The organism is Hanstruepera ponticola, assembly GCF_002940745.1.
Lineage (GTDB): Bacteria > Bacteroidota > Bacteroidia > Flavobacteriales > Flavobacteriaceae > Hanstruepera > Hanstruepera ponticola.
This window is the reverse complement of sequence record NZ_POTB01000003.1, coordinates 1-57,671: the sequence shown is the minus strand read 5'-3', so window position 1 is coordinate 57,671 and position 57,671 is coordinate 1. Positions and strand designations below refer to the sequence as shown.

Genomic DNA, 57,671 nt, shown 5'->3' with positions numbered 1-57,671 from the left:
AGCCACTCTATATGAGGAATTTATGCCATTTGTTCAATCAGAAATATTAGAAAAATTATTTAACGAAATTAAGTAAAATTAAATGACAAACTTTGAATTAATTGCATTAGGAGTTTCTTTAGTTGCAGTATTTGTTGCTTTTTGGCAAGGGTTTCTTGCTAAATCTCAATTGGAAGAAGCTAAAAGAACCAAAACAGAAACTGAAAAACTTTTAGACGAAATTAAAAGTAAAGTTCAGAGAGTTGAAACTATTTCAGACGAAACAAGAAAAGACGTAAAAGAACAAATATCAAAGCTAATCGACAAGCAAGATGAAAATTTCAAAGTTCTTTTAAATGCACCTAAAGAAAGTAGTCAGAACGAAATGCTAATGGCTTTTTTACCAAAATTAATGGAAAACCCTGCAATGATGGAAAAGTTAATTGAGATTGGAAATAGAAACCAATAAAAACGCTACACAACAATAGCTATAAGTAATTGCTTATTCTCGCCAACTTCCAATTAACCATATTCCACTTTTATTTGACCATGTTCCACTTGTGATTGTCCATGTTCCACCTTTGATTGACCATGTTCCACTTGTGATTGACCATGTTCTACTTTTGATTAACCGTTCCAGACTTTTGATTGGCCATTCCAAAGTTTTGATTGCCTATTCTAGAGTTTTGATTGACCACGGCAAAGTTGTGATTGGCTACCGCAATGTTTTGATTAGTTACCGCAAACTTTTGATTGGTTACCACAAAGTTTTGATTAGTCACCGCAAAGTTTTGATTGGTTACCGCAAAGTTTTGATTAGTCATTCTAGACTTTTGATTAACCATTCAAGAGTTATGATTGGCTGTTCCAAACTTTTGACTAATCAACACTAAACCATATAAACAAATAACCAAACCAACATTACGTCTTCCATCATCAACTAATCAACAAATCTTCCAAAGCTGGTTTTAGGTTCACATATTGAAACTCAAAACCCGTGTTTTCAATTTTTTTAGAGCTCACGCGTTGGCTTTCAAATAGTAGTATATGCATCTCACCCAAAATTAATTTCATCATAAATTTTGGAATGTTAGGTAAAATAAGTGGTCGCTTAACTGTGTTTGCTACGGCTTTGGTCAGTTCCGTATTACTCACTGGGTTTGGTGCGACTCCATTGAACACACCTTCTAAATGATGTGTTGCCACGTGTAGAAATATGCCGGCCAAATCATCAACATGAATCCATGATTGCCATTGATCACCACTACCAAAAGCAGCTCCAAAACCAAATTTTGTAGGTTTGACTATTTGAGGTAAGGCTCCATCTTTGTCATCCAAAACCAAGCCTATTCTAATTTTAGAAACGGTTAGTCCTAATATGCTAAAAGTATCCGCTTCAGCTTCCCATTTTTTAACAACGTCACCTAAAAAACTATTGGAATATTCAGAAAATGACTCTTCATAATAATTGGTCAAGGAATCTGGGTAGCCACCAATAGCACTGGCAGAAATCAAATGCTTGATATTGTGTTTGTTTTCTGATAACGCTTTATATAATAGCTTCAAGGTATTAACACGACTGCTAATGATAGTTTCCTTATAATCTGATGTCCAACGCTTTGCAATACTTGCTCCTGCCAAATTAATAATGGTTTCCACACCCTCTAAACAGGCGCTATCTATAAACTGTTCTCTAGGATTCCAGTAGAACCCTTTGTAATTGGGAAGGTCTTCAATTTTAGATTTCGAAGTGGTTAAATAATAAACGGTAAAATCTTGAGCCAAACACTGTTTTACAATAGCTTGACCAATTAAACCTGTAGCCCCAGTAATTAAAATCTTCATTTACAATTTTTTGTAAAGATACGGATTGCTACATCCAATAATGTTGAGTTTAATTAAGGTTTAACAGATTTAACTATTCTTAACACCGTTTTATAGCCTGTAATCTTTGACTCGCAAACTTACCAAATGCTTCGTTGAAGGGAACATTTGACTCACAGGCTCACCGAATGTCAAAAACATTTTTTCGCTCTTAACATTTCTCTCTTACCAGGAGGCCCAGGCAATCGTTCTACTTCAAAGCCAACAGCTTGCATAGCACGTCTCACACTTCCTTTTGCCGAATATGTAACCAAAACACCTTTAGTTTTTAAAGCCTTAAACATGATTTTGAAAATGGACTCTGTCCATAAATCAGGTTGAACACGTGCGCCAAATGCATCAAAATAAATGAGGTTATAAGTATTCTCATCAGTTATATCCTGAAAAAATTGTTGCCGTTTGGTTAATGTAAAGTTAGGAGTGATAATTGACTTATTTTCCCAATCTACCTCATGCATTTTAAAAAAAGTGGCGCTATCATCTTTTAATAAAACATCGTATTGTAATTGCTTAAGTTCATCAAGTAATACAGGATAAGCTTCAACACCAATATAATTTACTGAAACTTGCTTTTTTTTGGCTTCATGCATAGTGAGCATGGCATTTAAACCAGTCCCAAAACCAATTTCCAAAATGGATAAAGGTTGAGAATAGTTTTTGGTCTCAATAACATGCTTAAATCCATGCTCAATAAAAACATGCATTGCTTCTTGGTAAGCCCCATGAATAGAATGATACTGCTCGTTCCAATCTTCAATCTGAATGGTTTTGGAACCGTCTGCAGTGGTGATAACGTTACGTTTCACCTTATTTTATCAATAATTTTTGAATTCGTGGAATGGGTCCTGTACATTCTGTTTGATGACAGGAAATACAAACATTTACCGCATTATTAAAGCGTTCTTCAAGCGGAACTTCAGAATCTTCATTAAAAATTTCTCGTTCTGCGTTTAAAAACACGTTTGAAAAACTCTCAAAGATTTCGTTACGGTCTTTAAAATCTGACAATTCAGCTGTATGGATTTTCATAAAATCCATTGGGAATTCGGTTGGTGTTTTGCCATCTAGAATATCTTGCTTAACCTTGAGGTTGTGCGCATACATCTGATTCATGAGATTGGCCATTTCAGATGGCTCATACATATCATAAACTATTTTTTCAGAAATTTCAGTAGTTTCTTTTTCTTCATTTTTGCAACCAAAAATGCTCATTAAAAAGATTAATACAAAAGTTAGATATCTCATTATTCTTCAATCAACAAAACACCATCAGCCATAAAAGAATAGGTACGTTTTGGTTCGGTAATAGCAGCAATCTCTTCTTCTGATTTTCCAGCATCTTCTGCATAGTGACGTTGCTCATCTACAGAAACTTCAGACACATAAGCATGTCCATTCATAATAACTTCCTTTCCCGCAATATTTTTTGGCATGAAAAATCCATAATCTTTAAACTTCACCATAACTTCTTCATCATTACCTAAATCTATACGCATCCAACAACCTTTAGCCTGACAAACCTCATTAACCTTTCCCACTATTTTTGTTGAAACACTATCTCCAACCTGCATAGATTGAAAACGTTCAGCCATTTCCGTAGCCTTTATAGCGTTGTCTGCCTCTATTTTATCTCCAAAAGATGCATAAGCAACTTCTGCGTTTTCAGTTTCAGAAACTTCAGTGGTTTTTGTTTCATTTTTACAAGAAACTACTATGAACACTAACAATAACAAAGACAATATATTCTTCATGATAATATTTTGATTTAAAAAATTTGCTCCAAATATACAATTTATTTAAGGAATTATTTTGTTTTTTATAAGGTTGAAATTAAGTACTTTTGCATGACCAAAAAAACAGAATTATAATGATGGAAACAGACCTTTACGAAATCGATATAGTAAAAGCAGAAAAGAGTAAAATTCAAGATGTAGATTTTGAAAACATTAATTTTGGACGTGTGTTCACTGACCATATGTTTACTTGTGATTTTGTTGATGGCAAATGGCAACAACCTAAAATAATGCCATATCAAGTCATGACTATTGACCCTTCGGCTCGCGTATTCCATTACGGACAAGCAGTTTTTGAAGGCATGAAAGCCTATAAGGACGATAATGGTGAGGTGTTTTTATTTCGTCCTGAAGACAACCATAGCCGTATAAATAAATCAGCAGCTAGATTAGCAATTCCTGAATTTCCAAAAGCATATTTTATGAACGGTTTAACTACTTTGTTAAATCTAGATAAGGATTGGGTTAAACCTGGTGTAGGCAATTCGTTATACATTAGACCATTTGTAATTGCTACAGATTCTGCCATTGCAGCAGCACCATCTAGTAATTACAGATTTATGATTATTTGCTCACCAGCAAAAGCTTATTATACAGGTACTGTACGTGTATTAATTGCTGAAAAATACAGTCGTTCTGCTGATGGTGGCGTTGGATTTGCCAAAGCTGCTGGAAATTATGCAGCACAGTTTTATCCAACAAGTCTGGCTCAAAAAAGTGGTTTCCAACAAATTATTTGGACAGATGCTAACTCACATGAGTATTTAGAAGAAGCTGGAACGATGAATATCTTTTTCAGAATCAATAATACCTTAATTACTGCTCCTACTAGTGACAGGATTCTTGATGGTATTACAAGAAAAAGTGTGATTCAATTAGCTAAAGACAACAATATTGATATAGAGGTTAGACGTATTAGCGTTAGTGAAATTAAGGAGGCTGCTCATAATGGTTCGTTAAAAGAAATTTTTGGAACAGGCACTGCTGCAGTTATTAGTCCCGTTTCCGCATTTGAACATGCTGGAGAAACATTTGAGATTCCTAATTTAGATGACAGCTTTGCATCATTATTTAAAAAGCAATTATTAGAAATACAACATAATCTACTGGAAGATAAACACAATTGGAGATATTCAGTTAAATAAAAAAAAGCAGCCAGTTGGCTGCTTTTTTTTATTTGTTCAGTATGGATTCTATATGCGGTTTAAAATAGTTAGGGCCTTTTAAAACTTTCCCGTCCTCTCTGTAAATTGGCTCACCATCTTCGCCCAATTTACTCATATTGCTGCGCTGAATTTCATTAAAAACGTCTTCAATTTTATGTTGCAAACCATGTTCAATGATGGTTCCGCATAATATGTAAAGCATATCTCCCAAAGCATCAGCAACCTCAACCAAGTCATTGTTGTTTGCAGCTTCAAGGTATTCTTCGTTTTCCTCACGCATTAATTTATAACGTAACATGTTTTTTTCCAATCCTAAATCTGCTTTAGGCGTCTCCCGATGACCAATTTTAAAGGCTGTATGGAAAGCTTTGACCGCTTCTATTTTTTCTTTCATTAATTAATTATTTTTCATTTCCACAAATATGGAAATCTCGTTCTATTATTCATAAATTTGCATAAAATTAAGTATATGTTTACAAAAGGTCAATTAGTTTTTGGAATTTTATTTGCCATAGCTTTTATAGGCGTCCTCATTTATGCCTACAGAAAAGACACAAAGCTCCATAAAAAATATTACAAAGGCAGTATTTGGGTATTGTTGGCCTTTATTTCATTTATCCTTTTCATAGTAGCAATTAAGTGGCTTTTCCAATAAAATAACTATTTGGTCCGTCATTCATTATCTTTATAATTTGATTATATTTGATAAACACTACAACTTACCAAATAATGAAAGCATTAAAGTATCTTCTATTTCTCATACTCATTTTAGCTATTGGTTTTTCCATTTATATTGCTGTTCAACCAAACTCTTTTGAAGTTGAGCGCTCCAGAACAATCAAAGCACCTGCAGCTGTTATTTATAACAATGTTATAGATTTTAAAAATTGGGAAGCTTGGTCTTCGTGGGTCGAAAAAGATCCCGAAACAGTTATTACTTTAAACGATAGCACTGTTGGTGTTGGCGGCTCCTATTCATGGGTAGATTCACACGGAAATGGTAGGATGAAAACAATATCCGCAAATCCGAATCAAACCATTGAACAGGAATTACAGTTTGAAGATTTTGATCCTTCCAAAGTAACTTGGAAATTTGAACCAACTGATGAGGGAACTAACGTCACTTGGAAAATGAGCAGTGATAATATTCCGTTTCTTTTTAAAGCAGGAGCCATATTTGAGGGCGGCTTTGACAATATGATTGGCCCTGATTATGAACGTAGTTTAGAAAAACTTGATAGTATTGTTGTGGCATCTATGATGAAATATTCTATAAAAATAGATGGTATTGCCAATCATGGTGGCGGTTATTATATTTACAACACAACATCCTGCAAAATGGATGATCTTAAAAATAAAATGACTGAAATGCTTCCTAAAATTAGCAATTATGCCAAAAAAAATCGAATTGCTATGGCAGGAGCTCCATTTGTTAACTATCATAAATGGGATGAGGAAAACAATGCAGTGATTTTTTCGTGTTGCATACCTACAACCATGCAGGTTATAACCACAGAAAATGACATTTTAACAGGTCAATTAGAGCCTTTTAAAGCGGTTAGAACAACTCTAAAAGGAGATTACGAAAACCTAAAAGAGGCTTGGGATGAAACGTTTAAGTATATTGAAAATTATCAATTAGTTCCTACTGAAACTGGCCCTATGTTAGAAGTATATTTAACCAATCCAGAGTCCAAACCAAATCCAGCCGATTGGATTACTGAAATTTATGTTGCCATAAAAGAATAATGAAAAGTCTTTTATTAGTATTTATTGGCGGTGGCGTTGGGAGTGCGCTTCGATATCTTATTGGTAAATGGCTTAACAGTCCTGATACTGGTATTCCATACGGAACGTTTGCTGCTAATATTTTAGGTAGTTTACTTATCGGTATTATTTTGGGCCTTGCAGCAAAAAACAATTCGCTCAACTCAAACCAGACACTGTTATTAGCTACAGGTTTTTGTGGTGGTTTTACAACATTTTCAACATTTGCTTATGAAAACCATGTTTTATTAAAGTCTGGTGATTTTACAAGTTTTGCAGTTTATACTATTGCCAGTTTTATTGTAGGTTTTTTAGCCGTTTTTTTGGGGCTATATATAATCAAATGGCTTTAATGCTTATGGAATGCTTTTACGCCAGCTTTTACTTCTGCATCTAAATAGTTTACCCTTGGAACTATAGGACATGAATATTTTTCATTGTAAGCACAATATGGGTTGTATGCCGTATTAAAATCTATTAAAATAGTATCATCATTTGGAATCCTAGCTTCCACATATCTCCCACCTGAATAACTCTCCTCACCATTGGTATTATCTAAAAACGGTAAGAACAAATAATCTTCATATCCTGGCTTTTCTAACAAATCCAGATTTTGATAAATATTAAGCTCGTGCTGATTCCCTTTCAAATCAAAAGTAATGACACCATACTTGACATAATTGGCCAACCGTTCTGTTGTTGTTTTCATTTTAAAAGGTTTTTCATCTGGAGTTCTTTTTAGTTTTGCTTTTACAACATAAGCAGAGTCAAACTTAAAAAAATCAAGGCCTTTAAAATCTTTTCTATCTCTATCTTTTAATGGCGATTTTGTGGCGTCTTTAAAATCAGCATTCATTTGACGCTGCCAATCTGTTTCACCTAAAAGAGGCTCTTTATCTTGAGCACATGTTAAAGTAGAAATCGCTAAAAAAAGTAAAAGTATGTGTTTCATTGTGATATTTTTTCATTTCAAAAATACAACTTAAAGTTTTTTTACCTAGTTTTGGGTATCATTTAGAAAAAATTATGCAAAACTGTATCGTGAAATATACGCAAAGACAAACCTCTTGGGAAAGAAGTTGGACACGCTATATATTATGATGATATAAACATATAATTAAACAATATAGAAAAGTCCGACGATAACGTCGGACTTTTTATTTTTATAACAATCAATCAAAATGAAAAAACTTTATTTTAACTATCTAGACACATTTAAAGGTCTCTCAAAAGAAATCTGGTGGCTCGCCCTTATCACACTTATTAATAGAGCTGGCACCATGGTTATACCCTTTTTGTCTTTATATCTCACCGAAGATTTACATTTTGAACCCAAAGATGTCGGTTGGATTATGACAGCCTTTGGTTTAGGTTCATTTGTAGGATCCTGGCTTGGCGGTAAATTGACTGATAAAATTGGCTACTATAAAGTCATGGTTAGAAGTCTTTTAACAACAGGATTGCTCTTTATTGGTTTACAGTTTTTAAACACTTTTGCATCGCTGTGCTTGGGTATATTTTTAGTAATGCTTGTTGCCGATATGTTTCGTCCTGCTATGTTTGTGGCTTTAAGCGCATACAGTAAACCGGAAAATAAAACACGTAGTGTAACGCTTATTCGTCTAGCAATAAATCTCGGGTTTTCTGCTGGACCTGCGGTTGGCGGACTCATTATAACGACTATGAGTTATAGTGGTTTGTTTTGGGTAGATGGCATCACCTGTATATTGGCAACATTACTGTTAATTCAAGTGCTACATCCAAAAAAAGCAAAGCCATTAGATACGGTCATTAATGAAAATCCGGAATCAGCATATAAAGACAAAGCTTTCTGGATATTCTTGGTATCAATGACCCTGTTTGGAATTATATTTTTGCAATATTTTTCTACAATGCCCATATATTATAAAGATGTACACAAGCTTACTGAATTGGAGATTGGTTTACTACTTGGATTAAACGGTGCATTTATTTTCCTATTAGAAATGCCTCTTATAAAATGGCTAGAAAATATTAAAATATCAAAAGCTGCACTCATGCTCATTGGCGCATTTTTAACGGCTATGAGTTTTTTGGTGTTGAATATGACGCCTTGGATTGGTATCTTACTCATAGGCATGTTATTTATGACTGTAGGAGAAATGATTGCCTTTCCTTTTTCTAATGCTTTTGCGATGGAACGTGCCAAAAAAGGAAATCAGGGTGAGTACATGGCACTCTATACCATTTCATTTTCCATTGCTCATATTTTTGGTCACAATGCTGGCATGCAGTTGGTTGATAATATTGGTTTTGATAATACGTGGTACATTATGACTGGGCTTGGTATGATTTGTGCTTTGTTATTATGGATATTAAAGCGATATTTAAAAGCTAAAAATGAATTAAGTTATGGATAGACCTTGGGAAAATCTACCAATATTTCAAAAAGCCGAAAGTATCAGAACACTCGTTGATTCCATTGTTGAAATTACTATGGAATCAGAGATGTTCTTTGAAACTGAAGAAGATGGCAAAATGATAGATGACAGTATAAACTATCTTGTCGATAACTCATTGGCTATTCCGTCGAACATTGTAGAAGCTTCCGACGAAGATGTTTTTTACGATATTAAAATGGAACATGCAGCCATAATTAGAAAGGCTGCTAAAGATATATTAACCGATTTATCAACTTTAGAGCATTTTGGATTTAAAGACATCGAATATTTAGAAGTATTACGAAATGAGATGGAAGAATTCAGAGTTTTATTTGCTGAATGGGTAAAAACATTTGACCCCTGGAATTATACTATTGATCGTTGGGGTTTGTTTAATCCGCCCGGAATCGATTTTGACGATTATGATCCTGATGATGATATCCCATTGAATGGTGATGATGATGATGATTAAACTTATTTCATAGGCTTAACTGGATTATGCTTAATAACATGAGATAATACAATTTGTGTTTTAGTTTCGCCATAAACAATCAATTGATCAATAAAAGCTTCTAGGTGTTTTTGGTTTTTTAAAACAACTTCCATTACTATATTTTCATTACCGGTAATTCGGTAGCAATTAATAACCTCATCATAGGTTTTTACCTTATCTAAAAATGGTTTCAACATACCCATAAAAGCTCGAATAGTTATTAAAGCTTTTAGCTGATACCCTGCTTCAAATGGGGAAACTGTGGTATGATAATCTTGAATAATCCCTAGGTCTTCCATTTTCTTTATCCGTTCAGAAACTGCAGGTGAGCTAATACCAACTTGACGTCCAATTTCAGCATTGGATAAGCGTGCGTTCTGTTGTAAGCATTTCAAAATCTTCCAGTTAAGCGAGTCTATACTCATTTTTAAAGTAATTAAATTAAAATAACTTAATAATTAAATCAAATATACAATTTTACCTAAATAACGAAAGTAAAATACCATTTCTTGTCACTAATTTTGGTAAAATTGCTATTAGAAACATGTTACCAAATATTCCATCAAATCTGTACTACTTGCCTATTTATCAAAAGGCTATAGATATCATTACACTTTCTCGAAGTATTTCGACGTATTTAAATCAAGATTTATCAGCCTTATTACAAGATGGTTCAGAGGATAATCACATCTATTTTTCAGGTGATATTGTACAACAATCAGTGTCTTTAGCCCCTGAAATTGTTAAAGCAGAACAAGAACGCTTTTCTGACAAAAAATATAAGCACATAGCTTCAATAAAACGACTCACATATTTACTCAACAAAAATATTAAACGTTTAGAGCAGTGTAATAGCAATGGTAAAGATTATCTACCACTATTAAACTCTGAATTAAAAAAATTTAAAAAATTACAACGTAGCTGGATGTTAACGTTGTAGCACTATCTACCATGAGGTTCCATATTGGGTAGCGCATTCAAATCACGAACATAATAATCAAAGTGACGTTTCATTTCATAAAACATATCGTTACGAAACTCACGAATACCATGATCGGCTCCTTCAAATAAAATAAAACGTGTTGGATGTTTTTCTTTATAAAGCTTTTCAACTAATTCCATAGATTCTTCAGGTAACACACGCCAATCTGCACTACCATGCATAATTAAAAGTGGTGTAGTTTTACAAATGGCGTCTGCCCAATAAACTGCAGATCGCGCTTTTAATTCTGATTCTTTTTTGTCCCAATAATTAGGAATAAGTTCAGCATATACACGCTTTTCCATTTCTGGTCTACTCTCGATGTTTGCAAATGAATTTGCCGCACCAGCAGTAACTGCAGCCCCTTTAAATTCACAACTTTCTTTCAGTGCTAAATAAGTCATCATACCTCCTCTACTGCCTCCTTGAATCCCAATTCTATTCGTATCTGCATTTGGAATTTCTTTTAAGGTGTTTACTAAATTTAAAACATCGTTCACATCTTTTCCACCAAATTCTTCCATGCCGTCACCTCCATCATTACCTCTATATTGACTAGCAATAACTACATATCCCCAAGTTGCCATTTTACCTAAAAAATAGGCTACACTTATTTCAGACCACTGCCCAAAATCACGATTTCCACCACGATTGGAAACAATGCATGGAAACAAACCTTTGGATTTTGGTTCAACTAAATAGGCTGTAACTTTTAGACCATCTGATAAATATTTAATCTTGTAAAAATTAAGCTCACCTAATTTTTCCGCCAAATCAGCATCAAAAGTACTGATGCGATTGACAATGCTATCTGAAATAAGAAAAGTTTCCTTATTAACAATTTTACCGTCTTGGGAATAGGAATGAGAATTAAAGCATAAAACGAGTAGTAATGCCAAAAGATATCTATACATCGAACCTTGATAAATTGATTTTTTTACAATTTACATATTTCTACGATACTGACCACCAACTTCAAACAACGCTTCTGTAATCTGACCTAATGAGCACACTTTACACACATCCATTAAGGCTTCAAAAATATTCTGATTGTTAATGGCTTTCATTTGTAAATTTTTCAATAGTTCAGTAGTGTTATTACCTTTATGAAGATTTTCTAACGTTTTTATCTGATATTCTTTTTCCTCTTCGGTAGCACGTATGACTTCTGCCGGCTGAACCGTTGGTGAACCTTTAGAGCTTAAGAATGTATTTACACCAATAATTGGGAATTCTCCATTGTGCTTTAAGGTTTCGTAATACAAACTCTCTTCCTGTATCTTACTACGTTGATACATGGTTTCCATAGCACCTAAAACACCTCCACGTTCCGTAATTCTATCAAATTCTGCTAAAACAGCTTCTTCAACCAAGTCCGTTAATTCTTCAATTATAAATGAGCCTTGAATCGGGTTTTCGTTTTTAGCTAAACCTAATTCTTTATTTATAATAAGTTGAATAGCCATAGCACGACGTACACTTTCTTCAGTTGGCGTAGTAATGGCTTCATCATAGGCATTGGTGTGCAATGAATTACAGTTATCGTAAATGGCATACAATGCTTGAAGTGTTGTACGTATATCGTTAAAGTCAATTTCTTGCGCGTGTAAGCTACGTCCAGATGTTTGAATATGATATTTCAACATTTGCGCACGTGGATTGGCACCATACTTATTTTTTAAAGCTTTTGCCCAAATTTTTCTCGCCACACGACCAATCACCGCATATTCTGGATCGATTCCGTTTGAGAAGAAAAAGGATAGGTTGGGACCAAAAGCGTTAATGTCCATTCCTCGTGATAAATAATACTCAACATACGTAAATCCGTTTGCCAACGTGAATGCTAACTGTGAAATAGGATTGGCTCCTGCTTCAGCAATGTGATAACCTGAAATAGAAACTGAGTAAAAGTTTCTCACATTATTTTCAATAAAATATTCCTGAACATCACCCATTAAGCGCAAGGCAAATTCTGTTGAAAAAATACAAGTGTTTTGAGCCTGGTCTTCTTTTAAAATATCAGCTTGAACGGTTCCTCGAACTTGAGAAATAGTTTTAGTTTTTATGTCGTTGTAAACAGTTTCAGGTAAGACTTGATCGCCTGTTACACCTAATAACATTAACCCTAAACCGTCATTACCTTCTGGTAAATCACCATTGTATTTTGGTCTGTCAACACCTTTATCTTTATAAATTTTTTCAATCTTGGCTTCAACTTCATTTTCTAATCCATTTTCCTTAATATAAATCTCACATTGTTGGTCTATAGCTGCATTCATAAAGAAGCCGAGTAACATAGGTGCTGGTCCATTAATGGTCATACTTACAGATGTCATAACATGTGCAAGGTTGAAACCAGAATAGAGTTTTTTAGCATCATCTAAACAACAAATACTAACACCTGCATTTCCAATTTTTCCATAAATATCTGGACGATAATCTGGATCATTTCCATATAACGTTACGCTATCAAAAGCAGTAGATAAACGTTTAGCCGGCATACCTTGACTCACGTAATGGAATCGTTTGTTGGTACGTTCAGGACCACCTTCGCCTGCAAACATTCTAGCAGGATCTTCACCAGTACGCTTAAATGGATACAAACCAGAAGTGTACGGAAACTCACCGGGCACGTTTTCTTGTAATGTCCAACGTAAAATATCGCCCCAAGCTTGATATTTTGGCAACGCTACTTTAGGAATCTGTGTATGTGATAAGGACTCCGTATGCGTTTCGATTTTGATTTCTTTATCCCTTACTTTGAAAGAATATATTGGATTCTTGTATTTATTAACTTTTTCGTCCCAACCAGTAATAACCTCCCAGTTATAAGGATCAAGATTTAATTTTACACGATCGAATTCTTTAATCAATAATCTTAAAAAATCTTTAGAATTGTCATCCTGAACTTGGTTCAGGATCTCATCTTCATTTAATCCAACTTTGCTTAAAAAAGACGTCTCGACTGCGCTCGACGTGACATTCGCCACAGAATTAATCGTTTTATAAATACCGTAAAGTTTTTGTGCTACCTCAACTTGTTCATTAGCCGTCTTATCATAAGCGCGATTATTTTCGGCTATTTCAGACAAATAGCGTGTTCGAGCTGGTGGAATAACGAAAATCTTTTCGCTCATTTCATTAGAAATATGAAACGTAGATTTTAAATCAGCATCTGTTTTCTCAACTAATTTATCCATAACCGCTTTATAAAGCGTGTTCATTCCTGGATCGTTAAATTGAGAAGCAATAGTTCCAAAAACAGGTAATTGATCTTGAGGTGTATCCCAAAGATTATTGTTACGCATATATTGCTTTTTCACATCACGTAAGGCATCTAAAGATCCACGTTTATCGAATTTGTTTATTGCGACTAAATCAGCAAAGTCTAACATATCAATTTTTTCCAACTGTGTTGCCGCTCCAAACTCTGGAGTCATAACATACAGTGATAAATCTGAATGCTCTATAATTTCGGTATCAGATTGGCCAATACCTGATGTTTCTAAAATAATTAAATCGAATTCTGCTGCCTTTAAAACTTCAACAGCTTCATTCACATATTTTGATAAGGCTAAATTAGATTGACGAGTTGCCAAACTGCGCATGTAAACACGAGGTGAATTAATAGCATTCATACGAATTCTATCACCTAAAAGAGCTCCTCCTGTTTTACGTTTTGATGGGTCAACAGAAACTAATCCAACTGTTTTCCCTGGAAAATCAATTAAAAAACGTCGAACTAGTTCATCGACTAAAGACGATTTACCAGCACCACCAGTACCAGTAATTCCTAAAACAGGGGTTACTGAATTCTTATTCTTTTTATGAATTTCGTCTAAAGCATCTTTCGCAACCTCAGGAAAATTTTCAGCAGAAGAAATAACACGAGCAATATCTCTTGGATTTTTATTCGCTAGGGTTTTTACCTCGCCATTTAGAGAGTCACCAATAGCAAAATCAGATTGCTCAACCAAATCATTAATCATACCCTGTAATCCCATTTCACGGCCATCATCAGGTGAATAGATACGGTCAATTCCGTAATCCATAAGTTCTTTGATTTCTGAAGGTAAAATAACACCACCTCCACCACCGAAGATTTTTATATGACCAGCACCCTTTTCTTTTAAAAGGTCATGCATGTATTTAAAATACTCATTATGTCCGCCTTGATATGATGTTAAACAAATAGCATTAGCATCTTCTTGAATAGCTGTATTAACAACTTCTTCTACACTTCTATCATGACCTAAATGAATAACCTCAACACCAGTTGCTTGAATAATACGGCGCATAATATTAATTGAGGCATCGTGACCATCAAATAAGGATGCTGCTGTTACGATTCTGACTTTATGTTTTGGCTTATATGGTGCTACTTGTTTCATGAATTATCGATATGATTTTTTAGTGCGGTAAAATTACGAAATATTCAAAAATATTGTGTTGTTTTTAATAATTATCTAACAGTCCAAGACTCAAAAAGACTGCCTACATTTGGAAAACGGAAATCTAATTATTTAATGTTTCAAAAAACAAATATAGATTCAAGATTTGAATGAAATTTCAATTTTTCTTATAACAGACTCACTTAAGAATGAAGTTTAGGCACAATAATTGAACCGGTTTCATAAGAATACATTTATCTTTGTTTAATATAAAAAATACTATCCCATGTATAAAAAACTAATTGCCCTAATTTGTATTGTTTCAATGACATCATGTTCAGAATTACAGCAAGTTATTAATGAATTACCTGAAAATACTACTGGTGTGAGTAACCTAGAAATAGCTTCTGGATTACGAGAAGCGCTTGACCAAGGTATAGACAAACAAGTGAGCAAATTGACTCAAACTGATGGGTATTATAAAAATGAATTAGTCAAAATACTTCTGCCTGAAGAACTCCAAAAAGTTGATAAAGCATTAAGAGATATTGGTTTAGGTAATTTAGCAGATGAGGGTCTTAAGGTTTTAAACAGAGCTGCTGAAGATGCTGTTGGAGAAGCAACACCTATTTTTGTAGATGCCGTTAAAGGAATTACATTTAATGATGCAAAAAATATTCTCCTTGGCGATGATAAAGCCGCTACAACCTACCTAGAAAGTAGAACACAGACTAGTCTTTATAATAAATTTCATCCAGTAATTAATAATTCATTTGCAAAAGTTGGAGCTGATGATATTTGGGCTAATTTAATTAATAGATACAATGCTATTCCGTTTACTAACAACGTGAATCCGGATTTGACAGATTATGTAACACAAGAAGCACTTGAAGGTGTTTACAAAATGATTGCTGTTGAGGAAAAAGAAATTAGAACCAAACTATCATCTAGAACTACTGATTTATTACGTAAAGTTTTTGCTTTACAGGATTAAGTGGTTAGTCAACAAAATTACTTCTTAACATACAATCCATCAAAGGCAACGGTTACATCTTTACCATTAGTAATGGTTTCCCAGTATTGATGAACAGAACCGTCATCATTGAGAGTCCACGTTACACGATGGTAAAAAGTTTCACCATTTTTGTTTTTTTCATCATCGGTTTGCATAATCATTTGATTACCTTTTCGTTCACCTTTTAAATGCAATGTACCTCCCATATTATCAACCCAAATTTGCTCCCATTGTTTGGTTTTATAATTGTAGAAATTATTACTCGTTCCTGTAACTTTACCATTAGCACTCTTCCAGTTTTCTTGTAGTAAACAATTATTCTGACTTTTGGTAATAGTATTGGTTCCTGCTTTAGAGCCATCAGGATTTGTAACTTGCCACTCACCTACCCAAAAATCAAAATCAGCATGTTTTTCGGTACAACACACACATGAATTCGTTTGAGCATTAAGCATTGTAGAAAAAGTTAACAGTAAAAATAATAGAGTTGCTTTCATAATATTTTATGTTGAGTTAATAAATTTATTAAATGAATCTTAATAATACGCTAATATTAACATAACATTAGTTGTGTAAAAAAGTCTCATCTTTGGAGTATTCGCATAAAGAATTTACTTCCACATAATTTGGTCAAGTAAGAGTTAGTTAGTTAAAAAAAATCGATCTTTCTTCAAGGTCGGTTTTTTTATAAACTTTTTTGAATTTTAGTTTGCTGAATTACAATATTTTAAATATATTTAATGTTCTCTATGGGGCTGCATGAAAAATCTAACCGAAATAAAAAAGCATCGTAAAAGACTTCAAAAACGCTATAAGCAGCTTATTGAAAAAGCCTATAATTTAAGACAAACTGATTCGGCTCAAAGTGATATTTCGGAATACCAAGCAATTCAATTACTTGACGAACTAAATCGTTTGAATTATTTACATAGAGACAACATGACTCCTTCACTTTAGAAATTATCAAAACTTTAACTTTAGTTCACATCCGCTATTAAAGCCCGATTCGTATATCTTATAAAATATACTATATGAGTCCACAATTTTGTAAAATAGGTAAATCAAGCCCTATTTCAGACAACCTACTTAAACTGAAAAAGCATTACCAAATACTCGTTGAGCAGGCATATAATATTAGCATGACTGATGCTGGGTTAAGTGATATATTATACTATAAAGCTTTTAAGATCAAGCAGGCTTTCATTAAATCAAAATATCGCGATGTAGTGTTTTAAAATATTTAAAAGCTTTTATTAAGCGGCTTCCATACCAGGAAAACATTTCGCCATCAACTAATTGGATTTTAGCATTGGGAAAATGCGGTTGTAAGAATTTGAAATGCTCTTTTTGAAAGGGATACGGTTCGCTTGAAAGTAACACTAAATCAACTTCAGGATATATTATATTCAAATCAATTTCAGGATAGCGTGATTGGTTTTCAAAATGATTCGTAAAACCATTCAGATTCAGCATATAATCTATAAAAGTATTATTCCCAACTGCCATCCAAGGGTCTTTCCAAATAAAATAAACAACTGAATGTTTAGGCTGATTGCTTACAAATGATTCAAATTGAGATTGTTCTTTTCGAATATTACAACATATACTTTCAGCCTCTTGATTAATTTGAAAAATTTCACCATACATTGAAATTATTCCTAAACAGTCATCAATAGTGTTAATGTCACTTATATGAACAGGTGCCATTTGCTCCAGCTCCTGTATTATTTCTTGAGTGTTTTCCTCCTTATTACATAAAATGATTTCGGGATTCAACTTATGAATCTTATCAAAATGAACGTGCTTAGTACCACCAACAACTGTAGCTGTATTCCTAATATTATTTGGATGAACACAGAATTTAGTTACACCTACTAAAGATGATTTTAAACCTAGATCGCAAACAAGTTCTGTTAAACTTGGCACCAACGATATGATTCGTGTTGGTGGTTCATGGATTTGAATCGTTCTATTTAATTGATCAGTGAATTTCATTTTTGAGATTCCTTCCTTGTTTCAATTCTCTGAATGACAAAAGCTTTTTAGTTTACTTCTAAAATGTCTTTCATTTGTTGTTGTAATTCTGAAGCTTTTAAGGTAGCAGCTTTCGCAAAATCCTCTTGATTAGATGCATAAATTATTCCTCTGGAAGAATTAATCAATAAACCAATATTATTCGTCATTCCGTACTTACAAACGTCCTGCAAATTTCCACCTTGGGCTCCTACACCAGGAACTAACAAAAAACTTTCTGGGATTATTCTTCTAATATCTGCCAAATATTCTGCCTTTGTAGCACCAACAACATACATTAAGTTTTCAGCGTTTTTCCACGTTTTTGAGGTTTCTAAAACTTGTTTATACAATTCTACACCATTAACAGTTTGCGTCTGAAAATCAAAAGCGCCTTGATTAGACGTTAAGGCTAACATAATGGTATGTTTATTTTTAAATGCTAAAAACGGTTCAACAGAATCTTTACCCATATATGGTGCAACTGTAACACTATCAAAGGCTAAATCTTCAAAAAAGGCTTTTGCATACATACTACTGGTGTTTCCTATGTCTCCTCTTTTAGCATCGGCAATCGTAAAAATTTCCGGATGTTTATCGTTTAAATAATTTATTGTTTTTTCTAATGCCTGCCAACCTTTTATGCCATACGCTTCATAAAAAGCTGTGTTGGGTTTGTATGCCACACATAAATGATGGGTAGCATCTATAATGGCTTTATTAAAAGCAAAAATAGGATCCTCTTCGCTTAAAAGATGTTGTGGAATTTTAGTTAAATCGACATCCAATCCAATACATAAAAAGGATTTCTTTTTTTTAATTTGTTCGGTTAGTTGTTGTGTAGTCATGTTATAAAAAAAGCCTCAAGTTGAGGCTTAATGTTAAATATGTTCGTCACTAGCTTTTAACTTTTCAGTGTTTTCAGCTAGCATTAATTCATCAATTATTTTTTGAATATCACCATTAATAATATTCTGAAGATCATAAAGTGTTAATCCAATACGATGGTCTGTAACACGGCCTTGAGGATAGTTATAGGTTCTAATTTTAGCACTTCTATCGCCACTTGTAACCATAGTCCCACGCTTGGCAGCATCTTCTTCTTGCTTTTTAGCTAATTCTAAATCGTATAAACGCGATCGTAAAACCTTAAAAGCTTTTTCCTTGTTTTTATGCTGTGATTTCTGGTCTTGACATTGCGCCACTAAACCTGTAGGCTCATGCGTTAAACGTACAGCCGAGTAAGTTGTGTTTACCGACTGACCTCCTGGACCAGAAGAACAGAAATAATCTATTCTAACATCTTTAGGATCAATTTCTACATCAAATTCTTCAGCCTCTGGAAACACCATACAGGTTGCAGCACTGGTGTGTACACGCCCTTGTGTTTCGGTTTGTGGGACACGTTGTACACGATGCACACCTGCTTCAAATTTCAAGGTTCCATAAACGTCATCTCCTGAAACTTCAAACTGTATTTCTTTAAATCCGCCATTAGTACCTTCACTAAAATCAACAGTATCAACTTTCCACCCTTTACTTTCACAGTATTTTGAGTACATTCTGAACAAATCACCTGCAAAAATACTGGCTTCATCTCCACCTGTACCAGCACGCAATTCTACCACGGCATTTTTAGAATCCTCTGGATCTTTTGGTATCAATAGAAAACGGATTTCATCTTCTAATTTAGGAATTCCTTCTTTAGCTTCATCATATTGCATTTTGGCCATTTCAACCATTTCGTCGTCGCTACCATCTGCAATAATTTCTTCAGCTTCTTTTAAATTATTAGTCAATTCAATATAAGCTTCACGCTTGTCCATAAGAACGCGTAAATCCTTATACTCTTTATTTAATTCCACATAACGTTTTTGGTCTGAAATAATATCAGGCTGGATAATTAAATCGCTTACCTCATCAAAACGTTGCTTTATAATTTGAAGTTTTTCTAACATTTACCAATTTAAATTGTGTCGCAAAAATACGATAATTTATGAATTGAAAGTTTTTTGTTCAAATCAAAAAATTTATTCTTGGTAGATATAAAAATAATACTTCTGGATTTACGTTTTTATTTTATCATGCAACGCTTTGGGGCTATACTGCTGTTTTATAAACCATACTTTTTATGGTCTATTGGGATTAACATTTTTCTGTTAATTGTTAGCCCAAACATGCCTCCTATATTGATTTCAAAATTTCTTCTAACGATTTTATTGTGGTATATAATAAACGAAACACGCTCTAAAAGAAAATTAATTTTTTACAATAATCTAGGTATATCATCTTTTAAATTATTTAGTTCTATTTTTTTAATTGATATCTTTATAACATCTTGCTTTTTGTTATTAGTTAAAGAGTTTATATGATTCTAGAGATAGACAATGTTGAATTAAATTTTTCCGATAAACGTATTTTAAACGGTATTTATTTAAAAGCTGAAACCGGAAAAGTCACAGCTATTTTAGGTAGTAACGGTAGTGGAAAAAGTTGTTTACTCCATATCATATTTGGTTCTTTAAAGCCAAAATATAAGCTCATACGACTAAACAAAGAACCCGTTTTAAAATCCTTATATCTTACTAGAAAAGTTTCCTTTTTACCTCAACATCATTTTATTCCTGACCAAACCAAAATAAGAACCGTTTTTAAATTGTTTAAAGTTGATTGGCCTGAATTTACTAATGAATTTCCACAGTTCAAGATTTTTAATAACAAGCGTTTTAATAGATTGTCAGGTGGTGAACGTCGGGTGATTGAAATCTATTTAATCCTTAAAAAAGCAGGTGAAATTGTCTTACTTGATGAACCTTTTAATGGTGTTGCTCCATTATATATTGAAACTATAAAAACACTCATTAATCAAGAAAAGCGAGATAAAATCATACTTCTTACTGACCATAGATACACCGAAGTTATTGATGTTTCTGATACTATTTACCTAATAACAAATGGCTGCAGTAAGCTTATAAATGATTTAAGCGAATTAATAGATTACAAATACCTTACACAAGATATCAGCAATTAAAAAAAGGAAGCCAAATGGCTTCCTTTTATATTACAGATTTTAATGATCCTAACCACATTTAGAAGAACCACAGTCCTTACAGGTTAAGCAACCTTCTTGATAGATTAAATTTTCAGATTGACAATTAGTACACGTTTGTCCCTTTGCTTTCGTTCCATCAGCTACGTAACGTTTTAGTGCTCTACCTACACCATTTTTCCAAGTGTTTATAGACTCACTATCCAACTGAAGGCTATTGATTAATTCCACAATATTATCAATAGGCATTCCATGACGCATAGTACTTGATATTAATTTGGCATAATTCCAAAATTCTGGATTAAATTTATGTGACAAGCCTTCAATAGTTGTTTTATAACCTCGTTTGTTTTGGTACTGAAAATCATAACGCGACGTTCCATCGGTATTTCGATTTTTAATAATGAGGCCATTTTCTACCCAACGCGGAATTAAAATGCCGTCTTCATCATCTGCTAAACCAGTAAATATTTCATAAGGTTTCCCATCAATCAATCCTATAAAAGCAATCCATTTTTCCTTTTTATTCTGAAAACGCACAACATCAGCTTCTAAAATCTCTGGTCTTTTTACAGGGAAATTCGTTAAGGTATCGGTTTGTTCATCTTCTTTTTTCTCATCATTTGAGATTAACACACCAGAACGGGAACCATCGCGATAAACTGTAACACCTTTACAACCTACTTCCCAAGCCTTTAAGTATAATTCTCCAACCAATTCCTCACTAACATCGTTTGGCAAATTGATAGTCACACTTATTGAATGATCTACCCATTTCTGAACAGCTCCCTGCATGGTGACTTTACTCAACCAATCCACATCATTTGAAGTCGCTTTGTAATAAGGTGATTGTTTAACGATAACCTCTAGTTCATCCTGAGAATAGTTTTTTGAAGTATCTATGTCATTGACTTCCATCCATTGCTTGAATTTATGGTGAAAAACCACATATTCTTCCCATGAATCACCTACTTCATCTACGAAATCTACCCTAACATTCTTGTCATTAGGATTAACTTTTCGTCTGCGTTTATAAACTGGTAAAAACACGGGCTCAATACCTGAAGATGTTTGCGTCATTAAGCTTGTTGTCCCTGTGGGTGCAATGGTCAATAAGGCTATGTTACGACGACCATACTCGAGCATGTTATAATATAACTTTTCATCTTCAGCTTTTAGACGTTGAATAAATGGATTATTTTTTTCTCTATCCGAATCGAAAATGGAAAAGGCACCACGTTCTTTAGCAGTTTGAACAGAAGCTCTATAAGCTTCAATTCCTAATGTTTTATGAACTTCAACTGAAAAATCATTACCTGCCTGACTACCATATTGTATTCCCAAGGCAGCCAACATATCACCTTCGGCAGTTATACCAATTCCTGTACGACGACCTTCTTCAGCTTTCTTTTTAATGTTAATCCATAAATTTCGCTCGGTAGCTTTAATATCATTCTGCTCAGGATCAGCATCAATTTTTTCTAAAATTCCGTCTATTTTCTCCAATTCTAAATCAATGATATCATCCATCATGCGTTGCGCATAAGCTACATGCTGTTTAAAGAGATCAAAGTTGAATTTAGCTGATTTTGTAAAAGGCTCCTCTACATAAGAAAATAAATTGATTGCAAGTAAGCGGCACGAGTCATATGGACAAAGCGGAATTTCACCACACGGATTGGTCGACACCGTTTTATAGCCTAAATCGGCATAACAATCTGGAACCGATTCATTAATAATAGTATCCCAAAACAAGATTCCGGGTTCAGCAGATTTCCATGCATTATGTACAATTTTCTTCCAAATACCATTGGCATCTATAGTTTTAGAAAATTTAGGTGAATTGCTAAAAATAGGATACTTCTGCGTGTAGTTAGTATTCTCTTTCACAGCACGCATAAAAGCATCATCAATTCTAACTGAAACGTTTGCTCCAGTTACTTTTCCTTGTTCCAGTTTGGCATCTATAAAATCTTCTGAATCAGGATGATTAATTGAAACCGATAACATTAATGCACCACGACGACCATCTTGTGCGACTTCGCGCGTTGAGTTAGAATAACGCTCCATAAACGGTACAATGCCAGTAGATGTTAAAGCTGAATTTTTTACTGGAGAACCTTTTGGCCTGATATGCGATAAGTCATGCCCAACTCCACCACGACGCTTCATAAGCTGTACTTGCTCTTGGTCAATTTTCATAATGCCTCCATAAGAATCAGAATTACCATCATTACCAATAACAAAACAGTTTGAAAGTGATGCTGTTTGATATGGATTACCTATTCCTGCCATAGGACTCCCTTGTGGCACGATGTATTTAAAATTCTTTATGAGATTAAATACCTCATCTTCTGATAATGGATTGGGATAACGTGATTCAATTCGAGCAATTTCTTTTGAAATACGACGATGCATATCGTTTGGTGTTAACTCATATAAATTGCCATGCGAATCCTTTAGAGCATATTTATTTATCCAAACTTGAGCCGCTAAATCATCTCCGTTAAAATAATCAATAGACGCTTTCAAAGCCTCTTCTTGAGTAAACGTTTTTTCTGTAACTTTAGGTTTAATTTGTGTTGGCATGTGAGGGTTTAAGTTTTATTTTTTAATAGCTTTTTACAAGTTGTAAATAAAGCAAAAAAATTAAACTTAAAACATGATAATAATCATAAAGTTTACAGGTTTTTTATGTAAAAGTTTGATTTTTAGTTCATTAAAATTTATCAACAAAAAAAAGTTAACAAATTTTTAAATTTTTTAAAAATCAACAACCACGCCAACACCGAGCATTTGCTTCCATTGAATACTAGCACCTTCTTCCATAAATTCAGGTTCATCTTCCATTGGATCTTCGACTTCAACTAAAAGCTTTACATCGTTATCATATCTTAAATGCGACCCTAACGTAGCTTTCACATAGCTATTTACCTTAAAATCAAATACCACTTCCCAATCAACGTCTATATTTCCAAAATCATTGATATAATCCGTATAAAAACTCACAAAATTTTTAATGGAAATATTTTCAAATAACATTGCCTCATAAGCACTGGTAAAAAGAATTCCCAATTCAGTCCTAACGCGCTCTCCATCTTTAATTAAATTACCATCACTATCAAATTCTGCTGGTGTAACCCCAAAAGAACCTGCATTTGACAACTCCTCATCTAAAACAAATGTATTCTTTAATGTTAAAGGCGAAAAATAGGTTGACAATTTCTCAATATTTTTACCATATTCAACTCCACCACCTAAAAACAGATACCCAGGAGCCATAAATCTCGAAATAGGACTTGATGTATTCGGATAATTATAGCCATTGGAAAATTGCGACTTAAAACTAAATCGAGCCGAATAATACCAATTAGAGGTCTTGTTTCTTCTAAAGCCTAAATTTGATCTAATTTCAAAAAGGTCATCTGTTTTTCGTAATTCTTGATCTTGCTGACCATTTATACCATAACGAGCCAAAAAACTGTTATCCCAAATAAATTGACGATACTCGTATTTCACTATACTACTTAACGTAAATAAAGCTGAAATTGAATTGGTTCCCCCAGAATTCCAGTTAACAAAAGCCACTTCGTTAATATCAACACCTGCCTTATTTTTCTGTGTCCAAATAGGCTCATTTATTTGAGGTTCTTGCTTAAAGAACAGCAAACTTGGTTGCGCAATAATAAATTTGGTAAATAAAAAAACAGATAGAGCTAACAATCTATTCATACTAATAATCAATTTAGGAAATTTAAAAACTAATAAGTAAACTCACCAAATTCACTTTTTATTGTCAGTTTCTTTTTTGCAGATTTCTCAACGCGACCAATAACTCGTGCATTGACATTAAATGATTTTGAGATGCTAATGATAGCATCTGCAATTTTTGGTGAAACATATAATTCCATGCGGTGACCACAATTAAATACTTGATACATTTCTTTCCAATCGGTTTTGGATTGCTCCTGAATTAATTTAAAAAGTGGTGGAATAGAGAATAAATTATCTTTTATGATATGTAAATTATCAACAAAATGAAGGATTTTTGTTTGAGCACCACCACTACAATGAATCATTCCGTGAACCTGGTCACTTTTATATTTTTGTAATATTGACTTAATAATTGGCGCATAGGTTCTAGTTGGCGAGAGAACCAACCTTCCAGCATCAATTGGTGAGTTTTCAACATCATCGGTTAGTTTCACACTTCCAGAGTACACCAAATCACTAGGAACTGAAGCATCAAAACTTTCTGGATATTTTTCTGCTAAATATTTATGAAACACATCATGTCTTGCAGAAGTCAATCCATTACTACCCATACCACCATTATACTCCTTTTCGTAAGTTGCCTGACCAAATGATTCCAACCCAACTATAACATCACCTTCTTTTATATTTACATTATCAATAATATCAGCTCTTTTCATTCTTGCTGTAACCGTTGAGTCAACTATGATAGTTCTTACCAGATCACCAACATCAGCCGTTTCTCCGCCAGTTGAATGAATTGTCACTCCAAACTTATTAAGATCGTTAATGAGCTCTTCTGTACCATTTATTATTGCTGAAATGACTTCACCTGGTATGAGGTTTTTATTTCTACCTATAGTTGATGATAGCATGATATTATCAGTTGCACCCACACATAGCAGATCATCAATATTCATAATTAAAGCATCTTGAGCTATACCTTTCCAAACCGACAGATCACCCGTTTCTTTCCAATACATATAAGCCAATGATGATTTTGTACCTGCACCATCTGCATGCATAATTAAACAATAGTCGTCATCATTTGTTAAATAATCAGGAACAATTTTACAAAACGCTTTAGGAAAAAGTCCTTTGTCAATGTTTTTAATAGCGTTGTGCACATCTTCTTTAGATGCCGAAACACCTCTTTGTGCATATCGCTTACTTATTTCTTGGCTCATGGAAGTTTAGTTGAACTGCAAAAATAAGAATTGTAATCTATTTATTGTCGGGAATTGGGTTCGATTTAATGACCGTAGGAACATTTTTAAGTATTTTGGCTTTCTTCTTTTTTCCTCCAAAATAAAAATTAATACCAAAGGCAATTCGCCAATAAACATCATCAGCATCTCCAAACACTTTTCCATCCACTTCGTCACTAAAAACCATATTGTAATCAGCGTACAATTTAAGACCAACGCCTTCATATGCAATGTACTCTACACCAAGACCACCTTGTACTTTAGTATCTACTTGGGTGAAATAATTAGCAGCATTGATTCCTCCACCAGCATATGCAAATGGTGAAACTCGCTCATGCGGAAAAGGCAACACTTCTAGATTTAAATCAAAAGACATAAAACCTTCATTAAACAAATCTTTGTAGGCTAAATTAAATTTATGATACCCAATGTTAACATTTACATATGGAATAATATAGCGTTTGTAACCAAAATGCGTGTAAATTTCAAACAGCGGATCCATATAATCACCATTAATTACCGAAGTTCCAATACCAATATCAATTGTATTCGTTCCTCTGTAATCATAAAAATCAGTTTTTGGAATCTCTATAATTTTATTAGTTTCATTTTCTTGAGCATAGCTAACAGCTCCAAAAAAAAGACACGTATAAAGCAACATGAATTTTTTCAGAAAATATTTGCAAGACAAACTTTTCATATATTTATTAATCAATAGATTAAGAATAGCACTTGCAATATAGCAAAACCATTTATATACTTAAAAATCAAATGAGTAAATTAGGAATAAAAAATCACGGTAAACTACCGTGATTAATATAAAGGGAAAATTAAATTACGTTTTTAAAGTTTGCTTTTACCCAATAGCAGAATCATTCATTTCGCTTCTTACAACTTCTTGTGATGAAGTGTCATCATCACGAGATTCATTGGCTTGAGAAAAGATGAGGGTTGCCGCCATAAGCATAAGCACACTTATAATGAGCCTTTTCATGTTAATTTAAATAATGATTAATAGCATAACAAAAATACTAATTATTTGACGTGATAATATTGAGTAACATGATTATTCGTTGATATACTTAAATTATCAGACGAATTGCATCTGACAACTTTATAAAAAAAAAGCCCTGATAAACAGGGCTCTAAATAAGAATAACTTTAATTACTTAGTAAAAAGCAACTCTCTATACTTCGTTAATGGCCAAAGTTCATCATCAACCAACAACTCTAATTTATCACAATGATATCTAATTTCATCAAAAAGCGGCTTTACCTTAAAACAGTAAGCATCTGCTTTTTTATCAATATCAGTCATGTTATTAGCCTTTTTACGCTCATTAGTCATTTTTGTCACATTAGAGTTTATTGACGCAATATGTTCAGAAATCTCTTCTATTAGCACAAGTTGTTCCTTGGCAAACTTCTTAAAACTAGCTCCATAAATCTCCTTAAGACCTTTTACATTTTTGATAAGAATATTTTGGTAACGAACAGCTGTTGGAACGACATGGTTTCTCGCAATATCACCTAAAACACGTCCTTCAATTTGGATTCGCAACACATATTCTTCCATTTCAATTTCATAACGCGCTTCAGCTTCCACCCTATTCATGACACCAAGTTCTTCAAACATTTTTAACGTTTTATCAGAAACTTTTGCCTTGAGTGCTTCTGGCGTGGTTTTGTTATTACTTAATCCACGTTTTTTAGCTTCCTTTTCCCATTCTTCGCCATAACCATTTCCTTCAAAAAGAATGTTTTTAGATTTCTTGATATACTCTCTTAACACATTAAAAACAGCTTCATCTTTCTTTAAATCTTTTTTATCAATAAGCGCATCTACTTCAGATTTAAACTCTATTAATTGTTTCGCCATAATAGTGTTTAAAACAGTCATCGCATTGGCACAATTTGCTTTAGAACCAACAGCTCTAAATTCAAATTTATTTCCTGTAAAGGCAAAAGGAGATGTTCTATTTCTATCTGTATTATCCAATAAAATTTCAGGAATTTTACCAACTACATTTAACTTCAAATCAGTTTTTTCTTCTGGTGAAAGTTTGCCGTTAGTTACATTCTGCAATTCATTAAGTACATTTGTTAATTGCTCACCAATAAAAACTGATATAATTGCTGGTGGTGCTTCATTTGCGCCTAAACGATGGTCATTACTCGCTGAAGCAATTGCAGCACGTAACAATTCTTCATTATCATTAACCGCTTTTATGGTATTAATGAAAAAAGTTAAGAATTGTAAATTACTCATTGGCGTCTTTCCTGGACCTAATAAATTAACTCCAGTATCTGTACTTAAACTCCAGTTATTATGTTTACCCGAACCGTTTACTCCTGCAAAAGGCTTCTCATGAAATAATACTTTAAAATCATGTCTTTCTGCTACCTTATCCATAACATCCATTAATAGTGAATTATGGTCTACTGCTAAATTAGCTTCATCATAAACTGGAGCTAACTCAAATTGGTTTGGAGCTACTTCATTGTGTCTTGTTTTTACTGGAATTCCCAAAAGCATGCATTCAGTTTCAAGATCACGCATATATTGCATGGCTCTATTTGGGATGGTTCCAAAATAATGATCATCTAATTGTTGTCCTTTGGCAGGAGAATGACCTAAAAGCGTACGACCTGTTAAAACTATATCTGGTCTTGACGCTACCAGAGAACTATCAATTAAAAAATACTCTTGCTCCCAACCCAAAGACGCATTTACTTTCTTAACGTTTTTGTCAAAATACTTACACACGTCAACAGCAGCGCCATCAACCGCCTGTAACGCTCTTAATAGTGGCGTTTTGTAATCTAAAGCCTCACCTGTATAAGCCACAAATACAGTTGGAATACACAAGGTTGTACCATATATAAAAGCTGGCGACGTAGGATCCCAAGCTGTATATCCACGTGCCTCAAAGGTATTTCTAATTCCTCCATTCGGAAAACTAGATGCATCAGGCTCTTGTTGTACTAATTGTCCACCTCCAAATTTTTCTATAGCACGCCCATTTCCAATCGGTTCAAAGAACGCATCATGTTTTTCAGCTGTAGCGCCAGTTAGTGGTTGAAACCAGTGTGTATAGTGTGTAGCTCCTTTGGAAATAGCCCATTCTTTCATTCCTGTCGAAATATGGTCAGCAACTACTCGATCAATTTTAGAACCATTTTGAATAGCATCCATGACACTTAGAAAAGCTTCTTTAGTTAAAAATTGACGCATGGTGTCCTCGTTAAACACATTTAAGCCAAAAATGGCCGAACGACGTTCTTTTTCCTCAATGTGAATCGGTTTTCTAGTAAGCGATTCTTTGATAGCATGAAATCTTAAGGTTGACATAAAATAAGGATTGTAATTATTATTAATTAAAGGGCAAAAGTAATTAAATTTAATAACAACTACACAATATACCCTATTTTTTTTAGGGTTCAAACTTAATAAATGATGAATTTAAACCAACAGACCCCTAATTTTTACCTAAAAATGCTAAATAAACAAATATTATATAAGCCGATAAGATTAACATACCCTTCCAACGACCTAATGAAAATCGTTTTGGCAGAAATGCCAAGGGTAATAAAATAGCTGCGAAACCTAACATCCAAAAAATATCTTGACTAAGTATATTTTCATTTTTCACCTCGATGGGATGAATAATTGCGGTTAAACCCAGAACAGAAGCAATATTAAAAATGTTAGAACCTATCAAATTACCCAGCGAAATGGCCTTTTCCTTTTTGAGCGCTGCAATAACTGAAGCAGCCAATTCTGGAACACTGGTACCAATGGCAACCATTGTAACAGAAATAACACGCTCACTAACGCCTAAAGCAACCGCCATTTCTTTAGCGCCATCTACCAACCACTCACTCCCAAAATACAATGCTAAACCACCAATAATCAACCAGACAATTATTTTAAAGTTAGATGTTGTCTGTAATGCATCATCAATTTCTTCAGGTATTTCAACCTCCTCCTTTTCAGATTTACGAATTATAACGTATAAGAAAATCACAAGAGACAATACTAAAGCAACACCCTCTCCAAAACTGATGACCAAACCACTATCTAAAATATAGTATAATGCTACTGACAAAAGCATCATCATGGGCCAATTAAACTTAAAGAAATCTCTACTGATAGCTAAAGGCGAAATAAATGCGGTAATACCAAGCACTAAACCTATGTTGGCAATATTGGAACCTATTACATTGCCTAAAGAAATATCAGGAGACCCATCTAGGGCAGCTTGCAAGCTTACTAAAAGCTCTGGAACAGAGGTCGCAAATGACACTACAGTCATACCAATTACCAACTTTGAAATACTAAATTTAAAAGATAAAGCTACTGATGATCGCACTAAAAACTCACCACCAACAACAAGCAGAATCAAACCGAGCAAAACCCAAATTATACTCATAAAACTATTTTTTGCGAAGATACTATTTCCATTTATTTTATAATTAAAACTAAAAATTTCGTTAAAAAACTATATATATAGTTGTATAACTATAAAAATAGTTATATGTTTGATATTATAAATAACTAGACTTCCGCTTTTGTGGAAATAAAAATTACTTTTCAATGCAAAAACTAACAAATAAAGAAGAAGAAATCATGCATATTTTATGGAAGCTAGAGAAAGCTTTTGTAAAGGATGTTTTGGCAGAAATAGAAACTGACAAGCCACACTATAATACGCTTTCCACTATTATAAGGAATCTAGAAGAAAAAGGCTATGTGAGTTATAACGCCTACGGCAAAACACATCAATACTATCCCATTATAAGCAAAGAATCTTACAAGGAAAAATATATGAATACAGCCATTGAAAACTACTTCAACAATTCATATAAAAATGTGGTTTCATTTTTTGCAAAAGAAGAAAAAATAAGCGTTGATGACCTTAAGGAAATTATTGCATTGATTGAAAAAAAATAAATAAGACATGGATTACTTACTAAAATCATCAGCCATAATTGCCCTATTTTATTTAAGCTACCGTTTGTTCCTACAAAGAGAAACGTTCTTTGGTTCCAATCGATGGTACTTATTCATTGGATTAGTAACCGCTGCTTTATTGCCAACACTAGTTATCCCTGTATATATTGAATACACTCCAATAGTTAATAGTTCATCTGTTTACTTTGCCGAGGCCACAACTAGTACTCCCGAACCTTTTGATTGGGCAAAGCTAATGGGCTCCGTTTATATTGTTGGTTTAATTTTCTTTTCATGTAAACTTATTATTGAACTGTTGTCTTTGCGACGTTTAATAAATAATAACCCTAAAATCAAGATGGGACGCTTTTCATTAATAGAGATATTTGATAAAATTGCCCCCTTTTCATTTTTCAATTGGATAGTTTACAATCCAAAACAATTTAAAAAGCAAGAGTTAAATCTCATTATCAATCACGAAAAGGTTCACGCAAAAGAATTTCACACTATTGATATTTTATTGGCACACGTTTGTTGTACCATATTCTGGTTCAACCCACTAGTGTGGTTGTATAAAAAAGAATTGCAACAAAATTTAGAATTCATTGCCGATCAAAAAGCTCAAACAATTTCAGACAGTAAAGAAAGTTATCAAAAACTACTTTTAAAAGCTAGTGTGCCTCATCAGCAATTAGCTCTTACTAATAATTTTTATAATTCATTAATCAAAAAACGAATAATTATGTTACACAAATCAAAATCAAAAAAACAGAAAGCCTGGAAGTATGCCTTAATAATTCCAGCGTTAGCGCTCTTTTTAATGAGCTTTAACACTAAAGAAATTTATATTCCAAAAAACACTGAATCCAACACAATTTTAGAAAAGGAATTTATTATAACCCCTACAAGTAGCAACAGCGAATTAGAGATTATTAAAAATTACTTTAAGAATAAACCTGTACAGGTACAGTTCGCTGAAATAGTCCGTAATTCTGATAACTTAATTCAATCCATCACTTTAAATACTAAATATAAAGATGGAACAGATTACACGAAGCGCATGACAGTTTCCGAAAAAAACATCGGTATTCCATCTTTTAAACTAGCATACTCTCCAAAATCAGATGACATTGTAATGCATGTTTTACAAGACGACACTCAAACTGATGTGAGTAAACAACAAATAAGGTTTGGTAATGAAAAAACTATTGCAAAATTAGAGCCAAAAAAATCATCTAAAAAAGAAGATGTTATTGGTGAGAATCCGTTATATGTAATCGGCAACAAACAATATAAAAAAGAAGATCTTCCTAGTAAAAAATTATCTACAAACGGTAGCATTGAACAACTAAGCAAAAAGGAAGGCGAAAAACGATTTGGCAAAGCTGGAAAAGAAGGTGCCATTATTTTTAATGGCAAGACTACTTTTAATAACACTGAAAAGGTTACTCTTTCAAAACGTGGCGATATACTAATCACCAAAGACTTTAGTGAAGCTGATTTAAATTTAGCAAAAGCACAATTAGAAAAGGAAGGTTTAAAAACTAAAATACGAGGTGTAAAACGCAATAGCAATGGTGAAATAATTGCAATAAAAATTGAAGTAAGTTCAGAGCATTCAAAAGCAAATTTTAATCTAAATGATGATGGACCAATTAACCCTATACAAATTTCATTTGATAAGGATGGTAAAAACATATCAATAGGTAGTGGCAATATGCATAAGTCTCATGTTTATGCCTATAACATTAAGGATAAAGGCGATAAAAGAGCAAGGTTTAGAAGTCGTAATAACGCATATGTAATTTCTACCGAAAATCATGATCATGATTGCAAAAACGATTGCGACCATGAAGTTGAATATGAGTTTCATAATGGTGACCACAAGAACCATGAAAATGAAGAAGTCATTGTAAGAGGTACTAATTCATATGTTATAAAAAACAGTAACACCAATAACGGCAAACGTGTAGTGACTATAACTAATGAAGATGGCGAAGATGAGATAATCGAACTAAAAAGTGACAAAAATGTTTATGTTTTAAAATCTAAAGACGGTGTTATTAGTTCTAATCATTTGACATGGGTAAATGACGACAATGCAAAGGCTAAATACGAATTCAAGAGTAAGAAAAAAGGAAATTCATTCTTTATTTCAACTGATGAAGAAGAAAAACCTTACATTCTGCTCAACGGAAAGGAAATTACCCAAAAAGAAATGGAAGCATTAGACTCTGAAACAATTAAAAGTGTGAACGTACTAAAAGGCGAAAGCGCTACTAAAAAATATGGAAACAAAGCAAAAGATGGTGCTATAATAATTTCTACGAAAGAATAATCATAATAGATAATAGCATAAAAAACAAATCCCAAGTAATCTTGGGATTTGTTTTTTTTACTATTTTATTATTAGCTTTCTAACTATTGACCTATCCTCAAATTGAACTTTAAAAAGATATAAACCACTCTGCAGATTCAAATTAATATTTGAAGTATTTGGCTCAACTTTTTCAGATTGTAATATTTTACCATCCAATGATATGACCGATATTTCAGCTTGTTGTTCCAATCCTTTAATATAAATCCTATCAGTTGCTGGATTCGGATAAATTACTATCTCTCTCAACTGGCTTTCATCAACACTTAAAGGTTGATCCCAAGTTTCACCTATCATATTTCCCCAAATATACTCAACCAATTCAGGCTGATCTATAAAAGGGTTTCTATTAAATTGCCAGTTATAAACAACATTATTCCTATTCATTTCAAAATCGTCAGGCGGATCGTTTCTATGCCAGTCTAATAACGTAGCTAAATCTCCAAACTGGCCAACTATACCATCAGGAAATCCGTTAACAATTTCTAAACCATTATAACGCACAGCCAAATAAAATACGCTTCGTGCTACATCACCTTTAAAACCACCGAGTGTTCCGGTTGGGCCATTATACTCACCATAAAACTGATTACCACGACTACTATTTTCGGGCCCATCAACAGCTCGTAAGGCGTGTGCATCAGAATTTCCATGTCTCAATGAATCGGCTTTGGTTTCCCAATACACATCAATACCATCAGCTATTTCATCTTCTTCAATACTAAAATATCCAGCTCTTGAACGCGGAAACGTATGCTCTCTATTCCATTTTCCTGTGTTTACAGATGTTGTTTGAAAATCTAATTTAGCACGACCTTCTTCTAAATATACCAACCACACTTGATTACTGTTTTCTGGATTTTGATCGGCTTCTTTTAAAATATCAATACAGTCATTATAGGTCTGAGCTCTAACTGTTGCTGGATCGGCTATGATATCTTGTAATGCTTGTTTTAAATTGTTATCAGCCAATCCATCCAAACTATCATAATAGCCATTTGGTTGTGTAGAGGACACCACACCATAGGTAGGATTTATAGGTGTACCAAAATCGGCCATCGTAAAATCGTTATCAACAACACGTAACTTTAAAAAATTATTATTAGGAATATACGGCCACTGCAAATCTGTAAATCTCACAAGTGGTTCTTCGTCTCCCTCGTCTAAATCATCATCAATTAAAGCAAGTGGAATTGAAACTATAATATCTCCTTCAGGAATGGTTAAAGTTGTTGGCCCTGCATAATCTGAAGAATTAAATCCAGAATTATCTAATGAAAAACTAAATTCTAAATCTGCTGTAACATTTTCCTGTGCTGTAAATATCAAAGTAATTATTTCATCTTCATTGTATTGCGTTTGAGAAGTTGATATAGTAATAGCATTAAAAGCCTCTCCACTACCATCATTTAAAGCTCTTGGTGTTGGTGCAGCAACAGTGTAAGTACCGTCATTATTTCGCTGAATGGAATTGGTATTGTTTCCCGAGCCTTCATTAATTTGTTCAGATACACCCAATAACGCCATCAATTCTGTGTCATCAGCATCGGAAGTGTCATATACCAAGGCATCAATAAGGTTAGTTTGCGTTGCCAAAGTACCTTCTGGAAAATCAAAATCACTACCAAGATATACTGCTACAGCATCTGCCCCATTTTGAATCACATTCGCGCTAATTAATAGTTGTGGAAATGGCTCAACAGCATCACTTCCAATCAACAACAAACCATTAGGATCCGTTTGATAACCATCTAAATCAATAGTCATGTAACTTGAATCTGCACCCGAATCAGAACCATTAAAAAACACCACTACATAGCCATCAAGTGAAAGGTTTGGTGTATCTGATTTTAGTTCAACAAACTCTTTGTCATCTATTCCTGGTGTATCACAATCTAGTTCATTAATAACAATTTGAGCGATTGATTGCTGCACAATAAAAAGCATCATAGCAGCATAAAAAGTATGTTTCATTATAGGAGAATTTTAACAAATGTAATCATCTGCTTGCCAATAATTTGTTTTCCAGTTTAATAAATCATTATTTTTAACATTCAGTCTAGTATTAAAATGCTTATATATTTGCATTACAATCCGTAATATGAAAAAACAATTCTTTAAATTTTTAGCAAAAGTAAACAAGGTCGTATTACCAAGTTATACTAAACAACGTTTGGATTTAAGCAAAGCCACTAAATTACAGATGGCTATTTTTGGGTGGAAATTATATGTTACCAAAAATGCTTTAGATTAATTTAAAAATATTTGGCAAATTATCTAAAAAAGGAATATATTTGCACCCACAAAAAAGGCCATGTGGCGCAACTGAATAGCGCACTTGATTACGGCTCAAGAGGTTGCAGGTTTGAATCCTGCCATGGTCACGAAAATAGTATAATTAGAAAAAACGCATAAGGAAACTTGTGCGTTTTTGTATTTTAGAATACTTCAAGAATATATATTCAGAGATTTAATTTTCAACTTAAACAATAATTATCAAATCGAAAGTCAATTATCAGAATTTAATATTTTCTGCTTTTCAATTTCATACTCCTCTTTTGTTATTGTTCCATTATCAAGAAAGTCTTTTATCGTCTTTAACAATTCATACTTATTAGCGAGGTCTCTTTTAGCTAGACTTCTATTATATTGTAAGATTATTTCTTTATTCCTGATTGCATCATCTATATTTACTATAAACTCTTTTCGATAAATAATAAATTTAAAATTAACAGGTTTGTTTATTGTGTCAATTGACTTAATCACAATTTCTTTATCAATAAAATTTTTATTTGAAATATTCTTTTCTCTATCAGCATCCCTAAAAATTGCTTTCCAACCTAAATGACTCAAAGGACTCCCAATTCTTAAAGTATCACCAATATTGAAGATTATACCTGAATCCGTTTTATAAGATACTTGAGCTCCACAAATTAATGGAAATATAAAAACAACAAACAAATTAAATAACTTCATATCAAACAATCTCCGCACTCAAACCTGCTTCTAATAACATGGAGCAACGCGGTTTTAAATCTTTATAAATTCCTGTTTTCACGGTGCATTTTCCTTTGTAATGTACAATAATTGAGCACTGCTCGGCTTGTTCAGGTGTGTGGTCACAGGCATAGATTAATGTTTCAATAACATGATCAAAGGTATTAACATCATCATTATACAAAACAATTTCATTCTGTTTTAAAACGTCTTCTTTTAACGAGACATCTTCCAAAGTTTTTTCATGCGTACTCATGGCAATTTTTCAACTAATTTATAAATTTTAAGGCAACCCAATGGTTTTTTTCAATAGTTTCAACGTGAGATAAGCCTAATTTATTACATGATTCTTCAATTATTGAAATATCATCTTTGTAAAATCCGCTTAAAAACATAATAGCACTATCATTCAAACAATTGACATAGGTGCTTAAATCATTAAGCAGAATATTACGGTTGATGTTGGCAATAATCACATCATAGTGTTTGTCATTTAACAAACTAGCATCTCCTTCATATACGTGAACAAGTTCACAGTTATTTCGCTCTACATTTTCCAAGCTATTTATATAGCACCAATTATCAATATCTATTGCATCAACGTTTGCAGCACCTTTCATTTCGGCCAAAATAGCCAAAACACCTGTACCACAACCCATATCTAAAACAGACTTATTATTGAAATCTGTTTTCAAAATATGTTCAATCATCATATGGGTAGTTTCATGATGTCCTGTTCCAAAACTCATTTTTGGTTCAATGATAATATCATATTTTGTTTTAGTTTTTTCATGAAAAGGTGCACGAACAGTCACCAAATCATTAACTACTATTGGTGTAAAACTGCGCTCCCACTCAACGTTCCAATTAATTTGTTCAATCTCTTTAAACTCGTAAGAAATTTTAAACTCGTTGGAATTCAATATTTGAATATCATCTAAAATAGACTCATGCCATTCATCTTTTTGAATGTATGCGGTAACACCCATATCAGTTTCCACAAAACTTTCAAAACCTGCATAACCTAATTCGGCAATTAAAATCTCAACGCCAGACTGTAATGGCGTAACTTTAAAATCGTAACCAATATATATGGTATTAGACATATCTTGAATCAACTAAAATGCATTAACTATCGCAAAAAAATCTTCGGCTTTTAATGACGCTCCACCAATGAGACCACCATCAACATCTGGTTTCGAAAAAATCTCTTTAGCGTTATTTGGTTTTACACTACCACCATATAATATGGATACTGAATTTGCTGTGTCCTGTCCATATTTGTTGGCCAATACTTTTCTAATAAAAGCATGCATATCTTGTGCTTGTTGAGGACTAGCTGTTTCACCCGTACCAATTGCCCAAACGGGTTCATACGCCAAAACAATATTCTCAAATGCTGAAGCATCTAAATGAAATAAGGCTTTTTCTATTTGTTCTTGTACAATCACTTCGTGATTTCCAGCCTTTCTATCGGCCAACTCTTCGCCAAAGCAAAAAATCACGGACATATCATGGTTTAATGCTGTATCAACTTTCTTTGCTAAAGCTTCATCTGTTTCATTATAGTAAGCACGACGCTCACTATGTCCTAAAATAACTGTTTGAATGCCAATACTTTTTAACATTCCAGCGTTTATTTCGCCAGTATATGCACCATTTTCAGCATAGTGCATGTTTTGAGCAACTACTTCTATTGGATATTGTCTTGTAGCCTCAAAAGCGTGCCATAAGTTGGTAAATGCAGGTGCAATCATCACTTCGGCATCTGATGTTTTAATTTGTTGCTTTAATTCTGATATTAAGGTTTCTGTTTGAATTAATCCATTATTCATTTTCCAGTTACCAGCTACTATCTTTTTTCTCATTGTAATGCTTTTTTAATATTATCATCAGTTAATTTTACCGATTTAAATAATTTTATTTTTCCCTCTTTGTCAATCACCATATATCTCGGAATCCAATCCAAATCTAAAAATTCACCAAAATCACCTTTCCATCCAGACTGCATAAAATAGTGTTCCCCAATTATCTGATGTTTTTTAATACCCTTTTTCCATCTTTTGATGTCCTTATCTAAAGATAAGAAAAGAAATACCACATCTTGATGTTCCTTTTGAATTGTTTTTAATTGAGGTAGTCCTTCAATACAATCACGACACCAAGATGCCCAAACATCAACAAAAACCATTTGTCCTTCATAAGATGACAACAGCTTTTTGAATGCAATACTTTCACCATTCAAATTAACAAAAGTGTCATTGAGAGCTTCTTCTGTAAAACTTGTAGGTGTTTCTTGAGCTTGACAACTTAATATCAAAAACGTGATAGCTATACAAGCTAATTTTTTTATCATAACCATAATTTATATTCTAATCCAATTTCACTTTTGGATCGAGCCATGTGTAAATAACATCAACAAAAATATTGATAATTATAAAAATGATAGCTATTACTAAAACTGAACCCATAATTACAGGTAAATCCAACATATTAAGTGCATTCACAATTTCCTTACCCAAGCCATTCCACCCAAAAATGTATTCAACAAAAACGGCTCCTGCAAGCATGGAAGCAAACCAACCGGATATTGCCGTCACAACAGGATTCATAGCGTTTTTAACAGCATGGCTTTTAATAATTTGATATTCGTTCAATCCTTTTGCTCTTGCTGTGCGAATATAATCTTGACTCATGACTTCCAATAAGGAGTTACGCATAAGTTGAATAACTACCGCCAAGGGTCTAATTCCTAAAACAATGGCAGGAAGTATTAAATTTTTCCATTTTATGTGCACAGATTCACCAAAGTCATCAAGTTCATACAGGCTTCCCGTCATTTCAAGATTGGTGTATTTATGCAATACAAAACCAAATAGCCATGCAAACAAAATAGCACTAAAAAAGGACGGAACACTCATACCAACTGTACTAATAATTTGAATAAATTTATCCAACCACGTGTCTTTATAAATGGCTGAAATAACACCAAAAACTAATCCTAAAATGATTGCAATAACAATGGCTGAAACTGCCAAAACAAACGTATTAGGAAGCGTTTCGCCAATGACTTCAGAAACTTTTTTACCTTGTTTTGTAAATGACTCTCTTAAATACGGATACTTTATAGCTGTAGTGGTTTTACCAACAGTAAATAGTTTTGAAAAAGTATATTTATCATCCTTTAAATGCGTATAAGATTCAGGATTTGTGTTATGAAATGATACTGGTGATAAATCATTTAAATAATAAAAGTACTGCGTCAGTTTTGGCTTATCAAAGCCATACTTTTTACGCACAGCTTCAACCTGTTCAGCAGATTGATTTTGACCCAACATCATTTTAGCAGGATCACCAGGCAAGACATTAAATAACAGAAAAATAACTGTGATTACTCCAAGTAATGTGAGTAAAGCATATAATAGTTTATTTAGAAAATAGCTTATCAAATATTTATAATTCTATATCATCTATATCATTCCAATGTACTTTTTGCTTGACTGTCCCTTTGTGTAATTTTACAATTCCTGGACTAGCCCTAACAACCGTTTTTAATGCTTTTTCATCACATAAGTAAAAATCAAAATTCAAATTGTGAGTAGATTTGAACTGCAATTTCTCGTCAGTTCCTGAAGCTGTCAAACCAATTACGGTATAACCTTTTTTCATAGCCTTTTCTGAAAATGTTTTTAATTTGGTAACACCATCAGGTTCTGCAGTTGCTAGATTATACATAATTATCATAATAAGTTTTTCTTCATTTAAAAACTTATCAGTTAAATCTTCAGTATCTGTTTCTATTGAAAAATCCTTTACAGGTGGATCATAACCTTCATCAATAACTTTTGTATCAACACCAACGTATTCACCATCAACTGTAGGGTATGAACCATTAGTAGTTATGACCTTTTCTTCACCATTGACATTGAACTTCCAATAATATTCAATAACAGGTTTGGGAGCGTCTTCAGGAATAATCATCCCTTCCTGAATGTTAGCACCAACCTTATAAGCCCTGAAATCTTTTGCAGGTAAATGCATTAAAACATGATAACCAAACCATAAACTGCCAATAAAACTCAAAAGCGCAACAACTGTTACTCCAAGTGAGCTAAAGATTGGCTTAATATATTTTATACCAAAAAATATTATTAAAATAAGTGCGAGCAGAACAATATCTTTAGTAAAACTCTCCCATGGTGTGAGTTTAAGTGCATCTCCAAAACAGCCACAGTCTTTTACTTTATCAAAATATGCTGAATAAAACGTTAGAAATGTAAAAAAGACTATCATGCCTAATAAACTCCAAATAGTAAATTTAGGTTTATAACCAATAAGCAGAAAAACACCAAGAATAACTTCAAATACTACTACAAAAACAGATATGATGAGTGCATAAGGTTCTAAAAAAGGAATATTCAAGACTTCAGCACTGAAATACTCTTGCAATTTATATGAAAACCCTAAAGGATCGTTCAACTTTATAAGTCCTGAAATAATAAATAAAACACCTACTAAAATTCTACAGATTTGTACTATAAATTTCATAATATTCTGTCATTCCTGCGAAAGCAGGAATCTATTTTTAATTAACTTTTTTATTTGGGCTCCCACCATCGCAGGAATAACTACTCATATTTTTAATTTTTCAATCTATTCATTATTAAGATGAATCATTGCAAAAACAGCATAATTTATCATATCCTGATAATTAGCATCAATGCCTTCACTAACTAATGTCTTCCCTTTATTATCCTCGATTTGTTTTACACGTAATAATTTTTGTAAAATTAAATCGGTTAGAGAACTAACACGCATATCTCGCCATGCTTCGCCATAGTCATGATTTTTATCTAACATCAACTGTTTGGTAAGGGTAATTTTGTCATCATAAAGTTGCGTGGCTTCATCGGTAGATAAGTCCGGTTGTTCAACAACACCTTTTTCTAATTGAATAAGTGCCATGATACAATAATTAATAATACCAATAAACTCACTTACCTCATCTTCATCAACTTTTCTAACCTCGTTTTGCTGCAAACTTCTAATGCGTTGTGCTTTTATAAAAATTTGATCTGTAAGTGATGGTAAACGTAAAATACGCCAAGCGCTACCATAATCCGACATTTTTTTGATAAACAAACTTCTACAGGTTTCAATTACGGCATCGTATTGTTTTGAGGTATCTTGCATGAATTAATATGAATTTTGCGTAAATTTCGCATAAATAAATTTAAAGTTCAAAGTTTCAGGTTTAAAGTTTTCAATAGTTAAACCAACAACCACTAATACGGTATCAATGACCATAAATTGCAAAGGCAAACTTATTGATCTATCCATCCCAAAAGTTATGGGTATTTTAAATCTTACTCCAGATTCCTTTTATGACGGTGGTAAATACAAAAACAGTAGCGAAATTCTATCTCAAGTTTATATGATGTTAAAAAATGGAGCTACATTCATTGATGTTGGTGCGTACAGCTCAAGACCAGGTGCTGTTGACATTTCAATTGATGAAGAACAAAACCGACTTTTACCAATCGTTGAATTAATAATTAGGGAATTCCCAGAGGCTTTACTGTCTATTGATACCTTTAGAAGTCAAGTAGCTAAGTTATGTATTGAAGCAGGCGCAGCAATAATAAACGATATAAGTGCTGGTAAATTAGATGGTAAGATGATGTCCTTAATTGCCAAACTTCACGTTCCTTACATCATGATGCACATGAAAGGAACGCCACAAACTATGACATCAGAAACACAATATGATAATCTCATTGAAGATATTTTATTTTACTTTTCAGAACGTTTAGCCGAAGCCAGAAAACGTGGTATAATTGATATAATTATTGATCCAGGGTTTGGATTTGCAAAAACCAGAGAGCAAAATTTCAACCTACTAAATCATTTGGAATTATTTTATAGCCTAGAGAGACCTTTGCTTGTTGGTTTATCACGAAAATCAATGATATACAAAACATTGAACTCAACACCCAACGAAGCTCTTAATGGCACCAGTGTTCTAAATACCATAGCACTTCAAAAAAATGCCCAAATTCTACGTGTACATGATGTAAAAGAAGCTGTAGAATGTGTTGAACTTTTAAATCACTTACAAAATTAATATGCGAATTTTACTTTTTTTTCTTTTGGTTGTTTTCATGTCTTGTTGTTCTGAAAAAACAATTGAGTTACCTGAAATAAAACAAGCTACAATTACTGAAGTCATTGATGTATCTGCTGCATATCTGTTTTATGATGAAACCAAGCCTGACAGTATAGAACTTAACCGTAAAAACTTAATCAGCACTACAAATTGGTTAGTGAATGTGGACAAACGTTTGACCTTAAACCAAGCTGTTCCTAAAATCAAATTTATACAAGAGAAAAAGCGTAATTCAAGTCATAAAAATGAGGCTGCAAAAAATTATTTCACTTGCCACGACTTAAGTCAAAACAATCTAGGTTTTATAGAATTTACAGATGTTCATTACTATCTGGATGAAAAACCAAATGCTGAAATAGAAATTATTATTGAAGCCCTTGATAAAATAACTATTAAAAAAAATAACGATGTTGATATATTTTTTAAGACTAATTTTAAAACTCTAGAAAAAGATTTGGCATCAATTTATCCACTTGAAACTATATCTGTTACACTTTCCTTTAAAAGGTCAATGACATTCCAGCAGTATATTACAATAAAATCTAAATTAGACGAATTAGATTACTCCAAAATTCTTGTTGACACTAACGAATTTATTTATTAAGCTTATTTTGTTAAATTTACCAAAACACCTAGCCTTTGGAAATTTTTGATGACCTATTAAAATTTACCGTTGTAGACGTTATTGATGTCATTTTAGTGGCACTCCTATTATATTATGTTTACAAACTTGTCAAAGGCACTGTAGCTATAAATATATTTATTGGTATTGTTATAATCTATTTCATTTACCTTATTACTGAAACGCTTCAAATGAAAATGTTAAGCAAAATCCTGGGAGGTTTTATGAGCGTGGGATTAATTGCTCTGATTGTTGTTTTCCAGCAAGAAATTCGAAAATTTTTATTGATGGTTGGTTCTACAAATTTTAGTAAGCGTGGAAAATTCTTCAAACAGCTAAAATTTCTTAAAACTGAAGTCGAGACTGAAACAGATATTACCGCCATTGTAAATGCCTGCAATAAAATGGGTTCTTCTAGAACTGGTGCACTCATTGTATTTGAACACAATAACAACCTTGATTTTTTAACTACCACTGGCGATGAAATGAATATAAAGGTAACTCAACCCATAATTGAAAGTATCTTTTTTAAGAATAGCCCATTGCATGATGGAGCCATAATTATTGAAAATAATATTGTAAAAGCCACACGCGTCATACTACCAGTAAATAATGAAAAAACATTGCCTCAACGCTTTGGATTAAGACACCGAGCAGCAGTTGGAATAACAGAAAAAACCGATGCATTGGCTTTAGTAGTTAGCGAAGAAACTGGACAGATATCTTACTTTAAAGATGGTGAGTTTATTATGTTTAAGGACACTGAAGATTTGATTAACATCATTAAAAAAGATTTAGCTTAAATGCTATGTAAAAATTGCCAAACCAAATTGGAGCCCACTGATGATTTCTGCAAATCATGTGGTGGTAAAATTATACGAAACCGATTGACATTAAAGAACTTGTTTCAGCATTTTAGTGAACAGTTTTTAAATTATGACAATAGATTTTTACAAACATTCGTCAGCCTATTCACAAAACCTGATGATGTCATTGACGGCTATATCAATGGTGTTAGAAAAAAGTATGTAAATGTTATTAGTTATTTCGCAATAGCACTAACCGTTTCTGGTTTACAATTATTGATACTTGACAAGTTTTTTCCCGAAACTATGGATCTTTCGGCTATGGCTACGAGCAATGCAGGTCCAGATAGCAATGAAATGATGAGTTTTATTCGGGAGTATCAATCACTACTTATGATGGTTAATGTACCTATGTATGCTCTGGTTTCTTATTTTGTTTTTTATACTTTAAAGAAATACAACTATACAGAGCATTTGGTTATTTTTATGTATGTACTATCCCAACTCACATTTGTAGGTACATTTATTTCAATTACATCAGCATTTTTTGGACTATCACTAGCGCACTCATCTATGATTTTAAGTCCAATACAAGTTTTATATTCAATGTACTGTTTAAAAAGACTTTATAAGCTGAGTATAAAAGGCCTAATCTTAAGAACTCTATTGTTTTTCGGTATTATTGTAGTGGGCTTTATATTAATAATGGTTACAGTTGCCGTATTAGCAATTATGTTCAAAGATTCAGACTTCATGCAATCCATTATTGAAGCACAAAAAGCAGGTCAAGAAGTTAAAAATTAAGCAACTTCTTCTTTAACAAACTGTACTTCGTATAAATTCTTATAGTACCCGTTTTGTTTTTGAAGTAATTCTTCATGTGTACCTTCTTCTACAATCATTCCAGCATCCATAACCACAATCTTGTCGGCTTTTTTTACGGTTGCCAATCTATGTGCAATGATGATTGACGTTCTTCCTTTTGTAATCTTATCTGTAGCATTTTGAATAAGCTGTTCTGAATAAGAATCAACAGAAGATGTGGCTTCATCTAATACCAATATACTTGGGTTGGTTACATAAGCTCTCAAAAATGATATTAATTGACGTTGACCTGAAGAAAGCATAACACCACGTTCTTTTACATTGTAGTGATACCCATTAGGTAAACTCATAATAAAATTATGTATTCCAATATCTTTAGCTGCTTGAATAACTTCCTTTTCTGTTATACTAGAATCATTAAGAGTAATATTATTTAAAATAGTATCTGCAAATAAAAAGACATCTTGAAGAACTACAGCAATTTGACTTCGAAGGGAGGCTAACGTCATGTCTTTTATATTAGTATTATCAATTAAAATAGCACCTTCATTGATATCATAAAAACGGTTCAACAAATTAATTATCGTAGATTTTCCAGCACCTGTTGCACCTACTATGGCTATAGTTTCTCCAGCTTTAACCTGTAAAGAAACCCCTTTAAGAACTTCTTCATCTAAAACATAACTAAAATGTACATTATTAAATTTAATATTCCCTTTAAAATTTGTTGCAACCTTTGTTCCAGTATCATCAATTTGTGACGTAGTTTCAAGTACTTTAAATACTCTAGTGGCAGCAACCATACCCATTTGTAGCGTGTTGAATTTATCGGCAATTTGGCGTAATGGTCTGAACAACATTGGAATCATCATGATGAAAGCCGTTAAATCTCCTAATGATGCTGTTTGACCTATAACCGTATTAAGTCCTCCATACCACGCAATAAGACCAATTGTTATTGAAGATGATAATTCAGCAATTGGAAAAAATATGGAGTTATACCAAACCGTTTTTAACCAACCTTGTTTATGTCTTTCATTTATTTCTTTAAACTTTTTGTATTCAGTTTGTTCTCTTGTAAACAATTGTAAAATCTTCATGCCAGTTACGCGCTCTTGAACAAAAGAATTAAGATTAGATACTTCAGTCCTAACTTCTTCAAAAGCTTTCTTCATATACTTTTGAAATAATCTCGTTGCATATAGAACCAAAGGCAGCATAAGAAATACAATAATACTCAACTCCCAATTCATATAAATCATAACGCCAGAAACCACCAACATGGTAAGCAAATCACGAAATATCATAAACAAGCCTTGGCCAAAGATATCAGCTATACGTTCCATATCGGTCACAGCTCGAGTAATTAAGACTCCAACGGATGAGTTGTTATAATATTTCATTTTAAAGCCTAACATGTGATTGAATAGCTTAATACGTATATCCTTAACTACAGTTTGCCCCAACCATCCAGCATAATAAATAAATAGTAGTTGACAGATGACTTCAGCCAACAGCATACCACCCATTAACATTATATATGGCAAAAACCCTTCAAAAGTTTTGGTGGCTATGTTATTGTCAATAGCCAGTTGAAGAATATAAGGTCTTGCTGCACTCAAAATTGCCAATAAAATTACAGCGAACAATACAGCCACAAATACTAATTTGTATGGCTTTATGAACTGTAATAACTTATTAAACAGTTTGGTGTCAAGAATTTTATTTTGTTGTTTATCTGTCATTAGTTATCGCTTCTGGATATTGAATTTTAGTAAGATACAAACCATGCGCAGGCACAGAATAACCTGCTTCACTTCTATTTTTTGAGGCTATTATAGCTTGTAAATCTTCAACAGTTATTTTTTCTAAACCTACGTTAATCAATGTGCCAACTATAGCACGAACCATATTTCGTAAAAACCGATCGGCTGTAATAGTAAAATGTAACTCATTACCAATTTGTTGCCAATTTGCATTTTGAATATCGCAATAATACGTTTTTACATCAGTATGGGTTTTCGAAAAGCATTGAAAATCTTTATGACCCAATAGCTCTTTTGCCGCTTGATTCATTAGATTAATATTTAAATGCTTTTTCAAATAATAAGCTGAATCAAAGTTAAAAGCATCTTTCTCCAGCGCTAAACGATATAAATACGATCGGCTTGTAGCATTAAATCGTGCATGAGCATCAGGCTTTACTTCAAAAATAGCATGAACAGCAATATCCTTTGGCAAAAACGCATTCAGCTTATACTTTAAATCTTCTCTTTCTATTTTTTCATCTAAATCAAAATGCGCAAACATTTGTTTAGCATGAACACCAGCATCGGTTCTACCTGCTCCAACAATCTTTATTTCTGTATTAAGCAATTTACTAATAGCGTTTTCAATAACTTCCTGCACTGAAATTGCGTTAGGCTGGTTTTGCCAACCATGATAAGCTTTACCGTTATATGAAAGTTCTAAAAAATACCGCAAGAAAGTCTATTTTTGTAAACGACAAAGATAAAACTTTATCCTACTTTAAATTTCAATAAAACGTTAATAAAAATTAGGTTTCCAAATTCATTGAAAATAACTATGAAAAAAATCCTTTTAATGTCTGACACACATAGCTACATGGATGACACCATTCTAAAACATGTAAAACAAGCTGATGAAGTCTGGCATGCAGGTGATATAGGTGATTTAAAAGTAACCGATAGTATTAAGTCATTAAAACCTTTAAAAGCTGTTTATGGAAATATTGATGATGAAAAGGCACGATTGGAGTTTCCTTTAGACAACCGCTTTGTTTGTGAAGGCGTTGATGTCTGGATAACGCATATTGGTGGATATCCAAATAGATACAATGTACGCATTCGTGAAAGTATTAAAGAAAATCCACCGCAATTATTTATTTCAGGTCACTCCCATATTTTAAAAGTCATGCCTGACAAAAAACTAAACCTACTGCATATGAATCCGGGAGCTATTGGCAAACATGGCTTTCATAAGGCCCGAACCATGCTGCGTTTCACCCTTGATAATGGAAAAATTGAAAATTTAGAGGTCATTGAGTATAAAAAATAAAAAAGCCCAAGATCTTCACCTTGGGCTTACGCACTAATATACTAAGATGATAGGTTTACCGTAATCGATCTACAGATTTTACGAGATCTTCATCCTTCTTAATGGCTTTATTGGCTAATGCCAAAAACACGATAGAAACGATAGGAAGAAAAATCCCAATACCTTTCTCAGAAACTACTGTTTCTCCAGATAAATTTAGAGATTGATACACAAATAATCCTAGTAAAATAAAGTTTAATATGATGTTAAGTCGTCCCAACATAAACTGCGACTTCCTATTTTTAAATCTTGATATTGACAAAATCGAAAAAAATGCTGAAACCAAAAATAAGGCAAATACATAATTAATATCATCAGCAAACACTTTTTCACCTTCTGGGTTGGTCCATAATTCAAACACATAAATTAATCCTGCTGAAACTGCAGCAGCCATTAATAAATATAGTGTTTGAATCCTTTGAAGCATTAATTTTTTGATTTATCGAGCACAAAAATAATAGTTTCTTTTTTAAAATAAGCCGAAAAAAATAAAAATAAAGTTGTATAATTGCAGTAATGATTTGCAAAGTTCACAGTTGCAAGTTGTTAATTCTTCAAAATAAGATCAATTTTTCTTCGGAATAATTCAACTTAAAATAATTAATCAAAACATTCAATTAAACATCAATGTTTGAAATAGCACAATTAAAAGACATGAAGCTTCCTGAATTACAGGAAATTGCTAAAAAACTGAACGTTTCAAAATACCGTTCTTTAAAAAAATTAGATTTAGTATATCAAATTCTAGATCATCAAGCAGCTAATCCTAAAGCTGTAAAAGAGGTTGTAGCTTCCGAAAAATCTTCTGATAATTCAAGTGACAATTCGAATAAAAAGCCTGCTCAAAAACGTCCTAGACAACGCGTCCAAAAGGAAAATCAGGATACTAATTCAAAACCTGAAAATAATCCTGAAGCAAAGGAAAAATCAAATCAAGATTCAAATAAACCACATTCAAAACAACATGTGGCTCCAAAAAAAGAATCTGTAAAAAATAATCCTAAAGACGACAGAAAAGACGATAGAAAGAAAGATAATAACCAAACACGCTCCAAAAGAGATAATAATAAAAACAAGAATAATTCACAAGGCAACAACGGAAATAAGGACACTCGAAATCGCTATCGTGAACCTGATTTTGAGTTTGATGCTATTATTCAAAGTGAAGGTGTATTAGACATCATGCAAGATGGCTATGGATTTTTAAGATCTTCAGACTACAATTACTTATCGTCTCCTGATGATATTTATGTATCGCAATCACAAATCCGTTTGTTTGGATTAAAAACAGGTGATACTGTATTAGGACAAGTAAGACCTCCTAAAGAAGGTGAGAAATATTTCCCTTTAATTAAAGTGAGTAAAATAAATGGTCAAAAACCAGAAGTTGTTAGAGACCGTGTTTCATTTGAACACTTAACTCCATTATTCCCAAAAGAAAAGTTTAACCTTGCCGAAAGACAAAGTACTATTTCAACTAGAATCATGGATTTGTTCTCACCTATAGGAAAAGGACAACGTGGTATGATTGTTTCACAACCTAAAACTGGTAAAACTATGCTACTAAAAGATGTAGCAAATGCTATTGCCGCAAATCATCCAGAAGTTTATCAAATGATTCTATTAATTGATGAACGTCCTGAAGAAGTAACCGATATGCAGCGAAATGTTCGTGGTGAAGTTATTGCTTCAACTTTTGATAAGGAGGCACATGAGCACGTTAAAATTGCTAATATTGTTTTAGAAAAAGCAAAACGACTTGTTGAATGTGGCCACGATGTCGTTATTCTACTAGATTCTATAACCCGTTTAGCGAGAGCTTATAATACAGTTCAACCAGCTTCAGGAAAAATATTATCTGGTGGTGTTGATGCTAATGCTTTACACAAACCTAAACGATTCTTTGGAGCAGCTCGTAACATTGAAAATGGAGGTTCGTTAACCATTATTGCTACTGCTTTAACAGAAACAGGCTCTAAAATGGATGAAGTGATTTTTGAGGAATTTAAAGGAACTGGTAATATGGAATTACAATTAGATCGTAAGATTTCTAATCGTAGAATATTCCCAGCTATTGATTTAACATCCTCAAGTACACGTCGTGATGATCTATTATTAGATGAAAACACGATTCAACGTATGTGGGTTATGCGTAAATATTTAGCAGATATGAATCCTGTTGAAGCTATGGAATTCATAAACGATCGCTTCAAACAAACCAGAAATAATGAAGAGTTTTTAATTTCTATGAATGGTTAAAAATCCAATCATATTATTATAAAAATTAAGAGCCTTGACAAATGTCAAGGCTTTTTTATGACTAAAAAAATAGTAATAACATTATAAACAAAAAAGCCTCTCAATTGAGAAGCTTAATTATATAATGTTATTGGCTTTACTTATTAAAGTGCAGCTACATGCTTTGCTAAACCAGATTTAAGGTTAGCAGCTTTATTATCATGAATGATATTTTTCTTCGCTAATTTATCAATCATAGAAGATACAGAAACTAATAATTCTTCAGCTTCTTTCTTATTCGTAGTTTCACGCAATTTTTTAATTGCATTACGAGTAGTTTTGTGCTTATATCTGTTTCTTAAGCGCTTTGCTTCGTTACTTCTAATTCTCTTTAAAGCTGACTTATGATTTGCCATTTGTTTCTTTTCTTATTAAAAATTGTAGCCCGTAGGGGAATCGAACCCCTCTTACCAGGATGAAAACCTGGCGTCCTAGCCGATAGACGAACGGGCCATTTGGTTTTGAGTGCGCAAATATAAATTTAAAAATCTAAACTTGCAATACTTTTCAAATAACTCTCAATGTTTCCATTGCGGATGCAAAAATACAACTATTTTTAAATGTTGCAATAACTATATAATCTTTTTTTAAAAAAATTTAAATTAATACGCTTTTGCAAACAAAACTCGCTGTTTTGAAGGGTTTCCTGAATAAACACAGGTTCCAGATTCTAGCTTATTATCCATTGGAATACAACGAATTGTAGCTTTAGTCAATTCTTTTATTTTAGTTTCCGTAGCTTCAGTACCATCCCAATGCGCTGAAATAAAACCACCTTTAGTTCCCAAAACTTCTTTAAAAGTATCAAAATCATCAACTTCAGTTATGTGCTCATCTCTAAAATTAAGTGCTTTTTTATAAAGCGTATTTTGAATTTCACTCATTAAGCCTATTACTTTAGAAGTCAACCCATCAATTGCTATGACTTCTTTCGTTAAAGTATCTCTCCTTGCCAGTTCTACAGTACCATTTTCAAGGTCTTTTGGGCCTATTGCTATTCTCAATGGTACACCTTGTAATTCATGTTGAGCAAATTTAGCACCAGGACGCAACGTGTCTCTATCATCATATTTAACGCTTATACCCTTTGATCGTAATTCTTCAACTATTACGTTTACCAAACTTGTAATGGCCTCAAGTTGCTCTTCGGACTTATAAATAGGTACAATAACAACTTGATTGGGAGCTAAATTTGGAGGAAGCACTAAACCGTGGTCGTCACTATGAGTCATTATTAATGCTCCCATTAATCTGGTTGAAACACCCCATGATGTTGCCCAAACGTATTCTTGCGTACCTTCCTTATTAGCAAATTTAACATCAAAAGCTTTAGCAAAATTCTGACCTAAAAAATGTGATGTACCAGCCTGAAGCGCTTTACCATCCTGCATTAAAGCTTCAATACAATAAGTTTCAACCGCTCCGGCAAATCGTTCACTTTCTGTTTTCAAACCTTTTATAACTGGAATAGCCATAAAATTCTCAACAAAAGTAGCATAAACATTATTCATAAGTTCAGCTTCTTTAATAGCTTCAGATTTAGTTGCATGTGCTGTATGTCCTTCTTGCCATAAAAATTCGGCTGTTCTCAAAAACAATCTCGTACGCATTTCCCATCTAACCACATTTGCCCATTGATTTACCAATATTGGCAAATCTCTATAAGATTGAATCCACCCCTTGTAAGTGTTCCATATAATAGCTTCACTAGTAGGTCTAACAATTAACTCCTCTTCTAGTTTAGCTTCTGGATCAACCCTCAATTTACCTGCTCTATCTGGATCATTTTGGAGTCTATAATGCGTAACAATAGCACATTCTTTCGCAAAACCTTCAGCATTCTTTTCTTCTGCTTCAAATAAACTTTTAGGAACAAAAAGAGGGAAATAGGCATTTTGATGACCAGTTTCCTTAAACATTCTATCTAATTCGGCTTGAATCTTTTCCCAAATTGCAAAGCCGTATGGCTTGATAACCATACATCCTCTAACTGCAGAATATTCCGCTAAATCAGCTTTAACGACCAATTCGTTGTACCATTTTGAGTAATCATCTGCTCTACTTGTAAGTTTTTTGTTCATATACAGGGTTTTGGCATAAATATTGTGACTATGTTAAATATAAAAATAGTTCAGCAAAACTAACTATTTTTGGTATGTTCAACAATAAAATTCGCTGGTTATGTATTATAAAAACTACTTTTCTCAAAAAATGCCATTAATGCTAATAGGGATTCTCCTTATATTGACATCTTGTGGTACCTATCAAAACGTTCCCGATAATGACGGCATCTACGGAACTACTGACACCTCTGTTGAACAAACTCAAGATTATGCAGTTGCATCCAATTCAAATTCAAGTAGCTCATACTATAAAAATTATTTTAGTGAAAAATCTGATGATTATGATTACATAACTGAAGAGGAGGTTTTTACTGATGTTGATGAATATGGAAACGAATACGTTACAGAAAACGACTCAACTCAAGTGGATTATAATCAATATGCTGGTTGGGGTCAAGAAAATAGCAATGTAACGGTTAATGTTTATGATACTGGCTGGGGTTGGAACGCTGGTTGGGGCTGGGGATATCCTGGCTATGGCTGGGGCTGGAATGCTGGTTGGGGTTGGAGTATTGGCTGGGGCTGGAATGCTGGTTGGGGTTGGGGATACCCTGGATACGGTTGGGCCTATTGTCCACCCTATTATGGTGGCGGTTACTACAATCCTTATTATAGAAATAATATATCATATACCAATGGCAGACGCGGAAGTGCTTATTTAGGAAGAGCTGGTAGATATGCAAATAATAACAACTCTTATTATGGACGATATAATGTGGGAAGACGCAGCAATACAACTAGCTATAACTCTGGAAGACCACGAGGCGATTACAATTCAACTGGTAAACCAAGGGTTCGTTCCACTACAAGACCTAATGCCGATGCTACAGGCAATTCAGTAGGTAAACCAAGAACTCGAACCACAACAAAATCAACTAGAACAAGAACACGTTCTAACAACAGTACACCAAGGGTAAGAACTACAAGACCAACAACAAGAAATAATAATTCCTCTCCATCTAGAAGTTATTCCTCACCTTCAAGAAGCTATTCTTCCCCTTCTAGAGGAAGTTCAGGCGGAGGAGGCAGAAGCTCTGGTGGCCGAGGCGGAAGAGGAGGTTTTTAATTAAAAAAAATGTTTATGAAAAAAGAATATTTGCTAGCTATATGCTTGTTATCTATGGCTGTAGCTAATGCTCAAGACATTACTGATGCCTTAAGGTATTCAAGTGACGAAATTCAAGGTACAGCAAGATTTAGAGGCTTAAGTGGTGCCTTTGGAGCTTTAGGAGGTGACATGAGTGCCGTTAATATTAATCCTGCTGGGTCAGCAGTTTTTAACACCAGTCATATTTCCTTGTCACTTTCAAACATGCAAACCAAGAATGAAACACAATTCTATAATGGTCTAGCCAGTTCAAAAAATAGAACCATTGACTTAAATCAAACTGGAGCTGCTTTTATTTTCAACAATCGAAATACTAATTCCTCTTGGAAAAAATTTGCAATTAGTGTCGCCTATGACAAAATCCAAGATTATGACAATAATTGGTATGCTATTGGCACCAACCCAAATAATTCAATTGATCAATATTTTTTGCGTTATGCTAACGGTTTGAGACTAGATGAAATTTCAGCTTTACCTGGTGAAACTTATTCGGAAGCTTATTCAGAAATAGGTAGCTTATATGGTTATGGAAATCAACAAGGTTTTTTAGGATATGAATCTTTTATTTTAGAACCCGTAGATAATACTGATGACAACACACAATATACATCAAACATTGGTAGTGGTGATTATTACCAAGAATATAGTTATGCATCAACCGGTTACAATGGCAAGTTCACTGTAAACGCTGCAACACAATTTGGAGACCGTGTGTATATGGGGCTAAATTTAAATTCTCATTTTATCAATTTTGAAAAATCCACTTTTCTTTTTGAAAGAAATAACAATCAAGGATCAACGGTAAGTCAAGTTCAATTTGAAAACAATTTATTTACAACTGGTTCAGGTTTTTCCTTTCAACTCGGGACTATTGTAAAAATAACGGAGCAATTGCGAGCTGGATTTGCTTTCAATTCACCAACTTGGTTTAATATCAATGAAGAGACCTCACAATATTTAAGAACCATTGTTGATGATAATGGTGATAACGCTTCAATAACTATTAACCCGAGAGTGATAAACATCTATCCAACTTATAGATTACAAACTCCTGGAAGAATATCTGGTAGTCTAGCTTATGTTATTGGAAAATATGGTCTAATCAGTTTTGACTACTCGTTGAAAGATTATAGCAACACAAAATTCAAACCAACTTCTGACTTATATTTCAGAGAACAGAATGATATTATAAATAATAACCTAACAAGTGCTTCTACATTTAGAATAGGTGGTGAAGCAAAAATAAATCAGTTTAGTATAAGAGGCGGCTATCGTTTTGAAGAAAGCCCTTATAAGGATGGAACAACAGTAGGCGATTTAACCGGTTACTCTGTTGGTCTTGGATATAATTTTGGTAATGTAATAAAACTAGATGTTACTTTTGACCAAGCCAATCAATCAAATAACACCCAGCTATACAATGTTGGTTTAACTGATGCCGCTAATATTGATGCTAGAAATTCTAATTTAACTTTTACATTAAGCTTTAATATGTAAATTGTATTAAAAGATATTTTAAGAAAAAAACCAGAACAATAATGTTCTGGTTTTTTTGGTTTCATTTATAAACTGAACGTACTAAAAGTTATCTTTTTAATGTGAAATGTGCTTGAAATTGTTTCATAGCATCATCCGACGGCTCTCTATAATCAACCGTAAACCAATAGTCACTTGATGGTAAAGGGTATCCATTAAGGGTTCCATCCCAACCTGGACTTGATGGACTCAATTGCTTTAATAACTTACCATATCTGTCAAAGATGTAAATTTTAGCATCCATTTGTCCACTAATACCTGAAATTTGCCATGTATCATTGTCACCATCGTTATTAGGTGTAAAAAATAGTGGATAATCCATTACTAGGACAATATCACTAGCAATACCACAACCATAAATATCTCTTACTTGTATAAAATGTTCACCTGGAGTAACATTTGTAAAGGTATAAATATTCGTATTAGGGTCATTGCTTACCCATGGACCATTATCAATACTAAATTCGTATTGAGCAGCACCATTTCCAGTAGCGGTTACCTGAATGACATTATTGTCAGCAAATGCTTCCGTAGTCACAACTGCATCAACAGTTGGAGGAGAACTTTCCTCTACAGTAACAGGAATTACATTAAAACACATGGTATCAATATCCGTAATAGTCACCGTATGGATTCCTGCTTGAGTAGCCGTATAACTTGAGTCAATACTAACCACTGTACCATTTGGGTCTTGCCATTCAAAAGTATAATCACTAGTGCTCAAACCAGTATCAATAGTTGGTGAGCCAACAACTTCAGTGCCATTAGTATTTACACATATTGTATAAAGCTCATCTGGCGTAAACATTGGAACAGGATTAACAATTAAATCAAAAGTTACAATAGTATAGCAACCTGTACCATCATCATTAGGATCTGAAGGATCACCTGTATTTGTTACACGAACATAAATTGTTTGAGGCGTTGTTGAATTGGTATAGGTTGTTGTATTTGAAATCGTGTTTTCACCAGACTCTGCATCTGCCATAGATTCATGGTAAGTAACGGTTTCATCAAAATCATTCAGCATCAAACCTTCATTTTGAGTTAAATCAAATTCTTCTTGCAAATCACCTGGATTATTATCATCACAAGTAATCATATTTGGTAAAACATCATTAGGTGTTGGCAGTGTATTAACTACTAAAGTCAAAGTGGTCATCGAAGAACAATTACCTCCACTGGTAGTTTCGGTAAGAGTAACAAAAATCGTTTGCGGATTATGTGGTAATCCTCCTATTGATGTATTTTGATAAGATGTATAATTTGATATTGGGTTATTTGGAATATCTGCAATGGTTTCGAAATAATCAACATTTAAAGTTACATCGCCACCAGTGTAATTATCATTTTGAAATGTTAAATCAAAAATAGCAAATCCATCATTATTATTTGAATCATCACAAATCTCATAGATACTATCTTGAGCCTCGGATGGAATGACTGGCAAAGGATTTACAATCAAATCAAATTGACCAACTTTAATACAGCCATTAAGTCCCTCTAACCTCACAAAAATAGTGGTATCGCCAGAAATATAATTTGATAATTGTGGTTCAATTATAGGGTTCACACCTGGAGTAGCTTCTGCATCAGCTTGCGTTTCATGGTAAGTCAATATAAAATCTGATGGATTCTGTGTCCCATAAATTTCAGCATCCATGGTATTTAAATTAAAAGAAGCCATACCATCAAAATCATCATCGCAAATAACATAAGGATCAATTGACGTTGGCATTTCAGGCGTCGGCTCAACTATGAGCTGTAATTCTACAATTGTAGGACAGTCATCATTCGTACCATAATCAACACGAACATAAATTATTTGACCAGCGACATTCGACAAGTTGTCTCCTTGTGGATTAACATCATCTTGAGCATTCTGAAGTGTTAGATGGAACGACACATCTAACGTAGCATCACTAGCTAGAATTTCATCTCTAGTGGTGGATAAATCAAAATCACCCAAATTATCATTATCAGGGTCGCAATACGTCAGTGGTGTTAATGGATTCACCGTTGGTCCATTGGTTACGTTTAGGACTAATGTGGTAGTACCATAGCAACCTGTATTAACATCTTCAACTCTAACAACTAAAATTTCACCATCTGTTCCTATGTAAGCCGTATCTGAAGGTGATACTTCAGGAGATCCATTTTGAGCATCAATCAAGTTATTGTGGTAAGTAACTACATAATCTGAATTACTTGACGTTATTTCATCATTTTTAACAGTTAAATCCATTTCTGTCATGCCATCTGATACATCATCATCGCAAACTACTAATGGCGAAGGATCAACAATTGAAGGCGTTGGTAAAACGGTTACAGCTTGTGTAGAACTGCCACTACATGTTCCAGTGATTGCATACTCTACAGTGTAAGTTGTTCCTGCTACACCACCTGTTACTGTTCCAGATGTTGGGTCTATGGAAGCTCCATCTGTTGGAACTGGGTTAAAAGTAAATGTTCCACCTGCATCACCTGTTATAGTCGCAGTACCTCCATCACAAGTAGCTGTCATCGTAAAACTCGCATCAGCCGTTGTGAGTACGGTAATTGATTGAGTACTTGAATTTGAACAAGTTCCATTAGTTGTATACTCTATTGTATATGTTGCCCCTGGAGTTCCGCCTGTTACTGTTCCAGATGTTGAATCTATCGAGGCACTATCTGTTGGAACGGGATTAAAAGTAAATGTTCCACCTGCATCACCTGTTATAGTCGCAGTACCTCCATCACAAGTCGCTGTCATCGTAAAACTCGCATCATCCTCTGGTAATACCGTTACTGGTTGCGTGCTTGAATCTGGACATGTGCCTGCTGTAT

General features: G+C 33.4%; 59 protein-coding genes and 2 tRNA genes (1 of these 61 running past the window's edge). 24 read left to right on the top strand and 37 right to left on the bottom strand.

Translation table 11 applies throughout. The features are described 5' to 3' along the window. Positions 1–76, top strand: partial view of a hypothetical protein gene (locus C1S72_RS13260; protein WP_104736220.1) — the end only. Its footprint begins 359 nt before the window's first position; 76 of the gene's 435 nt are visible here — the last part of the coding sequence; the start codon falls outside the window, past its left edge; it ends in the stop codon at positions 74–76. Between the two features lie 6 nt (positions 77–82). After that, on the top strand, positions 83–448 hold the full coding sequence (locus C1S72_RS13255; RefSeq protein ID WP_104736219.1) for a hypothetical protein: 366 nt from the start codon (positions 83–85) through the stop codon (positions 446–448). Positions 449–596: 148 nt separating this feature from the next. Here the strand turns inward: C1S72_RS13255 and C1S72_RS13250 are convergent, their stop codons facing one another. The 5 genes from C1S72_RS13250 to C1S72_RS13230 all read right to left on the bottom strand — a co-directional run bounded on the left by C1S72_RS13250 (position 597) and on the right by C1S72_RS13230 (position 3,614). Continuing rightward, positions 597–824: a hypothetical protein gene (locus C1S72_RS13250; RefSeq protein ID WP_104736218.1), complete on the bottom strand. Its 228-nt coding sequence runs from the start codon at positions 822–824 to the stop codon at positions 597–599. A 91-nt stretch (positions 825–915) separates the two neighbouring features. Then, positions 916–1,824, bottom strand: coding sequence for a TIGR01777 family oxidoreductase (locus C1S72_RS13245; protein WP_104736217.1), 909 nt, complete (start codon positions 1,822–1,824; stop codon positions 916–918). Between the two features lie 170 nt (positions 1,825–1,994). Next, positions 1,995–2,669, bottom strand: coding sequence for a tRNA (5-methylaminomethyl-2-thiouridine)(34)-methyltransferase MnmD (mnmD, locus tag C1S72_RS13240; protein ID WP_104736216.1), 675 nt, complete (start codon positions 2,667–2,669; stop codon positions 1,995–1,997). Position 2,670: 1 nt separating this feature from the next. Continuing rightward, positions 2,671–3,075 (bottom strand): hypothetical protein, encoded by a 405-nt coding sequence (locus C1S72_RS13235; RefSeq protein WP_230401657.1) that lies wholly within the window; start codon positions 3,073–3,075, stop codon positions 2,671–2,673. Positions 3,076–3,107: 32 nt separating this feature from the next. Next, on the bottom strand, positions 3,108–3,614 hold the full coding sequence (locus tag C1S72_RS13230; protein ID WP_104736214.1) for a DUF4920 domain-containing protein: 507 nt from the start codon (positions 3,612–3,614) through the stop codon (positions 3,108–3,110). Between the two features lie 116 nt (positions 3,615–3,730). On the opposite strand from C1S72_RS13230, the gene C1S72_RS13225 reads away from it, so the two are divergent. Beyond that, on the top strand, positions 3,731–4,801 hold the full coding sequence (locus C1S72_RS13225) for a branched-chain amino acid aminotransferase (protein ID WP_104736213.1): 1,071 nt from the start codon (positions 3,731–3,733) through the stop codon (positions 4,799–4,801). Positions 4,802–4,829: 28 nt separating this feature from the next. On the opposite strand, the gene C1S72_RS13220 is transcribed toward C1S72_RS13225, so the two are convergent. Then, positions 4,830–5,216 carry a pyrophosphohydrolase domain-containing protein gene (locus C1S72_RS13220; protein WP_104736212.1) on the bottom strand — a complete coding sequence of 129 codons (387 nt, stop codon included), beginning with the start codon at positions 5,214–5,216 and terminating at the stop codon, positions 4,830–4,832. Between the two features lie 335 nt (positions 5,217–5,551). On the opposite strand from C1S72_RS13220, the gene C1S72_RS13210 reads away from it, so the two are divergent. Continuing rightward, on the top strand, positions 5,552–6,571 hold the full coding sequence (locus C1S72_RS13210; protein WP_104736210.1) for an SRPBCC family protein: 1,020 nt from the start codon (positions 5,552–5,554) through the stop codon (positions 6,569–6,571). Then, complete coding sequence (gene crcB, locus C1S72_RS13205) at positions 6,571–6,942, top strand: fluoride efflux transporter CrcB (protein WP_104736209.1); 372 nt, start codon at positions 6,571–6,573, stop codon at positions 6,940–6,942. Before C1S72_RS13210 ends, crcB begins: the two co-directional genes overlap by 1 nt. Here crcB and C1S72_RS13200 read toward each other — a convergent pair. Further along, positions 6,939–7,541 carry a DUF1684 domain-containing protein gene (locus C1S72_RS13200; protein ID WP_104736208.1) on the bottom strand — a complete coding sequence of 201 codons (603 nt, stop codon included), beginning with the start codon at positions 7,539–7,541 and terminating at the stop codon, positions 6,939–6,941. The genes crcB and C1S72_RS13200 overlap by 4 nt on opposite strands. Before the next feature lie 229 nt (positions 7,542–7,770). Between C1S72_RS13200 and C1S72_RS13195 the strand changes: the two genes are divergently transcribed. Both C1S72_RS13195 and C1S72_RS13190 read left to right on the top strand, forming a co-directional pair. Next, on the top strand, positions 7,771–8,988 hold the full coding sequence (locus C1S72_RS13195; RefSeq protein ID WP_104736207.1) for an MDR family MFS transporter: 1,218 nt from the start codon (positions 7,771–7,773) through the stop codon (positions 8,986–8,988). Beyond that, a complete protein-coding gene (locus C1S72_RS13190) occupies positions 8,981–9,481 on the top strand; it encodes a hypothetical protein (protein ID WP_104736206.1) in 501 nt (166 codons plus the stop codon). The genes C1S72_RS13195 and C1S72_RS13190 overlap by 8 nt, the downstream gene beginning before the upstream one ends. A gap of 2 nt (positions 9,482–9,483) precedes the next feature. On the opposite strand, the gene C1S72_RS13185 is transcribed toward C1S72_RS13190, so the two are convergent. After that, positions 9,484–9,927: an Lrp/AsnC family transcriptional regulator gene (locus C1S72_RS13185; protein WP_104736205.1), complete on the bottom strand. Its 444-nt coding sequence runs from the start codon at positions 9,925–9,927 to the stop codon at positions 9,484–9,486. 119 nt (positions 9,928–10,046) lie between these two features. On the opposite strand from C1S72_RS13185, the gene C1S72_RS13180 reads away from it, so the two are divergent. After that, positions 10,047–10,442 carry a hypothetical protein gene (locus C1S72_RS13180; RefSeq protein WP_104736204.1) on the top strand — a complete coding sequence of 132 codons (396 nt, stop codon included), beginning with the start codon at positions 10,047–10,049 and terminating at the stop codon, positions 10,440–10,442. Between the two features lie 2 nt (positions 10,443–10,444). Here the strand turns inward: C1S72_RS13180 and C1S72_RS13175 are convergent, their stop codons facing one another. Together C1S72_RS13175 and C1S72_RS13170 are read right to left on the bottom strand one after the other, a co-directional pair. Further along, entirely contained in the window at positions 10,445–11,398 is a 954-nt protein-coding gene (locus C1S72_RS13175) for an alpha/beta hydrolase family protein (RefSeq protein WP_104736203.1), read from the bottom strand. 30 nt (positions 11,399–11,428) lie between these two features. Further along, the gene (locus C1S72_RS13170) at positions 11,429–14,875 is read right to left on the bottom strand and encodes a methylmalonyl-CoA mutase family protein (protein WP_104736202.1); all 3,447 of its coding nucleotides are present in this window, start codon (positions 14,873–14,875) and stop codon (positions 11,429–11,431) included. Between the two features lie 286 nt (positions 14,876–15,161). On the opposite strand from C1S72_RS13170, the gene C1S72_RS13165 reads away from it, so the two are divergent. Further along, entirely contained in the window at positions 15,162–15,869 is a 708-nt protein-coding gene (locus C1S72_RS13165; protein ID WP_104736201.1) for a DUF4197 domain-containing protein, read from the top strand. A gap of 17 nt (positions 15,870–15,886) precedes the next feature. Here C1S72_RS13165 and C1S72_RS13160 read toward each other — a convergent pair whose 3' ends face one another. Then, positions 15,887–16,387, bottom strand: coding sequence for a hypothetical protein (locus C1S72_RS13160; RefSeq protein ID WP_104736200.1), 501 nt, complete (start codon positions 16,385–16,387; stop codon positions 15,887–15,889). A 262-nt stretch (positions 16,388–16,649) separates the two neighbouring features. Between C1S72_RS13160 and C1S72_RS13155 the strand changes: the two genes are divergently transcribed. Beyond that, positions 16,650–16,847, top strand: a complete 198-nt coding sequence (locus C1S72_RS13155) for a Lacal_2735 family protein (RefSeq protein WP_104736199.1) — start codon at positions 16,650–16,652, stop codon at positions 16,845–16,847. 74 nt (positions 16,848–16,921) lie between these two features. Continuing rightward, positions 16,922–17,125, top strand: coding sequence for a Lacal_2735 family protein (locus tag C1S72_RS13150; RefSeq protein WP_104736198.1), 204 nt, complete (start codon positions 16,922–16,924; stop codon positions 17,123–17,125). Here C1S72_RS13150 and C1S72_RS13145 read toward each other — a convergent pair. Genes C1S72_RS13145 through prfA form a run of 3 tightly spaced genes read right to left on the bottom strand, consistent with a single transcriptional unit; the run spans position 17,094 to position 19,861 of the window. Continuing rightward, positions 17,094–17,885, bottom strand: a complete 792-nt coding sequence (locus C1S72_RS13145) for an ABC transporter substrate-binding protein (RefSeq protein ID WP_104736197.1) — start codon at positions 17,883–17,885, stop codon at positions 17,094–17,096. The genes C1S72_RS13150 and C1S72_RS13145 overlap by 32 nt on opposite strands. A gap of 47 nt (positions 17,886–17,932) precedes the next feature. Beyond that, complete coding sequence (pyrF, locus tag C1S72_RS13140) at positions 17,933–18,751, bottom strand: orotidine-5'-phosphate decarboxylase (protein ID WP_104736196.1); 819 nt, start codon at positions 18,749–18,751, stop codon at positions 17,933–17,935. A gap of 33 nt (positions 18,752–18,784) precedes the next feature. Continuing rightward, on the bottom strand, positions 18,785–19,861 hold the full coding sequence (gene prfA / locus C1S72_RS13135; protein ID WP_104736195.1) for a peptide chain release factor 1: 1,077 nt from the start codon (positions 19,859–19,861) through the stop codon (positions 18,785–18,787). 410 nt (positions 19,862–20,271) lie between these two features. Between prfA and C1S72_RS13125 the strand changes: the two genes are divergently transcribed. Further along, positions 20,272–20,934: an ATP-binding cassette domain-containing protein gene (locus C1S72_RS13125; protein WP_104736193.1), complete on the top strand. Its 663-nt coding sequence runs from the start codon at positions 20,272–20,274 to the stop codon at positions 20,932–20,934. Between the two features lie 48 nt (positions 20,935–20,982). On the opposite strand, the gene C1S72_RS13120 is transcribed toward C1S72_RS13125, so the two are convergent. The 7 genes from C1S72_RS13120 to C1S72_RS13095 all read right to left on the bottom strand — a co-directional run bounded on the left by C1S72_RS13120 (position 20,983) and on the right by C1S72_RS13095 (position 30,346). Then, a complete protein-coding gene (locus C1S72_RS13120; RefSeq protein ID WP_104736192.1) occupies positions 20,983–23,541 on the bottom strand; it encodes an adenosylcobalamin-dependent ribonucleoside-diphosphate reductase in 2,559 nt (852 codons plus the stop codon). A 174-nt stretch (positions 23,542–23,715) separates the two neighbouring features. Beyond that, positions 23,716–24,684 (bottom strand): DUF3078 domain-containing protein, encoded by a 969-nt coding sequence (locus C1S72_RS13115; RefSeq protein WP_104736191.1) that lies wholly within the window; start codon positions 24,682–24,684, stop codon positions 23,716–23,718. Positions 24,685–24,713: 29 nt separating this feature from the next. Next, positions 24,714–25,892 carry an AIR synthase related protein gene (locus C1S72_RS13110; RefSeq protein WP_104736190.1) on the bottom strand — a complete coding sequence of 393 codons (1,179 nt, stop codon included), beginning with the start codon at positions 25,890–25,892 and terminating at the stop codon, positions 24,714–24,716. 37 nt (positions 25,893–25,929) lie between these two features. Beyond that, positions 25,930–26,574, bottom strand: a complete 645-nt coding sequence (locus C1S72_RS13105; protein WP_230401656.1) for a Curli production assembly/transport component CsgG — start codon at positions 26,572–26,574, stop codon at positions 25,930–25,932. 195 nt (positions 26,575–26,769) lie between these two features. After that, the gene (locus tag C1S72_RS14460; protein ID WP_162919988.1) at positions 26,770–26,907 is read right to left on the bottom strand and encodes a hypothetical protein; all 138 of its coding nucleotides are present in this window, start codon (positions 26,905–26,907) and stop codon (positions 26,770–26,772) included. Between the two features lie 171 nt (positions 26,908–27,078). After that, positions 27,079–29,265: a glutamine synthetase III family protein gene (locus C1S72_RS13100; RefSeq protein ID WP_104736189.1), complete on the bottom strand. Its 2,187-nt coding sequence runs from the start codon at positions 29,263–29,265 to the stop codon at positions 27,079–27,081. 127 nt (positions 29,266–29,392) lie between these two features. Then, positions 29,393–30,346: a calcium/sodium antiporter gene (locus C1S72_RS13095; protein ID WP_104736188.1), complete on the bottom strand. Its 954-nt coding sequence runs from the start codon at positions 30,344–30,346 to the stop codon at positions 29,393–29,395. A 164-nt stretch (positions 30,347–30,510) separates the two neighbouring features. Between C1S72_RS13095 and C1S72_RS13090 the strand changes: the two genes are divergently transcribed. Next, positions 30,511–30,867, top strand: a complete 357-nt coding sequence (locus tag C1S72_RS13090) for a BlaI/MecI/CopY family transcriptional regulator (RefSeq protein ID WP_104736187.1) — start codon at positions 30,511–30,513, stop codon at positions 30,865–30,867. Between the two features lie 7 nt (positions 30,868–30,874). Beyond that, positions 30,875–33,205 carry a M56 family metallopeptidase gene (locus tag C1S72_RS13085; RefSeq protein WP_104736186.1) on the top strand — a complete coding sequence of 777 codons (2,331 nt, stop codon included), beginning with the start codon at positions 30,875–30,877 and terminating at the stop codon, positions 33,203–33,205. 60 nt (positions 33,206–33,265) lie between these two features. On the opposite strand, the gene C1S72_RS13080 is transcribed toward C1S72_RS13085, so the two are convergent. Beyond that, the gene (locus C1S72_RS13080) at positions 33,266–35,218 is read right to left on the bottom strand and encodes an endonuclease (protein WP_104736185.1); all 1,953 of its coding nucleotides are present in this window, start codon (positions 35,216–35,218) and stop codon (positions 33,266–33,268) included. A gap of 127 nt (positions 35,219–35,345) precedes the next feature. Here C1S72_RS13080 and C1S72_RS13075 point away from each other — a divergent pair, with 127 nt between their 5' ends. Both C1S72_RS13075 and C1S72_RS13070 read left to right on the top strand, forming a co-directional pair. Next, positions 35,346–35,498, top strand: coding sequence for an SsrA-binding protein (locus tag C1S72_RS13075; protein WP_104736184.1), 153 nt, complete (start codon positions 35,346–35,348; stop codon positions 35,496–35,498). Positions 35,499–35,554: 56 nt separating this feature from the next. Continuing rightward, positions 35,555–35,628: transfer RNA gene (locus C1S72_RS13070), tRNA-Arg, on the top strand. Between the two features lie 124 nt (positions 35,629–35,752). Here the strand turns inward: C1S72_RS13070 and C1S72_RS13065 are convergent. From C1S72_RS13065 to C1S72_RS13030, 8 genes are all read right to left on the bottom strand, one after another. Further along, positions 35,753–36,220, bottom strand: coding sequence for an SHOCT domain-containing protein (locus C1S72_RS13065; RefSeq protein WP_104736183.1), 468 nt, complete (start codon positions 36,218–36,220; stop codon positions 35,753–35,755). 1 nt (position 36,221) lies between these two features. Further along, a complete protein-coding gene (locus tag C1S72_RS13060) occupies positions 36,222–36,497 on the bottom strand; it encodes an ATP-dependent Clp protease adaptor ClpS (protein WP_104736182.1) in 276 nt (91 codons plus the stop codon). A gap of 13 nt (positions 36,498–36,510) precedes the next feature. Continuing rightward, entirely contained in the window at positions 36,511–37,347 is an 837-nt protein-coding gene (gene prmA, locus C1S72_RS13055; RefSeq protein ID WP_104736352.1) for a 50S ribosomal protein L11 methyltransferase, read from the bottom strand. Positions 37,348–37,359: 12 nt separating this feature from the next. Beyond that, the gene (gene tpiA, locus C1S72_RS13050) at positions 37,360–38,109 is read right to left on the bottom strand and encodes a triose-phosphate isomerase (RefSeq protein ID WP_104736181.1); all 750 of its coding nucleotides are present in this window, start codon (positions 38,107–38,109) and stop codon (positions 37,360–37,362) included. After that, positions 38,106–38,597 carry a TlpA family protein disulfide reductase gene (locus C1S72_RS13045; RefSeq protein ID WP_162919987.1) on the bottom strand — a complete coding sequence of 164 codons (492 nt, stop codon included), beginning with the start codon at positions 38,595–38,597 and terminating at the stop codon, positions 38,106–38,108. The genes tpiA and C1S72_RS13045 overlap by 4 nt, the downstream gene beginning before the upstream one ends. Positions 38,598–38,613: 16 nt before the next feature. Continuing rightward, positions 38,614–39,690, bottom strand: coding sequence for an ABC transporter permease (locus C1S72_RS13040; protein ID WP_104736180.1), 1,077 nt, complete (start codon positions 39,688–39,690; stop codon positions 38,614–38,616). 4 nt (positions 39,691–39,694) lie between these two features. After that, a complete protein-coding gene (locus C1S72_RS13035) occupies positions 39,695–40,789 on the bottom strand; it encodes a BT_3928 family protein (protein WP_104736179.1) in 1,095 nt (364 codons plus the stop codon). A gap of 105 nt (positions 40,790–40,894) precedes the next feature. Beyond that, positions 40,895–41,434: a DUF1599 domain-containing protein gene (locus C1S72_RS13030; protein WP_104736178.1), complete on the bottom strand. Its 540-nt coding sequence runs from the start codon at positions 41,432–41,434 to the stop codon at positions 40,895–40,897. Between the two features lie 106 nt (positions 41,435–41,540). On the opposite strand from C1S72_RS13030, the gene folP reads away from it, so the two are divergent. From folP to C1S72_RS13010, 4 genes are read left to right on the top strand one after another with little or no spacing between them, the layout of a single operon-like run. Further along, a complete protein-coding gene (folP, locus tag C1S72_RS13025) occupies positions 41,541–42,365 on the top strand; it encodes a dihydropteroate synthase (RefSeq protein WP_104736177.1) in 825 nt (274 codons plus the stop codon). Position 42,366: 1 nt separating this feature from the next. Beyond that, positions 42,367–43,011, top strand: coding sequence for a hypothetical protein (locus C1S72_RS13020; RefSeq protein WP_104736176.1), 645 nt, complete (start codon positions 42,367–42,369; stop codon positions 43,009–43,011). A 35-nt stretch (positions 43,012–43,046) separates the two neighbouring features. Next, the gene (locus tag C1S72_RS13015; protein ID WP_104736175.1) at positions 43,047–43,832 is read left to right on the top strand and encodes a diadenylate cyclase; all 786 of its coding nucleotides are present in this window, start codon (positions 43,047–43,049) and stop codon (positions 43,830–43,832) included. Next, positions 43,833–44,639, top strand: coding sequence for a DUF3667 domain-containing protein (locus C1S72_RS13010; RefSeq protein WP_104736174.1), 807 nt, complete (start codon positions 43,833–43,835; stop codon positions 44,637–44,639). It abuts the gene before it with no gap. Here C1S72_RS13010 and C1S72_RS13005 read toward each other — a convergent pair. Further along, a complete protein-coding gene (locus C1S72_RS13005; RefSeq protein ID WP_104736173.1) occupies positions 44,636–46,405 on the bottom strand; it encodes an ABC transporter ATP-binding protein in 1,770 nt (589 codons plus the stop codon). The two genes, C1S72_RS13010 and C1S72_RS13005, sit on opposite strands and share 4 nt — an antisense overlap. Then, positions 46,395–47,144 (bottom strand): tRNA pseudouridine(38-40) synthase TruA, encoded by a 750-nt coding sequence (gene truA / locus C1S72_RS13000; protein WP_104736172.1) that lies wholly within the window; start codon positions 47,142–47,144, stop codon positions 46,395–46,397. The genes C1S72_RS13005 and truA overlap by 11 nt, the downstream gene beginning before the upstream one ends. Before the next feature lie 102 nt (positions 47,145–47,246). Between truA and C1S72_RS12995 the strand changes: the two genes are divergently transcribed. Beyond that, the gene (locus C1S72_RS12995) at positions 47,247–47,738 is read left to right on the top strand and encodes a metallophosphoesterase family protein (RefSeq protein WP_104736171.1); all 492 of its coding nucleotides are present in this window, start codon (positions 47,247–47,249) and stop codon (positions 47,736–47,738) included. A 55-nt stretch (positions 47,739–47,793) separates the two neighbouring features. On the opposite strand, the gene C1S72_RS12990 is transcribed toward C1S72_RS12995, so the two are convergent. Then, complete coding sequence (locus tag C1S72_RS12990) at positions 47,794–48,204, bottom strand: DUF4293 domain-containing protein (RefSeq protein WP_104736170.1); 411 nt, start codon at positions 48,202–48,204, stop codon at positions 47,794–47,796. A 200-nt stretch (positions 48,205–48,404) separates the two neighbouring features. Between C1S72_RS12990 and rho the strand changes: the two genes are divergently transcribed. Beyond that, entirely contained in the window at positions 48,405–50,036 is a 1,632-nt protein-coding gene (rho, locus tag C1S72_RS12985; protein ID WP_104736169.1) for a transcription termination factor Rho, read from the top strand. A gap of 143 nt (positions 50,037–50,179) precedes the next feature. On the opposite strand, the gene rpsT is transcribed toward rho, so the two are convergent. From rpsT to proS, 3 genes are all read right to left on the bottom strand, one after another. Beyond that, positions 50,180–50,431: a 30S ribosomal protein S20 gene (gene rpsT / locus C1S72_RS12980; protein WP_104736168.1), complete on the bottom strand. Its 252-nt coding sequence runs from the start codon at positions 50,429–50,431 to the stop codon at positions 50,180–50,182. Positions 50,432–50,456: 25 nt separating this feature from the next. Beyond that, positions 50,457–50,528: transfer RNA gene (locus C1S72_RS12975), tRNA-Glu, on the bottom strand. 149 nt (positions 50,529–50,677) lie between these two features. Further along, positions 50,678–52,156 (bottom strand): proline--tRNA ligase, encoded by a 1,479-nt coding sequence (gene proS / locus C1S72_RS12970; RefSeq protein WP_104736167.1) that lies wholly within the window; start codon positions 52,154–52,156, stop codon positions 50,678–50,680. 100 nt (positions 52,157–52,256) lie between these two features. Here proS and C1S72_RS12965 point away from each other — a divergent pair, with 100 nt between their 5' ends. Both C1S72_RS12965 and C1S72_RS12960 read left to right on the top strand, forming a co-directional pair. After that, positions 52,257–53,264 (top strand): hypothetical protein, encoded by a 1,008-nt coding sequence (locus tag C1S72_RS12965; protein ID WP_104736166.1) that lies wholly within the window; start codon positions 52,257–52,259, stop codon positions 53,262–53,264. Between the two features lie 15 nt (positions 53,265–53,279). Next, positions 53,280–54,803 (top strand): OmpP1/FadL family transporter, encoded by a 1,524-nt coding sequence (locus tag C1S72_RS12960; RefSeq protein WP_104736165.1) that lies wholly within the window; start codon positions 53,280–53,282, stop codon positions 54,801–54,803. 88 nt (positions 54,804–54,891) lie between these two features. On the opposite strand, the gene C1S72_RS12955 is transcribed toward C1S72_RS12960, so the two are convergent. Then, positions 54,892–57,671: T9SS type B sorting domain-containing protein (locus tag C1S72_RS12955; RefSeq protein ID WP_162919986.1), on the bottom strand; the 2,780-nt coding region annotated here is incomplete at its 5' end.

What these genes read in the sequence shown, in the direction of transcription:
- C1S72_RS13120 (WP_104736192.1), bottom strand. Translation starts at nt 23,541, where the DNA reads ATGCCAACACAAATTAAACCTAAAGTTACAGAAAAAACGTTTACTCAA.
- C1S72_RS12960 (WP_104736165.1), top strand. Translation starts at nt 53,280, where the DNA reads ATGAAAAAAGAATATTTGCTAGCTATATGCTTGTTATCTATGGCTGTA.
- C1S72_RS13030 (WP_104736178.1), bottom strand. Translation starts at nt 41,434, where the DNA reads ATGCAAGATACCTCAAAACAATACGATGCCGTAATTGAAACCTGTAGA.
- prmA (WP_104736352.1), bottom strand. Translation starts at nt 37,347, where the DNA reads ATGTCTAATACCATATATATTGGTTACGATTTTAAAGTTACGCCATTA.
- C1S72_RS13180 (WP_104736204.1), top strand. Translation starts at nt 10,047, where the DNA reads ATGTTACCAAATATTCCATCAAATCTGTACTACTTGCCTATTTATCAA.
- C1S72_RS13095 (WP_104736188.1), bottom strand. Translation starts at nt 30,346, where the DNA reads ATGAGTATAATTTGGGTTTTGCTCGGTTTGATTCTGCTTGTTGTTGGT.
- tpiA (WP_104736181.1), bottom strand. Translation starts at nt 38,109, where the DNA reads ATGAGAAAAAAGATAGTAGCTGGTAACTGGAAAATGAATAATGGATTA.
- C1S72_RS13175 (WP_104736203.1), bottom strand. Translation starts at nt 11,398, where the DNA reads ATGTATAGATATCTTTTGGCATTACTACTCGTTTTATGCTTTAATTCT.
- C1S72_RS13090 (WP_104736187.1), top strand. Translation starts at nt 30,511, where the DNA reads ATGCAAAAACTAACAAATAAAGAAGAAGAAATCATGCATATTTTATGG.
- C1S72_RS13160 (WP_104736200.1), bottom strand. Translation starts at nt 16,387, where the DNA reads ATGAAAGCAACTCTATTATTTTTACTGTTAACTTTTTCTACAATGCTT.
- C1S72_RS13005 (WP_104736173.1), bottom strand. Translation starts at nt 46,405, where the DNA reads ATGACAGATAAACAACAAAATAAAATTCTTGACACCAAACTGTTTAAT.
- C1S72_RS13080 (WP_104736185.1), bottom strand. Translation starts at nt 35,218, where the DNA reads ATGAAACATACTTTTTATGCTGCTATGATGCTTTTTATTGTGCAGCAA.
- C1S72_RS13170 (WP_104736202.1), bottom strand. Translation starts at nt 14,875, where the DNA reads ATGAAACAAGTAGCACCATATAAGCCAAAACATAAAGTCAGAATCGTA.
- rpsT (WP_104736168.1), bottom strand. Translation starts at nt 50,431, where the DNA reads ATGGCAAATCATAAGTCAGCTTTAAAGAGAATTAGAAGTAACGAAGCA.
- C1S72_RS12965 (WP_104736166.1), top strand. Translation starts at nt 52,257, where the DNA reads ATGTATTATAAAAACTACTTTTCTCAAAAAATGCCATTAATGCTAATA.
- C1S72_RS13085 (WP_104736186.1), top strand. Translation starts at nt 30,875, where the DNA reads ATGGATTACTTACTAAAATCATCAGCCATAATTGCCCTATTTTATTTA.
- C1S72_RS13020 (WP_104736176.1), top strand. Translation starts at nt 42,367, where the DNA reads ATGCGAATTTTACTTTTTTTTCTTTTGGTTGTTTTCATGTCTTGTTGT.
- C1S72_RS13075 (WP_104736184.1), top strand. Translation starts at nt 35,346, where the DNA reads ATGAAAAAACAATTCTTTAAATTTTTAGCAAAAGTAAACAAGGTCGTA.
- C1S72_RS13155 (WP_104736199.1), top strand. Translation starts at nt 16,650, where the DNA reads ATGAAAAATCTAACCGAAATAAAAAAGCATCGTAAAAGACTTCAAAAA.
- C1S72_RS12995 (WP_104736171.1), top strand. Translation starts at nt 47,247, where the DNA reads ATGAAAAAAATCCTTTTAATGTCTGACACACATAGCTACATGGATGAC.
- C1S72_RS13105 (WP_230401656.1), bottom strand. Translation starts at nt 26,574, where the DNA reads ATGTTGCTTTATACGTGTCTTTTTTTTGGAGCTGTTAGCTATGCTCAA.
- C1S72_RS13250 (WP_104736218.1), bottom strand. Translation starts at nt 824, where the DNA reads ATGGTTAATCAAAAGTCTAGAATGACTAATCAAAACTTTGCGGTAACC.
- C1S72_RS13045 (WP_162919987.1), bottom strand. Translation starts at nt 38,597, where the DNA reads ATGATAAAAAAATTAGCTTGTATAGCTATCACGTTTTTGATATTAAGT.
- proS (WP_104736167.1), bottom strand. Translation starts at nt 52,156, where the DNA reads ATGAACAAAAAACTTACAAGTAGAGCAGATGATTACTCAAAATGGTAC.
- folP (WP_104736177.1), top strand. Translation starts at nt 41,541, where the DNA reads ATGACCATAAATTGCAAAGGCAAACTTATTGATCTATCCATCCCAAAA.
- C1S72_RS13165 (WP_104736201.1), top strand. Translation starts at nt 15,162, where the DNA reads ATGTATAAAAAACTAATTGCCCTAATTTGTATTGTTTCAATGACATCA.
- C1S72_RS12990 (WP_104736170.1), bottom strand. Translation starts at nt 48,204, where the DNA reads ATGCTTCAAAGGATTCAAACACTATATTTATTAATGGCTGCTGCAGTT.
- C1S72_RS13185 (WP_104736205.1), bottom strand. Translation starts at nt 9,927, where the DNA reads ATGAGTATAGACTCGCTTAACTGGAAGATTTTGAAATGCTTACAACAG.
- C1S72_RS13035 (WP_104736179.1), bottom strand. Translation starts at nt 40,789, where the DNA reads ATGAAATTTATAGTACAAATCTGTAGAATTTTAGTAGGTGTTTTATTT.
- C1S72_RS13060 (WP_104736182.1), bottom strand. Translation starts at nt 36,497, where the DNA reads ATGAGTACGCATGAAAAAACTTTGGAAGATGTCTCGTTAAAAGAAGAC.
- C1S72_RS13225 (WP_104736213.1), top strand. Translation starts at nt 3,731, where the DNA reads ATGATGGAAACAGACCTTTACGAAATCGATATAGTAAAAGCAGAAAAG.
- C1S72_RS13145 (WP_104736197.1), bottom strand. Translation starts at nt 17,885, where the DNA reads ATGAAATTCACTGATCAATTAAATAGAACGATTCAAATCCATGAACCA.
- rho (WP_104736169.1), top strand. Translation starts at nt 48,405, where the DNA reads ATGTTTGAAATAGCACAATTAAAAGACATGAAGCTTCCTGAATTACAG.
- C1S72_RS13200 (WP_104736208.1), bottom strand. Translation starts at nt 7,541, where the DNA reads ATGAAACACATACTTTTACTTTTTTTAGCGATTTCTACTTTAACATGT.
- C1S72_RS14460 (WP_162919988.1), bottom strand. Translation starts at nt 26,907, where the DNA reads ATGAAAAGGCTCATTATAAGTGTGCTTATGCTTATGGCGGCAACCCTC.
- pyrF (WP_104736196.1), bottom strand. Translation starts at nt 18,751, where the DNA reads ATGACTACACAACAACTAACCGAACAAATTAAAAAAAAGAAATCCTTT.
- C1S72_RS13230 (WP_104736214.1), bottom strand. Translation starts at nt 3,614, where the DNA reads ATGAAGAATATATTGTCTTTGTTATTGTTAGTGTTCATAGTAGTTTCT.
- C1S72_RS13010 (WP_104736174.1), top strand. Translation starts at nt 43,833, where the DNA reads ATGCTATGTAAAAATTGCCAAACCAAATTGGAGCCCACTGATGATTTC.
- C1S72_RS13190 (WP_104736206.1), top strand. Translation starts at nt 8,981, where the DNA reads ATGGATAGACCTTGGGAAAATCTACCAATATTTCAAAAAGCCGAAAGT.
- C1S72_RS13100 (WP_104736189.1), bottom strand. Translation starts at nt 29,265, where the DNA reads ATGTCAACCTTAAGATTTCATGCTATCAAAGAATCGCTTACTAGAAAA.
- C1S72_RS13195 (WP_104736207.1), top strand. Translation starts at nt 7,771, where the DNA reads ATGAAAAAACTTTATTTTAACTATCTAGACACATTTAAAGGTCTCTCA.
- C1S72_RS13115 (WP_104736191.1), bottom strand. Translation starts at nt 24,684, where the DNA reads ATGAATAGATTGTTAGCTCTATCTGTTTTTTTATTTACCAAATTTATT.
- crcB (WP_104736209.1), top strand. Translation starts at nt 6,571, where the DNA reads ATGAAAAGTCTTTTATTAGTATTTATTGGCGGTGGCGTTGGGAGTGCG.
- C1S72_RS13125 (WP_104736193.1), top strand. Translation starts at nt 20,272, where the DNA reads ATGATTCTAGAGATAGACAATGTTGAATTAAATTTTTCCGATAAACGT.
- prfA (WP_104736195.1), bottom strand. Translation starts at nt 19,861, where the DNA reads ATGTTAGAAAAACTTCAAATTATAAAGCAACGTTTTGATGAGGTAAGC.
- C1S72_RS13150 (WP_104736198.1), top strand. Translation starts at nt 16,922, where the DNA reads ATGAGTCCACAATTTTGTAAAATAGGTAAATCAAGCCCTATTTCAGAC.
- C1S72_RS13235 (WP_230401657.1), bottom strand. Translation starts at nt 3,075, where the DNA reads ATGAGCATTTTTGGTTGCAAAAATGAAGAAAAAGAAACTACTGAAATT.
- C1S72_RS13245 (WP_104736217.1), bottom strand. Translation starts at nt 1,824, where the DNA reads ATGAAGATTTTAATTACTGGGGCTACAGGTTTAATTGGTCAAGCTATT.
- C1S72_RS13220 (WP_104736212.1), bottom strand. Translation starts at nt 5,216, where the DNA reads ATGAAAGAAAAAATAGAAGCGGTCAAAGCTTTCCATACAGCCTTTAAA.
- C1S72_RS13110 (WP_104736190.1), bottom strand. Translation starts at nt 25,892, where the DNA reads ATGAGCCAAGAAATAAGTAAGCGATATGCACAAAGAGGTGTTTCGGCA.
- C1S72_RS13210 (WP_104736210.1), top strand. Translation starts at nt 5,552, where the DNA reads ATGAAAGCATTAAAGTATCTTCTATTTCTCATACTCATTTTAGCTATT.
- C1S72_RS13065 (WP_104736183.1), bottom strand. Translation starts at nt 36,220, where the DNA reads ATGAAGTTATTTAATTTGTTTGTTGTTTTTATATTTCCATTAATTTGT.
- C1S72_RS13255 (WP_104736219.1), top strand. Translation starts at nt 83, where the DNA reads ATGACAAACTTTGAATTAATTGCATTAGGAGTTTCTTTAGTTGCAGTA.